At 44.5% G+C, this 57,671-nt stretch carries 58 protein-coding genes and 1 tRNA gene (2 of these 59 cut by a window edge); 29 read left to right on the top strand and 30 right to left on the bottom strand.

Annotation, left to right across the window (positions count from 1 at the left end; genetic code table 11):
- Positions 1-577: the 3' portion of a sulfite exporter TauE/SafE family protein gene (locus tag ABNE31_RS05445; RefSeq protein WP_349352654.1), read on the top strand. It extends 173 nt beyond the left edge of the window; only the last 577 of its 750 coding nucleotides appear in the window; its start codon lies off the left edge, out of view; the stop codon is at positions 575-577.
- Here the strand turns inward: ABNE31_RS05445 and ABNE31_RS05440 are convergent.
- On the bottom strand, positions 553-1,008 hold the full coding sequence (locus ABNE31_RS05440; RefSeq protein ID WP_306013722.1) for a MarR family transcriptional regulator: 456 nt from the start codon (positions 1,006-1,008) through the stop codon (positions 553-555). The two genes, ABNE31_RS05445 and ABNE31_RS05440, sit on opposite strands and share 25 nt — an antisense overlap.
- A 174-nt stretch (positions 1,009-1,182) precedes the next feature.
- Between ABNE31_RS05440 and hppD the strand changes: the two genes are divergently transcribed.
- The 17 genes from hppD to ABNE31_RS05355 all read left to right on the top strand — a co-directional run bounded on the left by hppD (position 1,183) and on the right by ABNE31_RS05355 (position 18,350).
- On the top strand, positions 1,183-2,316 hold the full coding sequence (gene hppD / locus ABNE31_RS05435) for a 4-hydroxyphenylpyruvate dioxygenase (protein ID WP_349352653.1): 1,134 nt from the start codon (positions 1,183-1,185) through the stop codon (positions 2,314-2,316).
- A 78-nt stretch (positions 2,317-2,394) separates the two neighbouring features.
- The gene (locus ABNE31_RS05430; protein ID WP_306013725.1) at positions 2,395-3,552 is read left to right on the top strand and encodes a homogentisate 1,2-dioxygenase; all 1,158 of its coding nucleotides are present in this window, start codon (positions 2,395-2,397) and stop codon (positions 3,550-3,552) included.
- A gap of 100 nt (positions 3,553-3,652) precedes the next feature.
- On the top strand, positions 3,653-4,873 hold the full coding sequence (fahA, locus tag ABNE31_RS05425; protein ID WP_349352652.1) for a fumarylacetoacetase: 1,221 nt from the start codon (positions 3,653-3,655) through the stop codon (positions 4,871-4,873).
- Positions 4,874-4,989: 116 nt separating this feature from the next.
- Positions 4,990-5,859 carry a flavin reductase family protein gene (locus ABNE31_RS05420; RefSeq protein WP_349352651.1) on the top strand — a complete coding sequence of 290 codons (870 nt, stop codon included), beginning with the start codon at positions 4,990-4,992 and terminating at the stop codon, positions 5,857-5,859.
- Positions 5,860-5,920: 61 nt separating this feature from the next.
- Positions 5,921-6,145, top strand: coding sequence for a type II toxin-antitoxin system ParD family antitoxin (locus ABNE31_RS05415; protein ID WP_179383648.1), 225 nt, complete (start codon positions 5,921-5,923; stop codon positions 6,143-6,145).
- Positions 6,142-6,444 (top strand): type II toxin-antitoxin system RelE/ParE family toxin, encoded by a 303-nt coding sequence (locus tag ABNE31_RS05410; protein ID WP_349352650.1) that lies wholly within the window; start codon positions 6,142-6,144, stop codon positions 6,442-6,444. Before ABNE31_RS05415 ends, ABNE31_RS05410 begins: the two co-directional genes overlap by 4 nt.
- Positions 6,445-7,548: a histidinol-phosphate transaminase gene (locus ABNE31_RS05405; RefSeq protein ID WP_349352649.1), complete on the top strand. Its 1,104-nt coding sequence runs from the start codon at positions 6,445-6,447 to the stop codon at positions 7,546-7,548.
- Between the two features lie 169 nt (positions 7,549-7,717).
- Positions 7,718-8,173 (top strand): 50S ribosomal protein L13, encoded by a 456-nt coding sequence (rplM, locus tag ABNE31_RS05400; RefSeq protein ID WP_293284166.1) that lies wholly within the window; start codon positions 7,718-7,720, stop codon positions 8,171-8,173.
- Positions 8,173-8,559, top strand: a complete 387-nt coding sequence (gene rpsI, locus ABNE31_RS05395; RefSeq protein ID WP_127142248.1) for a 30S ribosomal protein S9 — start codon at positions 8,173-8,175, stop codon at positions 8,557-8,559. Before rplM ends, rpsI begins: the two co-directional genes overlap by 1 nt.
- 223 nt (positions 8,560-8,782) lie before the next feature.
- On the top strand, positions 8,783-9,901 hold the full coding sequence (gene rpsB, locus ABNE31_RS05390) for a 30S ribosomal protein S2 (RefSeq protein ID WP_349352648.1): 1,119 nt from the start codon (positions 8,783-8,785) through the stop codon (positions 9,899-9,901).
- 81 nt (positions 9,902-9,982) lie between these two features.
- Positions 9,983-10,807 (top strand): translation elongation factor Ts, encoded by an 825-nt coding sequence (gene tsf / locus ABNE31_RS05385; protein WP_179383642.1) that lies wholly within the window; start codon positions 9,983-9,985, stop codon positions 10,805-10,807.
- Positions 10,808-10,939: 132 nt separating this feature from the next.
- A complete protein-coding gene (gene pyrH / locus ABNE31_RS05380; RefSeq protein ID WP_179383641.1) occupies positions 10,940-11,647 on the top strand; it encodes a UMP kinase in 708 nt (235 codons plus the stop codon).
- A 42-nt stretch (positions 11,648-11,689) separates the two neighbouring features.
- Positions 11,690-12,244 (top strand): ribosome recycling factor, encoded by a 555-nt coding sequence (gene frr / locus ABNE31_RS05375; RefSeq protein ID WP_179383640.1) that lies wholly within the window; start codon positions 11,690-11,692, stop codon positions 12,242-12,244.
- A 75-nt stretch (positions 12,245-12,319) separates the two neighbouring features.
- The gene (locus ABNE31_RS05370) at positions 12,320-14,719 is read left to right on the top strand and encodes an MMPL family transporter (RefSeq protein WP_349352647.1); all 2,400 of its coding nucleotides are present in this window, start codon (positions 12,320-12,322) and stop codon (positions 14,717-14,719) included.
- Positions 14,720-14,809: 90 nt separating this feature from the next.
- Complete coding sequence (gene asnS, locus ABNE31_RS05365) at positions 14,810-16,243, top strand: asparagine--tRNA ligase (protein WP_349352646.1); 1,434 nt, start codon at positions 14,810-14,812, stop codon at positions 16,241-16,243.
- 47 nt (positions 16,244-16,290) lie between these two features.
- Positions 16,291-17,748: an RNA polymerase factor sigma-54 gene (gene rpoN, locus ABNE31_RS05360; RefSeq protein ID WP_293284157.1), complete on the top strand. Its 1,458-nt coding sequence runs from the start codon at positions 16,291-16,293 to the stop codon at positions 17,746-17,748.
- On the top strand, positions 17,748-18,350 hold the full coding sequence (locus ABNE31_RS05355) for a hypothetical protein (RefSeq protein ID WP_179383636.1): 603 nt from the start codon (positions 17,748-17,750) through the stop codon (positions 18,348-18,350). Before rpoN ends, ABNE31_RS05355 begins: the two co-directional genes overlap by 1 nt.
- Here ABNE31_RS05355 and ABNE31_RS05350 read toward each other — a convergent pair.
- The 9 genes from ABNE31_RS05350 to ABNE31_RS05310 form a co-directional block, all read right to left on the bottom strand.
- Complete coding sequence (locus ABNE31_RS05350) at positions 18,345-19,043, bottom strand: porin family protein (RefSeq protein ID WP_349352645.1); 699 nt, start codon at positions 19,041-19,043, stop codon at positions 18,345-18,347. The two genes, ABNE31_RS05355 and ABNE31_RS05350, sit on opposite strands and share 6 nt — an antisense overlap.
- A 71-nt stretch (positions 19,044-19,114) precedes the next feature.
- Positions 19,115-19,597 carry a biopolymer transporter ExbD gene (locus ABNE31_RS05345; protein ID WP_179383634.1) on the bottom strand — a complete coding sequence of 161 codons (483 nt, stop codon included), beginning with the start codon at positions 19,595-19,597 and terminating at the stop codon, positions 19,115-19,117.
- Positions 19,598-19,609: 12 nt separating this feature from the next.
- Positions 19,610-20,215, bottom strand: coding sequence for a biopolymer transporter ExbD (locus ABNE31_RS05340; protein WP_179383633.1), 606 nt, complete (start codon positions 20,213-20,215; stop codon positions 19,610-19,612).
- Positions 20,216-20,226: 11 nt separating this feature from the next.
- Positions 20,227-20,664 (bottom strand): hypothetical protein, encoded by a 438-nt coding sequence (locus ABNE31_RS05335; protein WP_179383632.1) that lies wholly within the window; start codon positions 20,662-20,664, stop codon positions 20,227-20,229.
- Positions 20,665-20,690: 26 nt separating this feature from the next.
- The gene (locus ABNE31_RS05330; RefSeq protein WP_127142235.1) at positions 20,691-21,419 is read right to left on the bottom strand and encodes a MotA/TolQ/ExbB proton channel family protein; all 729 of its coding nucleotides are present in this window, start codon (positions 21,417-21,419) and stop codon (positions 20,691-20,693) included.
- Positions 21,420-21,497: 78 nt separating this feature from the next.
- Positions 21,498-21,585: transfer RNA gene (locus tag ABNE31_RS05325), tRNA-Ser, on the bottom strand.
- A gap of 66 nt (positions 21,586-21,651) precedes the next feature.
- Positions 21,652-22,683 (bottom strand): asparaginase, encoded by a 1,032-nt coding sequence (locus tag ABNE31_RS05320; protein WP_349352644.1) that lies wholly within the window; start codon positions 22,681-22,683, stop codon positions 21,652-21,654.
- 3 nt (positions 22,684-22,686) lie between these two features.
- Entirely contained in the window at positions 22,687-23,454 is a 768-nt protein-coding gene (locus ABNE31_RS05315) for a TatD family hydrolase (protein ID WP_349352643.1), read from the bottom strand.
- A 28-nt stretch (positions 23,455-23,482) separates the two neighbouring features.
- Positions 23,483-24,016: a hypothetical protein gene (locus tag ABNE31_RS05310; protein WP_349352642.1), complete on the bottom strand. Its 534-nt coding sequence runs from the start codon at positions 24,014-24,016 to the stop codon at positions 23,483-23,485.
- 94 nt (positions 24,017-24,110) lie between these two features.
- Between ABNE31_RS05310 and ABNE31_RS05305 the strand changes: the two genes are divergently transcribed.
- A complete protein-coding gene (locus tag ABNE31_RS05305; protein ID WP_349352641.1) occupies positions 24,111-24,551 on the top strand; it encodes a retropepsin-like aspartic protease in 441 nt (146 codons plus the stop codon).
- Between the two features lie 201 nt (positions 24,552-24,752).
- On the opposite strand, the gene odhB is transcribed toward ABNE31_RS05305, so the two are convergent.
- Entirely contained in the window at positions 24,753-25,973 is a 1,221-nt protein-coding gene (odhB, locus tag ABNE31_RS05300) for a 2-oxoglutarate dehydrogenase complex dihydrolipoyllysine-residue succinyltransferase (protein WP_293284143.1), read from the bottom strand.
- A 23-nt stretch (positions 25,974-25,996) separates the two neighbouring features.
- On the bottom strand, positions 25,997-28,798 hold the full coding sequence (locus tag ABNE31_RS05295) for a 2-oxoglutarate dehydrogenase E1 component (RefSeq protein WP_349352640.1): 2,802 nt from the start codon (positions 28,796-28,798) through the stop codon (positions 25,997-25,999).
- 208 nt (positions 28,799-29,006) lie between these two features.
- Here ABNE31_RS05295 and ABNE31_RS05290 point away from each other — a divergent pair, with 208 nt between their 5' ends.
- On the top strand, positions 29,007-30,107 hold the full coding sequence (locus ABNE31_RS05290; RefSeq protein ID WP_349352639.1) for a heparan-alpha-glucosaminide N-acetyltransferase domain-containing protein: 1,101 nt from the start codon (positions 29,007-29,009) through the stop codon (positions 30,105-30,107).
- Positions 30,108-30,114: 7 nt separating this feature from the next.
- On the opposite strand, the gene ABNE31_RS05285 is transcribed toward ABNE31_RS05290, so the two are convergent.
- From ABNE31_RS05285 to ABNE31_RS05275, 3 genes are read right to left on the bottom strand one after another with little or no spacing between them, the layout of a single operon-like run.
- The gene (locus ABNE31_RS05285; protein WP_349352638.1) at positions 30,115-30,471 is read right to left on the bottom strand and encodes a hypothetical protein; all 357 of its coding nucleotides are present in this window, start codon (positions 30,469-30,471) and stop codon (positions 30,115-30,117) included.
- 36 nt (positions 30,472-30,507) lie between these two features.
- A complete protein-coding gene (gene galE / locus ABNE31_RS05280) occupies positions 30,508-31,530 on the bottom strand; it encodes a UDP-glucose 4-epimerase GalE (RefSeq protein WP_349352637.1) in 1,023 nt (340 codons plus the stop codon).
- 2 nt (positions 31,531-31,532) lie between these two features.
- Complete coding sequence (locus ABNE31_RS05275; RefSeq protein ID WP_349352636.1) at positions 31,533-32,687, bottom strand: DegT/DnrJ/EryC1/StrS family aminotransferase; 1,155 nt, start codon at positions 32,685-32,687, stop codon at positions 31,533-31,535.
- 88 nt (positions 32,688-32,775) lie between these two features.
- On the opposite strand from ABNE31_RS05275, the gene ABNE31_RS05270 reads away from it, so the two are divergent.
- The 3 genes from ABNE31_RS05270 (at position 32,776) to ABNE31_RS05260 (ending at position 35,690) form a co-directional block, all read left to right on the top strand.
- Entirely contained in the window at positions 32,776-34,011 is a 1,236-nt protein-coding gene (locus ABNE31_RS05270; RefSeq protein WP_349352635.1) for a glycosyltransferase N-terminal domain-containing protein, read from the top strand.
- Positions 34,012-34,043: 32 nt separating this feature from the next.
- Positions 34,044-35,435 carry a sugar porter family MFS transporter gene (locus ABNE31_RS05265; RefSeq protein ID WP_349352634.1) on the top strand — a complete coding sequence of 464 codons (1,392 nt, stop codon included), beginning with the start codon at positions 34,044-34,046 and terminating at the stop codon, positions 35,433-35,435.
- Positions 35,436-35,540: 105 nt separating this feature from the next.
- Entirely contained in the window at positions 35,541-35,690 is a 150-nt protein-coding gene (locus ABNE31_RS05260) for a hypothetical protein (protein ID WP_293284128.1), read from the top strand.
- On the opposite strand, the gene ABNE31_RS05255 is transcribed toward ABNE31_RS05260, so the two are convergent.
- From ABNE31_RS05255 to ABNE31_RS05230, 6 genes are all read right to left on the bottom strand, one after another.
- Complete coding sequence (locus tag ABNE31_RS05255; protein WP_349352633.1) at positions 35,687-36,313, bottom strand: hypothetical protein; 627 nt, start codon at positions 36,311-36,313, stop codon at positions 35,687-35,689. The two genes, ABNE31_RS05260 and ABNE31_RS05255, sit on opposite strands and share 4 nt — an antisense overlap.
- Before the next feature lie 44 nt (positions 36,314-36,357).
- Positions 36,358-36,657, bottom strand: a complete 300-nt coding sequence (locus tag ABNE31_RS05250) for an HPF/RaiA family ribosome-associated protein (protein WP_179383618.1) — start codon at positions 36,655-36,657, stop codon at positions 36,358-36,360.
- 76 nt (positions 36,658-36,733) lie between these two features.
- Positions 36,734-38,056, bottom strand: a complete 1,323-nt coding sequence (locus ABNE31_RS05245) for an ATP-dependent 6-phosphofructokinase (protein WP_349352632.1) — start codon at positions 38,054-38,056, stop codon at positions 36,734-36,736.
- A gap of 12 nt (positions 38,057-38,068) precedes the next feature.
- Entirely contained in the window at positions 38,069-39,685 is a 1,617-nt protein-coding gene (gene pckA / locus ABNE31_RS05240) for a phosphoenolpyruvate carboxykinase (ATP) (RefSeq protein WP_349352631.1), read from the bottom strand.
- An 18-nt stretch (positions 39,686-39,703) separates the two neighbouring features.
- Positions 39,704-41,539: an SLC13 family permease gene (locus ABNE31_RS05235; RefSeq protein ID WP_293287313.1), complete on the bottom strand. Its 1,836-nt coding sequence runs from the start codon at positions 41,537-41,539 to the stop codon at positions 39,704-39,706.
- A gap of 18 nt (positions 41,540-41,557) precedes the next feature.
- Positions 41,558-42,349 (bottom strand): universal stress protein, encoded by a 792-nt coding sequence (locus ABNE31_RS05230; protein WP_293287315.1) that lies wholly within the window; start codon positions 42,347-42,349, stop codon positions 41,558-41,560.
- Between the two features lie 194 nt (positions 42,350-42,543).
- Here ABNE31_RS05230 and ABNE31_RS05225 point away from each other — a divergent pair, with 194 nt between their 5' ends.
- From ABNE31_RS05225 to ABNE31_RS05215, 3 genes are all read left to right on the top strand, one after another.
- Positions 42,544-43,512, top strand: coding sequence for an ROK family protein (locus ABNE31_RS05225; protein WP_179383613.1), 969 nt, complete (start codon positions 42,544-42,546; stop codon positions 43,510-43,512).
- A 102-nt stretch (positions 43,513-43,614) separates the two neighbouring features.
- The gene (locus ABNE31_RS05220) at positions 43,615-44,328 is read left to right on the top strand and encodes a DUF2490 domain-containing protein (RefSeq protein ID WP_349352630.1); all 714 of its coding nucleotides are present in this window, start codon (positions 43,615-43,617) and stop codon (positions 44,326-44,328) included.
- Positions 44,329-44,439: 111 nt separating this feature from the next.
- Complete coding sequence (locus ABNE31_RS05215; RefSeq protein ID WP_349352629.1) at positions 44,440-45,171, top strand: energy transducer TonB; 732 nt, start codon at positions 44,440-44,442, stop codon at positions 45,169-45,171.
- 50 nt (positions 45,172-45,221) lie between these two features.
- Here the strand turns inward: ABNE31_RS05215 and ABNE31_RS05210 are convergent, their stop codons facing one another.
- Both ABNE31_RS05210 and ABNE31_RS05205 read right to left on the bottom strand, forming a co-directional pair.
- A complete protein-coding gene (locus tag ABNE31_RS05210) occupies positions 45,222-46,424 on the bottom strand; it encodes a succinylglutamate desuccinylase/aspartoacylase family protein (RefSeq protein WP_349352628.1) in 1,203 nt (400 codons plus the stop codon).
- Between the two features lies 1 nt (position 46,425).
- Complete coding sequence (locus tag ABNE31_RS05205; protein WP_349352627.1) at positions 46,426-48,273, bottom strand: CBS domain-containing protein; 1,848 nt, start codon at positions 48,271-48,273, stop codon at positions 46,426-46,428.
- Between the two features lie 185 nt (positions 48,274-48,458).
- On the opposite strand from ABNE31_RS05205, the gene hemN reads away from it, so the two are divergent.
- From hemN to ABNE31_RS05190, 3 genes are read left to right on the top strand one after another with little or no spacing between them, the layout of a single operon-like run.
- Positions 48,459-49,817 carry an oxygen-independent coproporphyrinogen III oxidase gene (hemN, locus tag ABNE31_RS05200; RefSeq protein ID WP_349352626.1) on the top strand — a complete coding sequence of 453 codons (1,359 nt, stop codon included), beginning with the start codon at positions 48,459-48,461 and terminating at the stop codon, positions 49,815-49,817.
- Positions 49,818-49,835: 18 nt separating this feature from the next.
- On the top strand, positions 49,836-50,264 hold the full coding sequence (locus tag ABNE31_RS05195; RefSeq protein ID WP_349352625.1) for a universal stress protein: 429 nt from the start codon (positions 49,836-49,838) through the stop codon (positions 50,262-50,264).
- On the top strand, positions 50,221-50,661 hold the full coding sequence (locus tag ABNE31_RS05190; RefSeq protein WP_349352624.1) for a universal stress protein: 441 nt from the start codon (positions 50,221-50,223) through the stop codon (positions 50,659-50,661). The genes ABNE31_RS05195 and ABNE31_RS05190 overlap by 44 nt, the downstream gene beginning before the upstream one ends.
- A gap of 97 nt (positions 50,662-50,758) precedes the next feature.
- Here ABNE31_RS05190 and ABNE31_RS05185 read toward each other — a convergent pair whose 3' ends face one another.
- The 7 genes in view from ABNE31_RS05185 to ccoN are tightly spaced (at most 51 nt apart) and all read right to left on the bottom strand, a layout consistent with a single transcriptional unit that may run on beyond the window.
- Positions 50,759-52,027 carry an acetyl-CoA hydrolase/transferase C-terminal domain-containing protein gene (locus ABNE31_RS05185; protein WP_293287329.1) on the bottom strand — a complete coding sequence of 423 codons (1,269 nt, stop codon included), beginning with the start codon at positions 52,025-52,027 and terminating at the stop codon, positions 50,759-50,761.
- 15 nt (positions 52,028-52,042) lie between these two features.
- The gene (locus ABNE31_RS05180; protein WP_349352623.1) at positions 52,043-52,753 is read right to left on the bottom strand and encodes a sulfite exporter TauE/SafE family protein; all 711 of its coding nucleotides are present in this window, start codon (positions 52,751-52,753) and stop codon (positions 52,043-52,045) included.
- 2 nt (positions 52,754-52,755) lie between these two features.
- Positions 52,756-53,202: a FixH family protein gene (locus ABNE31_RS05175; RefSeq protein ID WP_349352622.1), complete on the bottom strand. Its 447-nt coding sequence runs from the start codon at positions 53,200-53,202 to the stop codon at positions 52,756-52,758.
- Between the two features lie 12 nt (positions 53,203-53,214).
- Entirely contained in the window at positions 53,215-54,624 is a 1,410-nt protein-coding gene (ccoG, locus tag ABNE31_RS05170; RefSeq protein WP_179383603.1) for a cytochrome c oxidase accessory protein CcoG, read from the bottom strand.
- Positions 54,625-54,675: 51 nt separating this feature from the next.
- Entirely contained in the window at positions 54,676-55,650 is a 975-nt protein-coding gene (locus ABNE31_RS05165) for a cbb3-type cytochrome c oxidase N-terminal domain-containing protein (protein WP_179383602.1), read from the bottom strand.
- A gap of 4 nt (positions 55,651-55,654) precedes the next feature.
- Positions 55,655-55,843: a CcoQ/FixQ family Cbb3-type cytochrome c oxidase assembly chaperone gene (locus ABNE31_RS05160; protein WP_179383601.1), complete on the bottom strand. Its 189-nt coding sequence runs from the start codon at positions 55,841-55,843 to the stop codon at positions 55,655-55,657.
- A gap of 2 nt (positions 55,844-55,845) precedes the next feature.
- On the bottom strand, positions 55,846-57,671 hold the 3' portion of the coding sequence (gene ccoN, locus ABNE31_RS05155) for a cytochrome-c oxidase, cbb3-type subunit I (RefSeq protein WP_179383600.1). It continues 376 nt past the right edge of the window; the window shows 1,826 of its 2,202 coding nt (coding positions 377-2,202); the start codon falls outside the window, past its right edge — the gene reads right to left on this strand; it ends in the stop codon at positions 55,846-55,848.

Below are 57,671 nucleotides of genomic sequence, written 5' to 3'. Positions count from 1 at the left end.
TTTCCTGTTCAAAAAAGGTCTGGACAAAAAACTGCTGCTCTATATTGGCATACCGTCCGTACTTTTTGTGATTGTTGGCGGATTCCTGTCCAAAATCGCTGATAGCGCCATCCTTGAAATTGTGCTGGGCGCATTCTTGGTGGTTTTTAGCCTACTGTTTCTGATCAAAAGTGAAATCGTGATACTTCCCAATAAAAAAAATTCCATCATCGGAGGGGCCCTATCGGGTTTTTCTGCGGGACTTTTGGGAACGGGAGGGGCCATTCGCGGACTTACCATGGCAGCCTTTAATTTGGAAAAAAGCGCCTTTATTGCCACTTCGGCATTTATCGATTTTATGATTGATTTTTCACGGACCTTTGTCTACTATGGCAATGGATATATTGGCAAACAAGAACTGATGTACCTGCCATTTTTATTCGCCATTGGCTTAATCGGCACTTATCTAGGCAAAAGAATACTGCATTACATTCCCCAAGAAAGGTTCCGTAAGCTCAGTTTGATTTTTATTTTGCTGATTGGACTGGCCACCATAACCAAGTTGGCTTTTGACTATTGGTCCATGTCCGCCTCGTAGTTATCCCCCATTTGATCCAATACCTTTAAAAAGATCTCAAATTCGGAAGGGTCTACATCTTTAAGTGCCAATTTTCGCAATTGTAGGGCACTGGGCAAGGTCAAATCCAAGATTTCTTGTCCTTTTGGGGTCAATTCCAATTTAAATCGCTTTTGGTCACCTTCAAAGCGAGTCTTGGAAATCCATCCTTTTTTCTCCAGACCACCGATAACTCGGGAAGTGGTGGCCCGATTGCGGAAGTTTTCGTTTACAATATCCCGCTGGCTGGCATCATCACCCAACTGATGGATTTGATAGAGAATCACCCATTGTTCAATGGTCGTATCCACCCCAAGTTCATCAAACTTGCGCAAATAGGCTTTTTGAATTTTTCGGAGCACCAAATCCAAATGGAACCCCATCCCCTGTATTTCATCTATACGACTGAGCATGTACTTAAGAATAGCCACAAAAATAGGGATTCCGAAGCAGTATGTCCACATGGTATGGGCAACTGGAATTTTAACGCAATTTTCTGTTGGTAAAATCGCTTTCCTATTCCAATTTTATTATTTTTGTTGTTGATGCAACAAAATAAGACTAAACCGTAAAAATATAAACGAATCATGGAAACATCAACACTTCCAAAAGGAGCAAATACATCAGAGGATTTTATGCCGATAAACGGCACGGACTACGTGGAACTCTACGTAGGGAATTCCAAACAAGCTGCACACTACTACAAAACGGCTTTTGGCTTTCAATCCTATGCACAGGCCGGACTTGAAACAGGACTAAAGGACCGCGAAAGCTATGTGGTAGTCCAAGATAAAATCCGTTTGGTACTGACTTCCCCTTTGAAGAGCGGAACCGAAATCGGAAAGCACATCGACAAGCACGGAGATGGCGTAAAAGTGGTGGCCCTTTGGGTAGATGATGCAACAGTAGCATACAACAATGCCATGGAACGCGGAGCTACATCCTACATGGAACCCACTGTGGAGGAAGACAAGGACGGAAGAGTGGTACGTTCCGGAATATACACCTACGGGGAGACCGTTCATATTTTTGTGGAACGTAAAGACTACAACGGAACCTTTTTGCCCGGTTTCAAAAAATGGGAAACACCCGACTACAATCCAGAGTCAACCGGTCTCAAGTTTGTGGACCACATGGTGGGCAATGTAGGGTGGAACAAAATGAACCATTGGGTAAAATTCTATGAAGACGTTTTGGGATTCAAGAACATTCTTTCTTTTGATGACAAGGATATTTCCACCGACTACACGGCTTTGATGAGCAAGGTAATGAGCAATGGAAACGGTCGTATCAAATTCCCGATCAATGAACCTGCCGAAGGGAAGAAAAAATCACAGGTAGAAGAGTACTTGGATTTCTATGAGGATGAAGGGGTACAGCACATTGCCGTTGCCACAGACGATATCATTAAAACTGTTCGCGATCTAAGAAGTCGGGGCGTGGAGTTCCTAAGGGTACCGGCTACCTACTACGACGCAGTTAGCGACCGTGTTGGGGAAATTGACGAGGATATCGCTCCCTTAAAAGAGCTTGGTATCTTGGTAGACCGCGATGATGAAGGCTATTTGCTGCAGATTTTCACCAAACCCGTGGAACCCAGACCGACCATGTTCTTCGAAATTATCCAAAGAAAGGGCGCACAATCCTTCGGAAAGGGTAACTTTAAAGCACTGTTCGAAGCCATCGAACGTGAGCAAGAGCTACGCGGCACCTTGCATTAATCAAAGTAAAAGGAATGGGTTATGAACTGTTGAATTTCAGGTTTATAACCCATAACTTTAAACTCAAATTCGAGAAAAATGCCTATTTATCATAAACTCGGGAAAATTCCGCAAAAGCGGCACACCCAATTCGAGAAACCCGAAGGCGGCCTATATTATGAGCAGCTTTTTGGGACTATCGGTTTTGATGGGATGTCCTCCCTTTCCTATCACATCCACAGGCCTACGCAGGTCAAGGAAATCGGAAAAGCTATGGACGCTAGCCCAAAGATTGCCGTGGAAAAGAACATCACCAGCCGAAAGTTCATCGGTTTTGATGTAGCGCCCAAAGATGACTTTTTGGAGGCGCGCGAACCTCTTTTGGTGAACAATGACGTTCATGTGGGCTTGGCAGCACCCAGAAAATCGGTGACCGACTACTTTTACAAAAATGCCGATGCTGACGAAATGCTCTTTATCCACAAAGGCTCGGGAACCTTGAAAACCTTTTTGGGAAACATCCCTTTCGAATATGGGGACTACCTCATCATTCCACGAGGGATGATTTACCAGATAGAGTTTGATACCGAGGATAACCGCATTTTATTTGCGGAATCATTCCATCCTATTTATACCCCAAAACGCTATCGAAATTGGTTTGGACAATTATTGGAGCACTCCCCTTTCTGTGAGCGCGACTACAAATTGCCACAGGACCTCGAGACCTTTGATGAAAAAGGAGAATTTTTGATGAAAATCAAAAAACAGGGCATGTTGCACCAACTGGTCTATGCTACGCATCCATTTGATGTGGTGGGATGGGACGGTTACAACTTCCCTTACGGATTCTCCATCCATAATTTTGAACCGATTACAGGACGCGTTCATCAACCGCCACCTGTACACCAAACGTTTGAAACAGGCGCATTTGTGGTCTGTTCGTTCTGTCCAAGGCTATACGATTATCATCCAAAATCCATTCCAGCGCCCTACAACCACTCCAATATAGATTCGGACGAAGTGCTGTATTATGTTGATGGTGACTTTATGAGCCGGACGGGTATTGGACCAGGATATATTTCCCTGCACCCTGCGGGTATTCCACACGGACCACACCCCGGCACCTACGAGGCAAGTATTGGCAAAAAAGGTACGGAGGAACTGGCAGTGATGATAGACACCTTCAAACCCTTGCAGGTTACGGAGAACGCCCTTAAAATCGATGATGGCAAGTACTATAAATCGTGGTTGGAGTAACATAAATTCATTAAGGCCTTCTGTCATTTCGAGCGCAGTCGAGAAAAGAAGGCCTAAGTATTGCTCTCAACTGCGCTCGAGCTGACATATTTACCCTCAGATGATTATAGATATACCCGAAAATTCAGACTTTTCGATTCACAATATCCCCTTTGGGATTTTTTCCACCCAAGACCGAAGCCCTCGCATTGGTGTGGCCATAGGAGAGCATATTTTGGATTTGGCCGCCGTGGCCGAACTGGATGTGTTCGACTTCAATACGGCATTGTTGGAAAAGGACACCCTGAACGATTTTATTTCCCTCGGGAAAGAAATCACCACCCGTGTCCGTAAAAAAATCCAGCATTGGATCAAGGATGACAATTCTGTTTTGGCCGGAAAGCCAGAACTCTTTGTGAAGCAGTCCGAAGCCCAGATGCATATACCCGTTGCAGTTGGAGATTATACCGATTTTTATTCCAGCTTGGAGCATGCCACCAATGTAGGGAAAATGTTCCGCGACCCGGAGAATGCCCTTTTGCCCAATTGGAAGCACATTCCCGTGGGTTACCATGGCAGGGCCAGCTCCATTATTGTGAGCGGACAACCCATTCACCGTCCCAAAGGACAGACCATGCCCAACGGAGCAGAATCACCTGTGTTTGGGCCTACCAAACGTTTGGATTTTGAACTGGAAATGGGATTTATCTGCGGAAAAGAGACAAAGCTTGGTGAATCCGTTTCCACCGCCAATGCCGAGGATTATATCTTCGGACTGGTGCTGTTCAACGACTGGTCGGCACGTGATATCCAAAAATGGGAATATGTACCGCTAGGGCCTTTTTTGGCCAAGAACTTCGCTTCATCCATTTCACCTTGGGTAGTGACATTGGAAGCTTTGGAACCTTTCAAGTTGGCAGGGCCCAAACAAGAACCTGAAGTATTGCCCTATCTTACATATGAGGGCAAAAAGAATTACGACATCAACCTAGAAGTGGGCATCACACCGGAAGAGGGCAAAGAAACCACGGTTTGCCAAAGCAATTTCAAACATATGTACTGGAACATGGCCCAACAATTGGCGCATCATACCGTAAATGGGTGCAACATCAATATCGGGGATATGATGGCCTCGGGAACCATCTCCGGTAAAGAGGAAAGCAGTTTCGGTTCCATGCTCGAATTGTCGTGGGGAGGTACCCAACCCATCCAACTAAAAGACGGAAGCGAACGTAAATTTATTGAAGATGGCGACACAGTGACCATGCGAGGTTACGCCCAAAATGGCGATATTCGAGTCGGATTTGGCGAAGTTTCTGCCAAAGTGTTGCCTGCGAAATGATTTTGGTGGCCGAGCGGAGTCAGAGCCACTGAATGGTGACTTCGACTACGCTCAGTCTCCTAGATATAAAATGAATTGAGATTTTCGCCTTCGCGGAAATGATAGAAAACCAAAATATGATCAAAACCTTAGACCCAACTACCATACCCCAGCCGGAACTGTACACTATTTTGTCCACCGCAGTGGCACCAAGGCCGATTTGCTTTGCCAGTACCGTGGATGCCGAAGGTAACGTCAATCTGAGCCCGTACAGTTTTTTTAACGTCTTTAGTTCCAATCCGCCAGTAATGGTGTTTTCGCCAACGCGAAGCGGCAGGGACAATTCCTTAAAACATACGCATCAAAATGTGGTGGAAGTGCCGCAAGTGGTCATCAATGTGGTGAACCACAAAATGGCGGAGCAAATGTCGCTCTCCAGCACGGCCTACGACAAAGGGGTGAACGAATTCGTGAAAGCCGGCTTTACCGAAGTGCCTAGTGTGAAGGTAAAACCCCCGCGTGTGGGCGAGGCTCCCGTATCCTTTGAATGTACGGTTTTGGAAGTAGTGGAAATTGCGCAAACCCCCGGAGCGGGAAATTTGATCATCGCTCAGGTGGATATGATCCATATCAACGATGAGTACTTAACGGATGATGTATTGGACACCGAAAAGTTGGATTTGGTAGGTCGTATGGGAGGTAATTGGTACATCAGGGCGATTAAAGAGTCCCTGTTCGAGATTCCAAAGCCTATCCGCAGTCAGGGTATAGGTGTTGATGCATTGCCCAAAGGGATTCGCGAAAGCGAAGTGCTTACGGGAAACAATTTAGGACGATTGGGGAATCTGGAAAGCATTCCATCCACAGCGGATATTAAAAAAATTATTGAAAAGGAGGGTGTACAAAGCACCTCCAAAACCGAACTACATACCTTGGCCAAACAATTGTTGGAAGAGGGCGATACGGAAAAGGCGATGGCTTATTTATTGTTTGCGGAAAACTTATGATGTCCATATTTGACAATTTTGGACATAATCTGTAATTTTGAGAGGACAGAATAGGTGTATTATGAATATCAGTTTCACAAAAAAACAGGAAGAATATATTGCCCAACAGGTAGCAACAGGCGAATACCAGAATAATAGCGAAGTGATACGCGATGCCTTGCGCTTGCACAAAATCTACAGGGAAAAAGTGATTGATGACCTTAGAAGGGAAATCGAGAAAGGTTGGAACGGACCGGATAGTCCAAGAACGATGGAAGAAATTATTGCTTCAAAGAAGAAAGGGTGATTGACCGGTATGTATTATCGCAAGAAGCGGATAACGACATTGAAGCTATTTTCGCCTACGGGGAAACTAAATTTGGTTTCACACAAGCCATTTCATATTTGATTGGATTGAACGAGCACTTCGAAGCCATCGCACAGAACCCCGATATTGGGAAGGAAAGAAATGAAATTAAAGATGGCCTTTTCAGTTTTCCTTTCAACTCCCATATCATCTTCTATAGAAAAATGAAGAATAGGGTTCGTATCGTTCGGGTATTGTATGGAGGAAGGGATTTGAAAAATTTTTTAACCGATAGTTAAATGCAAAAAGATATTACATCCATATTCAAGGCCCATTTGGTGCCCAAAGAGGTTTACAAAGGTGGAAAAAATATTCCGCCATCACATAAAAAAATTTACAAGTTGTCCTCCAACGAGAATCCTCTGGGGGCATCGCCCAAGGCCCTAGCTGCCATGAAAGCTGTATTGGACAAGGTCGATATTTACCCCGACCAAACCGATATCCGTTTGCGCGAAGCCTTGGTCCAAGATTTTGACGGCCAGTTGAGCGCCGACCAGTTTCTGTGCGGGAATAGCGGGTCGGAGGTTATTGATATTGTTCTCCGAGCGTTCATCAACGAGGGAGACGAAGTGATTTTTTCGAATCCCTGCTTCCTGCCCTACTCCGTCTTTTCAAGGTGGTACGGTGCCAAACAAGTAGACATACCGCTTCTATCCCCGAATTACGATTTGGATGTGGAAGGTATTTTGAATGCCATCACCGAGAAAACCAAGATCATTTTCTTGACCAGTCCCAACAACCCTACGGGCACCTATATTCCAAAATCCGTAATGGACGATTTTATCGCCCGTGTTCCCAAGAATATTGTGGTTGTATTTGATGAGGTCTATCGCCATTTTGCGGATGCGGATGATTATGTCACAGCATTACCGTATGTATTGGAAGGTTATAATGTGATTGGACTGAACAGTTTTTCCAAAACTTATGGTTTGGCAGGGCAACGCATTGGGTATGGCTACACCACCGCCACTATTGCCAATTATGTTCGTTTGATTCACAAACCCTTTTTGTTACCATTAACTTCCATTGAGGCTGCGATTGGAGCTTTGAACGACAAGGAGTTCATTGACAAGACCGTAAAGACCGTTTTGGAAGGCAGAACTTATATCGCCAAGGCATTTGACCAACTCGGAATAAAATACTGGCCCAGTCAAGCCAACTTTTTTATCATAGACCCGCCACTTCCCGAGATGGAGTTTACGGATAAAATGATGGAAGAAGGCATTATGGTGCGCCCGGTTTCTCAATTTGGCGCTCCAGGCAAGGTAAGGATTACGGTAGGCGATGCAGAGGCGAACGCTGCTTTAGTGAAAGCGCTAGAGAAAATAGCTGGACACGGGTAACAGCTCTTACTTTACCGAAGCTAAACTTCCATACCCAGCATAATGCATAAGATTGAATTCTAAAAAAGCAGAAAAATATTCCCAATCAACCGTTTGTAATTCAATCTAATAATTGTACATTTGCAGCCCGTTATTCGGGAAAGGTTATTAAATCAATAATATTCGAGAAGTGGATACATTAAGTTATAAAACTATTTCCGCCAATAAATCTACTGTTGACAAACAATGGTTATTGGTTGATGCTGAAGGACAGACCTTGGGAAGATTGGCGTCTAAAGTAGCCAAAATACTTAGAGGGAAATACAAGACCAACTTTACCCCCCATGTGGATTGTGGAGATAATGTTATTGTTATCAACGCTGAGAAAATCGACATGACCGGTAACAAATGGGACGAGAAAGAATACCAAAGGTATACTGGGTATCCAGGTGGACAACGTTCCGCTTCCGCTAAAGACGTATTGGCCAAACACCCAGAGCGTATTATCGAAAGTTCCGTAAAAGGAATGCTTCCCAAAAACAAGTTGGGTGCGGACCTCTTCAGAAACCTTAAGGTGTATGCAGGAGCCGAGCACGGACAAGAAGCACAAAAACCAAAAGCTATAAACTTAAACGACTACAAATAATGGAAGTGGTTCATAAGATAGGTAGAAGAAAAACTGCTGTAGCCAGAGTATATGTTTCCGAAGGTTCTGGAAACATCACCATAAACAAGAGAGATCTTAACGATTACTTTACTACCGGTACATTGCAGTACAAAGTAAAGCAACCTTTTGCCCTAACGGAAACCGAAGGTAACTACGATGTAAAAGTAAACGTTTACGGAGGTGGTATCACAGGTCAGGCAGAAGCCGTACGTTTGGCTTTATCAAGAGCTATGTGCGAAATCGATGCGGAAAACAGAGGCATTCTTAAGCCAGAAGGTCTATTGACAAGGGACCCAAGAATGGTGGAAAGAAAGAAATTCGGTCAGAAGAAAGCCCGTAAGAAATTCCAATTCTCCAAGCGTTAATATACATTGGGTCTCGTACCCAACGATATATAAGTTCATTGAAAACCCTGAAAGCGTACACATTTCAGGGTTAAATTTTTAACCAAGTTGTCGTTGTTCCAAAAGGGAATATACATTTCGACTTTTTGGAAACTAGTTTAGCATCTAAATGGGCTGGGCGAACAAATTATTGTGACCACCAGTGCATTGCTACTTACAACGGAACGTAAACTAAGTACAAAAAATGGCAAGTAAAATTGAAGTAAAAGACTTACTGGAAGCAGGTGTGCATTTTGGACACCTAACACGAAAGTGGAACCCCAACATGGCTCCCTACATCTACATGGAGCGTAACGGGATTCACGTTATCAATCTCTACAAAACAGCTGCAAAGCTTGAGGAAGCGAACGAAGCCCTTAAGAAAATTGCCGCTTCAGGAAGAAAAATCCTTTTTGTAGCTACCAAAAAACAAGCTAAGGACATTGTAGCGGACAAAGTATCCAAAGTGAACATGCCGTACATCACCGAAAGATGGCCCGGTGGTATGTTGACCAACTTTGTAACCATTCGTAAAGCTGTCAAAAAAATGGCTGCTATCGACCGCATGAAGAAAGATGGAACGTTCAACACCCTTTCCAAAAAAGAAAGATTACAAGTTGACCGTTTGCGTGCCAAGTTGGAGAAAAACTTAGGCTCCATTGCAGATATGACCCGTTTGCCAGGTGCCCTATTTATTGTGGACACCATGCGTGAGCACATCGCTGTTAAGGAAGCGCAAAAATTGAACATCCCGATTTTCGCCATGGTGGATACCAACTCCGACCCTCGTGACGTAGATTTCGCCATCCCATCCAACGACGATGCCGGTAAATCCATTGAAATTATATTGGAGCACGTAACCAAAGCCGTTGCTGAAGGTTTGGAAGAGCGCAAAAACGATAAAGGAAGCGGAAAAGACAAGGAAGATGACACTACCGATGCGGTAGAGGAAACTCCAAAGAAAAAGGAAAAAGCCGCAGAAGAAAAGCCTGCTAAAAAAGCCGAGGCGGCAGCATCTAAAGAAGAGAAGCCTGCTGAGGAAAAGCCTGCCAAAAAAGAGGCTGAAGCCAAGCCAGAAGACCTTACCAAAATCGAAGGTATAGGACCTAAAGCTGCCGAGGCATTGGTTGCCAATGGCCTAAGCACTTACGCTGCACTAGCGGACACTGACGCTGAAAAAATCAAGGAAATCTTGACCGAAGCCAGTTCAACTTTAGCTCACTTGGACCCAACATCTTGGCCAAAACAAGCCAAAATGGCTGCCGAAGGCAACTGGGACGAACTAAAAGAATGGCAAGACAGCGTTAAAGGCGGAGTTGAATAAACCTGTTGATTTAACATTGTCCTAAACAAGAACACTCTCGTAGTGTTTTACTTTACATAAAATTTAAAAAAGAAAGAAAAAATGGCAAAGATTACTGCCGCAGAGGTAAATAAACTAAGACAAGCTACCGGAGCTGGAATGATGGATTGTAAAAAAGCTTTGGTCGAAGCTGATGGAGATTTTGACCAAGCCATCGAAATCCTAAGAAAGAAAGGTCAAAAAGTTGCAGCCAAAAGAGCTGACAGAGATTCATCTGAAGGTGCTGCCATCGCAAAAGTTAACGATGACAACACTCAGGGCGTGGTTATCTCCCTAAACTGTGAGACCGACTTTGTTGCCAAAAACGATAGCTTTGTAAAGCTTGCAACCGAATTGGCTGATTTGGCAATAGGTTTTGACAAAAAGGAAGACTTTCTAGCCGCTTCTTTCAATGGAATGACCGTTGCGGAAAAATTGACCGAGCAAACCGGTGTGATCGGTGAGAAAATCGAAATCGGAAGCTTTGAAAGATTGAGCGCTCCTTTCGTAGGGTCATACATCCACGCAGGGAACAAAATCGCTACTTTGGTTGGATTGTCCGCCAACGTTGACGGTGCTGCCGAAGCTGCCAAAGATGTGGCCATGCAAGCTGCCGCGATGAATCCTGTTGCATTGAACGAAGAAGGTGTGGACCAGTCCATCATCGACAAAGAAATTGAAATTGCAAAAGATCAATTGCGTCAAGAAGGCAAACCTGAGGAAATGTTGGACAAAATCGCTCAAGGAAAATTGAAGCGTTTCTTTAAAGACAATACTTTGGTGAACCAAGATTTCATAAAAGACAGCAAGCAAAGTGTTGCCCAATATGTAAAATCAGTAGACTCTGCTTTGGAGGTAACTGGTTTCACAAGAGTGGCATTGGGTTAATTCACCACAAGCACAAATACACGAACCGCTTCCCAAAAAGAAGCGGTTTTTTTATGGCCAAACCAAACCTGCAATTCTTCCTATCCCATAAATAATTTTGATTATTTTTGTCCGGACTTCAAGAAACTCTAAATGCATTACAAAAGAATTTTATTAAAATTGAGCGGAGAAGCCCTCATGGGCGAACAACAATACGGTATAGACGCCAAACGATTGGACGAATATGCCGATGAAATAAAATCGGTAATCGAAAAAGGTGTTGAAGTCGCCATCGTAATCGGGGGAGGCAACATTTTTAGGGGTCTCGCCGGGGCGAGTCAAGGAATGGACAGGGTGCAAGGCGACCACATGGGGATGTTGGCCACCGTGATCAACGGCCTGGCTTTGCAGAGCGCACTCGAGCTCAAAGGTGTCCAGACCAGATTGCAATCCGCCATCAAAATCAACGAAGTGGCAGAGCCTTTTATCAGACGTAGGGCCATCCGCCATTTGGAGAAAGGACGTGTAGTGATTTTTGGAGGTGGAACAGGAAACCCTTACTTCACCACCGATTCTGCAGCCGTGCTACGTGCCATTGAAATCAAGGCAGATGTGATATTGAAGGGTACCCGTGTTGATGGAATTTACACCGCCGACCCAGAAAAAGACAAAGACGCCACGAAATTTGATTCCATTTCCTTTAATGAAGTACTTTCCAAAGGACTCAAGGTGATGGATACCACGGCATTTACCCTAAGCCAAGAAAACGAATTGCCCATTGTGGTCTTCGATATGAACACTAAAGGCAACCTGAACAAAATAGTATCTGGAGAAAATATAGGAACCGTGGTCAATGTGTAAACTGACACACAATTTGGTTTCATTTTTATAAATTTGATTGTTATGGACGAAGATGTAAAATTTATTCTGGACAGCACCAAAGAAAGCATGGAGGCCAGTATTGCCCACTTGCAAAAAGCATTGACCAAAATTAGGGCCGGTAAGGCAAGCCCCATGATGCTCTCTACCGTGATGGTGGATTATTATGGTTCGCAAACCCCACTTTCACAAGTATCCAACATCAATACCCCAGATGCGCGCACCCTATCTGTGCAGCCATGGGAAAAAAACCTCTTGGGCGATATTGAGACTGCCATTATGAATGCCAATTTGGGCTTCAACCCAATGAACAACGGAGAAATGGTCATCATCAACGTACCACCACTCACCGAGGAACGCAGAAAACAATTGGTAAAACAAGCCAAGGCCGAAGCAGAGGATGCCAAGGTAAGTATCCGTAGTGCCAGACAGGAAGCCAATAAGGAACTGAAGGCATTAGATATCTCCGAGGACCTGTTGAGCAACGCCGAAGTTGACGTTCAGGAATTGACCAACACCTATAGTGATAAGGTCGATAACATCCTATCGTCAAAAGAAGCGGAAATCATGAAGGTATAAAACTTGGGTTTTGGTAGGGCCCATTCCTAGGAACACAACATATCATTTTCTACCTTTGCGCCCAACAAAACCCACATGGTAGCAAAGCTCACTAAAGGATTTTGGCCTAAGGTCGCAAGCATTATTCTCCGCAATAGGATTCTTATCCTGTTGGGAGTAGCAGGAGTAACCGTTTTTTTGGCCTTGCAATGGAAAAACATGCAGTTTTCCAACACCGAGGCCAACATACTTCCTGATGACCACCCTGCTACCATTCAATACAAGTCCTTTACCCAAATATTTGGCGAGGAGGGCAATGCCATCGTTTTGGCCATTCGGGATTCGGCTTTGTTCACACCGAAAAATTTTAATCGGTGGAACACGCTCAGCAAACAACTGGACGCTTTCCCCGAAGTCGACTACGTGATTTCTTTGGAAAACCTAAAGGAGCTGGTGAAAGACTCCGAGACTCAAACCTTTGTGATGACCCCTCTGATCGAGTCGCCCCCAAAGACCAAGAAAGAAATCGACTCGCTTACCAATCACCTTTTCAACGAACTTCCTTTTTACGATAATCTGGTGTACAACCCCAAGAGTGGCACCATCCAAACGGTGGTGTATTTGGATAAGGATATCATGAACACCGCTGTAAGGAACGAGTTTATCCTAAACGATCTGGGCGACCTCGTGGAGAATTTTGAACAAGAGACCCAGTTGGATGTCCGCGTTTCCGGTATGCCCTATATTCGAACATGGAACACCAAATCCATCGTGGACGAAATCGGTATTTTTATCGTTGGTGCTCTATTGGTGACCTCTATCATCTTTTTCTTTTTCTTCCGAAGTTTCAGGGCCACTTTTATATCCATGTGTGTGGTCATCATCGGGGTAATGTGGGCCTTTGGTATTTTAGGACTACTCAAATATGAGATTACCATCCTTACCGCCCTTATTCCCCCACTAATCATTGTCATCGGTATACCCAATTGTATTTTCCTCATCAACAAATACCAACAAGAGGTCAAAAAACATGGAAACCAAGCGCTTTCCCTGCAACGGGTAATTTCCAAAATCGGGAATGCCACCTTGATGACCAATATTACCACGGCGTCGGGTTTCGCCACCTTCATCATATTGGACAGCGACCTGCTCAAGGAATTTGGTATCGTGGCCTCCATCAACATTATTGGGATATTTATCCTTTCGTTGTTGATTATCCCCATCATTTACAGCTTTATGCCACTTCCAAAGACGAAGCACCTAAAGCACCTGAACAAAAAGTGGATGGACTTTTTTGTGAACTGGATGGAAAATATGGTGCGCAACCATCGCATTGCTGTTTACATCACCACCGTAGCTGTTTTGGTATTGAGCATTGTAGGTATCTATCAAATGCGCATTACAGGGAGTCGAATCGAGGACTTGCCCAAAAACAGTCATTTTTATAAGGACATCCAATTCTTTGAAGCGGAGTTTGATGGCATTATGCCCATGGAAATTGTGGTGGACACCAAACGAAAAAATGGAGTGGTAAAACCGGCTACCCTCAAACGCATGGACCGATTGGGTACCGTAATCGATGAGATACCAGAGCTGTCAAGACCTATTTCCATTGTTGATTTGGTAAAGTATTCCAAGCAGGCATTTTATAACGGCATCCCAAAGTACTATCAACTGCCCACCAGCCAGGAAAACACCTTTATCATGAATGCCGTGCAAAAGTCATCCACAGGAGGCACGGACCTTTTGCAAAGTTTTGTGGACAGCACCGGACAAACCGCCCGTTTGACCACTTACATGCGCGATGTGAAAATTGACCGTATGGAAGAAATCGAAAAAGATGTACAGGAAGCAATCACCAAGCAATTTCCTGCGGATCGCTTTGATGTTTTTATGACAGGAAAGGCACTCCTGTTCCTAAAAGGAACAAAATACTTGGTAAAGAACCTGCTGCTTTCCTTGGCGCTGGCCATCGGTTTGATTTCCTTGTTCATGGCCTATCTGTTCCGGTCTTATAAAATGGTCATCATTTCATTAGTGCCCAACCTTCTGCCCTTGGTCATCACTGCGGGAGTCATGGGTTATTTGGGAGTTCCCATCAAACCATCCACCATCTTGGTATTTAGTATCGCCTTTGGTATTTCGGTGGACGACACCATCCACTTTTTGGCGAAATATCGCCAAGAATTGGCTGCCAACCGTTGGCACATCAAACGTTCGGTGTATGCGGCCCTTCGCGAAACAGGAGTGAGTATGTTCTATACCTCAATCGTGCTTTTCTTCGGGTTCTCGGTATTCATTGTTTCCAGCTTTGGTGGAACCAAGGCCTTGGGAGGATTGGTGTCTGCAACCCTACTCTTCGCCATGTTGTCAAATTTGATTTTGTTGCCATCCCTACTGCTTTCTTTGGAAAGGAGCATTGCCAACAAACAAGTGCTCAAAAAACCACAAATCGATATTTTGCCCAAAGACGAGGACGGCCCCAAGGACAAATAGTAGCGGAAACTCCCATAAATTAGGCTTTTCCATTGCCATCATTTTTCATCAAAAACCTATCTTTACCGATTCAATAAAGATAGTTTTAGAATGATTTCTTATTCCATAAAAGAATTGCTGGAGAAGCAACCCGTAGGAGATTCCGTTGAAGTAAATGGATGGGTCAAAACATTTAGAAGCAACAGGTTCATTGCCTTGAACGATGGTTCCACCATTCACAATATGCAATGTGTAGTGGATTTTGAAAATTTGGACGAGGCTCTTTTAAAGCAAATTTCTACCGGAGCAGCACTAAAGGTCACCGGAACCTTGGAAGAAAGCCAAGGACGTGGACAGAGCGTGGAAATCCAAGTTACCGATATATTTGTGCACGGCACTGCCGACCCGGAGACCTACCCTATTCAACCCAAGAAGCATTCTTTGGAATTTTTAAGGGAAAAAGCACATCTCAGGGTGCGCACCAATACTTTTGCCGCAGTCATGCGCATACGTTCGGTGCTGTCTTTTGCCGTTCACAACTACTTTCAGCAAAATGGGTTTTACTATATGCACACTCCTATCATCACAGGCTCTGATGCCGAGGGTGCCGGGGAAATGTTCAGGGTAACTACCTTGGATGAAAAGAATCCGCCTTTGAACGATGCCGGGGAGGTAGACTACACAGAGGACTTTTTTGGAAAGGAAACCAATTTGACCGTGTCCGGTCAGTTGGAAGCAGAGACATATGCCATGGGATTGGGCAAAGTATACACCTTTGGCCCCACGTTTAGGGCAGAGAACTCCAACACATCCCGTCACTTGGCAGAATTTTGGATGATAGAGCCCGAGATGGCCTTTTATGATCTGGATGCCAACATGGATTTGGCCGAAGATTTCATCAAATACATTCTTCAATACGTGCTGGACCATTGCCAAGATGACCTTGAGTTTCTTGAAAAACGATTGTTGGATGAGGAAAAGAGCAAACCCCAAAACGAACGCTCCGAAATGGCACTCATCGAAAAATTGAGGTTTGTGGTAGAAAACAATTTCAAAAGGGTATCCTACACAGAGGCTATTGAAATATTGAAGAACAGTAAACCCAACAAAAAGAAAAAATTCCAATTCCCCATCGAAGAGTGGGGTGCTGACCTACAAAGTGAGCACGAGCGCTTTTTGGTGGAAAAACATTTTAAATGCCCCGTAATCCTATTCGATTATCCGGCCAACATCAAAGCGTTTTACATGCGTCTAAACGACGATGGCAAAACGGTTCGAGCCATGGACGTACTTTTCCCGGGCATCGGCGAAATTGTGGGTGGTTCGCAAAGGGAAGAGCGATTGGATGTGCTGGAACAAAAAATCAAGGAACTGGACATTGACGCCAAGGAACTTTGGTGGTATTTGGACCTACGAAAATTCGGCACCGCAGTGCATAGTGGATTTGGCCTTGGGTTTGAGCGCATGGTGCAGTTCGCTACGGGAATGGGCAACATTCGAGATGTAATCCCCTACCCTAGGACACCGCAAAATGCGGAGTTTTAATTTGATTTTAGTATTTTAAAAGGTAAGATTCCAATTCATCAATTCATATGCTGAAGCAACATCTACAGTTTAAACTTTCCCAAAAACTGTCTCCGCAGCAGATTCAGCTCATGAAACTGATTCAATTGCCCACGCAGGCCTTTGAACAGCGATTGAAGCAAGAGCTGGAGGAAAATCCTGCATTGGAGAGCGGCAAAGAGGAAACGGATACCTTGGATGATATGTACGAGGATACGTATGATGAATCGGAGGACCATGAAAACATCGACACCGAGGAAATCAACATAGACGATTACCTCAGTGATGATGAAATCCCCGATTACCGCACCCAAGCCAACAATTACAGTGCGGACGACGAGGACAAACGGGTCCCCTACGCGGCGGGAACATCCTTTACCCAATATTTGCTCAACCAGCTCAATACCGTCTATCTGGATGATGAAGAATGGGCCATAGCTGAGTTTTTGGTGGGCAGCGTGGATGAAAGTGGCTATATCCGCAGACCCTTGACGGACATTATGGACGATTTGGCCTTCACCCAGAACATATATGTGGAAGAGGACAAGATCAAAAAGGTGCTTGGTATTGTACAAGATCTCGACCCCCCTGGTGTGGCTGCCCGTTCATTGGACGAATGTTTGATCATCCAGCTCAAACGCAAAGAGCCAAAACCTTCAATAGAATTGGCCATTAATATCCTAGAACGGTCTTTTGAACATTTTACCAAGAAACATTATACCAAGCTCATCCAGAAACATCACGTTTCCGAAGAAGAGCTTAAGGAGGCCATTTCGGAAATTGAAAAATTGAATCCCAAGCCAGGAGGCTCCTACTCGGGAAATACCCGGATGATAGAGCACATAGTGCCCGATTTTTCCATTAAAATCGTGGACGGGGAACTGGAACTGACCCTAAATGGCAGAAATGCACCGGAGCTTCATGTATCCAAAGAATACAGTAACATGCTCGAAGGGTATAAAAATGCCAAGGAAAAGTCCAAGTCCCAAAAGGATACGGTCATGTTCATCAAACAAAAGCTGGATGCGGCCAAATGGTTCATTGATGCCATTCGCCAGCGACAGCAAACCTTGTACATTACCATGAATACCATCATGGAATATCAAAAGGAATATTTTATGACCGGGGACGAGCGGAAACTGCGCCCCATGATCTTGAAGGATATTGCCGATAGGATTGACATGGATGTTTCCACGGTGTCGCGAGTGGCAAACAGCAAATATGTGGACACTCCCTACGGCACCAAATTGATCAAGGATTTCTTCTCCGAGGCAATGAAAAATGAGCAGGGCGAAGATGTATCGACCAAAGAAATCAAAAAAATCCTGGAAACCGTTATCCGTGATGAGGAAAAGAAAAAGCCCCTCACCGATGCAAAGCTCGCCAAAATCCTAAAGGAAAGGGGATATCCGATTGCCCGGCGAACGGTCGCCAAATATCGGGAACAGTTGGGCATTCCGGTGGCCCGACTACGAAAAGAGATTTAATGCGTCACCTATTCCACATTATATCGTACCTGTTCCATCCGTTGTTCATACCGATTGGAGGTACGATTGCTTATTTTTTGGTGGCCCCATACAGCACCTTGGAAACCCAAAGTGGCAACATTCTCCCCATCTTTATTTTGACCGTCATCATCCCCATCATCTTTTTCCTGATCCTAAAGAACTTGGGGATTATCCATTCCATATTCCTTCCCACTGTTCAAGAGCGCAAATACCCGCTTTATATTAGTTGTATCATTTTTTTAATGATATTGTACAAAGTAATACCCAATAATTACGTACACGAGCTCTTTTACTATTTTACGGGACTGTTGACGGCCACGTCTGCAACACTTATACTATTGTTCTTCAAATTTAAGACCAGCATGCACCTTTTGGGTATGGGAAGCATCTTGACCTTCTTAGTGGCCCTTAGCATCCATTTTGAGATTAACATTACCATCGCCATTAGTTTGTTTACGCTTTGCACGGGTCTGGTGGCCACTTCCCGCCTATATTTAAAGGCGCATACCGCCAACGAACTGTTGATAGGGTTTCTTCTGGGAAGCTGTTCCCAGTTGATTATTCTGAAATACTGGTTATAGGATATAAAAAATGAGCCCGATCCGCAGCACATTCAATTCAAGAGGTGTGCCATTCAAGGTTGGTCCATCCGCAAGCACGGAGTTTAAACTGTAATAGGCGTGCACGTTCCATGTGTTGTATCCAAAATTCAACATGAGGCCATATTGAAAAGTTTCAATATCAGGATTGGAAAACAATTCATTGCCGCTATCCATCACCAATTTAGATCGACCCGAAAACACGTAGCCCAATTTTACGCCGGCATATACACGCCAAAACTTATAATCGGCCGCGGTGGAGGTGCGCCAACGTAGTTCCAAGGGAAACTCAATGGCATGGGTTTCCAACTTGCTACGGTTGAAGTCAGCATCTACCGCTACGTTGTACGCAATACCATTCTCTTCTTCGGAGGCCACCACATTCGAATAATAGGAATTGGCCGCGTAACCGACACCGAGTCCCAAACCAAAGTTTCTTCGTTTATTCAAAGGAATATCCTTGATAAATCCCACTTGAAGATTATAGCTAAAATTGCGCTGATCCATCTCGTCGGGCGTATCCAATAACACGTTATAGGCTACCCCTGTATAAAACTGGTCCTCCAGATACTTCTGATCCAACACTTGGATGCTATCCGTTGCTTCCTGTCCCCATGCAGATACAGAGGAAAGGATAAAGCCGCAAAGAGTGAATTGAAATAGAAAACGAATCATAGGTGAATTTAAAACAAAAAACGCCCCAAATTAAAAATTTGGAGCGTTTCCCACTAAATCTAAGCTATTGCCTACTGTAGATTGTTAAAAGCATCTCCCTCGTAAGTGGTATAATTCACTTTCAAGGCATTCACTTTTCTCAATTCTTGCTTAATATCGGTAATAAGGCCCATATTGGCTTCCTTATCCACTTTCAAAGCGGTAGTCAATACATTTTGAAGTTCTTGCGGTTTTTTTGCACGTTCTGCCAAGATAAATGAACCTACTTCGTCCACATTGGCAAACTTATCGTTCAATTGGATTTTTGGCTCTGAACCAAAAACCTTTTGATATTCTTGCGTAGGTGTTCCTACGTAAATGTAAATAACGCGATCCTTCTTCTCCAACTTCTTGATTTCAGAAGCATTGGGAAGAGTGTTGGCAACCATTAGAGAACTATCTTTCATTGTGGTTACTGTCATAAAGAAGAACAGTAGCATGAAAACGATATCGGGCAACGAAGCTGTTGATACCGCTGGCAAATCGCCATCCTTCTTTTTATTAAACTTAGCCATATTAAATAGTTATTAATTGGTTGTGGTTTCTGCCTCTGAAAGCTTTTGTGGGAACATATCCTGGATACGTTTCACTTTGTCTTTCAAGTCATCTCTAACGCTCGATGGGGTTTCAGGATCCAAATAATCCGCTTCCATATCGGTAAAATCCTTACCGTACAAACGCTGAGCTTCACGGTTACGCAAGTCGTTGTAAGCACCAACCAACTCATTTTGAACGGTGATGTAGGTACTATACTTGGTCTCCCTGTCGTTCTTCAACGAGATAATGGCTTTTGTCGGGTTATCTGATGAGGAAGGGTCCTTTTTACCCTTGCAATAAGAGCAGGTTCCGTCTGCACCGTTCTCCAAGAAAGCGGTGGCGGCCTTTCTAAGGTCCTTCATTTCCATCAAATTATCCTCGACCAAAAGCTGTCCATTCTTGTTGATGTTCACAGTAAAAATGTTCTTCTGCTTAATTACAACATCTTGATCTGGCGGCTCTATCGGCGGCAACATCCTGTCCAATCCTGCGTCTGTTTCAATGGTGGTGGTCACCAAGAAAAAGATAAGCAAGAGGAACGCGATATCCGCCATGGAGCCGGCATTTACTTCCGGTGCTCCTTTTCTTCTAGGCATAATTCAACTTTTTACTTTACAAACATTCTTTTCAAACCTGGTACTACCATTAGAACTACCGCAATTGCGGTAAGGATGAAGAAAACGTTCAATCCCATTCCAATGTTTTTCACAGTTCCTTCCGTAGTCTCAACGCCTCTTTCGGACATTGCTTCGACCACGGCCATATTATCAGATGAGAGCCCGTATGATACGGCCACTACGATGGCCAATCCACCGATGGCGAAAAGGGCTTTCTTTAAACTTCCTTTAGTAGAGAACAATTTTGCAAACCCGAAGACTACCGTAGTGATTACGGCAATGGCCAACAGGATGTACATAATTACGAACATAAAGTTCATGGCTCCACTGTTTATGGCGCTTGGATCATCGGCAGAGGGAAGGGAGAACCAAAGTACGGCAGCTACCAATCCAATGACGATGAGCAATATTTTAACTATTTTATTCATGATTCTCGATAGTTTTTAATTCGTAATTACTTCTTGTGGGCAGCCAACATGTCGATCAAAGCGATGGAGCTGTCTTCCATGTCATTTACGATACTATCGATTTTAGCAATAATATAGTTGTAGAAAATCTGAAGGATAATCGCAGTGATCAAACCGAATACGGTTGTCAACAACGCCACCTGGATATCTCCTGCAATCAAGGAAGCACTCAAGTTACCTACAGCTGCAATTTTCTGGAAGGCCTGGATCATACCGATTACCGTACCCATGAACCCAAGCATGGGAGCAATGGCGATAAAGAGGGACAACCAAGATACGTTTTTCTCCAACTGGCCCATTTGTACACCTCCGTAGGAAACAACCGCTTTCTCAGCAGATTCCAATCCTTCGTCAGCTCTATCCAAACCTTGGTAGTAGATAGACGCAACAGGTCCTTTAGTGTTTCTACATACTTCTTTGGCTGCTTCTACACCTCCTGAAGCCAAAGCGTCCTCAACTTGTTGCTTCAGTTTAGTGGAATTTGTAGTTGCCAAATTCAAATAGATGATTCTTTCGATGGCAACTGCCAATCCCAAGATCAAACATAGCAATACGATTCCCATGAAGGCAGGCCCCCCTTGGATAAATTGCTCTTTCAATACCTGGGTGAAACCCTTGCTGGCTTCAGCTTCTTCTTGCAACATTGCTGCAGACGCAGTTGTAGTTCCCATCACAAACATTCCGGCAGCAGCCAGAGTAAAGGATATTTTTTTCATTTTACTTAAACTTAAATTTAGTTAGTTAATAATGTTAAAGATATAAAAATTTTATAATAGAAAAACTAAAATACCTTGCAGAGAGGAAGGGATTCGAACCCTCGATACACTTTTGGTGTATACACACTTTCCAGGCGTGCGCCTTCGACCACTCGGCCACCTCTCTATTGTTTCATTTAGGGCGACCAATAAACAAAAAAATAATCAGTTATAGAAATTTGGAGCGTTAATTTTACACCATTTCGCCACGTAGCGGCGTCTCAAAAATTGTCTTGAACAATTTGTCGGGAACCCCCGTCCCCAATAGGTACATCGCTTTTGCAACAGCTGCTTCGGTTGTAATATCCTTGCCATTAACCAGTTGCATCTCCTTGAGCTTTTCGCTCGTTTCGTAGTGCCCCATAAAAACACTTCCTCCCGAGCATTGTGTCACGTTTATGATATGCAATCCTTTTTCCACCGATTTTTTTATGGCATCCAAAAACCAATCGTCCATAGGAGCGTTTCCTGCACCGTAGGTTTCCAAGATCAATGCCTTTAGATCGGGAATGTTCAGTACCGCGTGGAGCACATTTTGGTTGATTCCCGGAAACAATTTGAGTATCGCCACCCGATTGTCCATTTTCTTGTGCACTTGGAGCGACTTGTTTTTTGTCACTTTTTTGATCAGATAATTATGGTGCACCTTTAAATGCACACCAGATTCCACCAAAGGTGGATAATTCAAGGAGTCAAAAGCCTCGAAGTGTTCCGCATTGATCTTGGTGGTGCGATTGCCCCTGTAGAGCTTGTACTCAAAATACAGTCCAACTTCCTGCAGCACGGGCTTCCCCTTTTTCTGAAGCGCGGCAATTTCGATAGAGGTAATCAGGTTTTCCTTGGCATCGGTACGCAAATCCCCGATGGGCAATTGCGACCCTGTAAAGATGACTGGCTTCTCCAAGTTTTCCAGCATAAAGCTTAATGCCGACGCAGAATAACTCATGGTATCGCTGCCATGGAGCACCACAAAACCATCGTTATCATCATAATGCTCCTCTATAATGGATGCAATTACGGCCCAATAATGTGGATTCATGTTGGAAGAATCAATAGGATCATCAAAAGAGACACCACGAAGATTGCAATCCAATTGCTTCAACTCTGGAATGTTCTTCACCAGCTCCTCAAAATTAAAGGCCTTGAGCGCACCGGTTTTATAATCCTTCACCATACCGATGGTACCTCCGGTATAGATGAGCAATATGTTGGTCTTTTTTTTCATAGATCAGATTCTGAATAGCTCTTTTGAGTTTGCCGTGGTGATTTCTGCGATGTCTTCTTCCGGCATACCATAAATGGATGATAGTTTTTCCAATACCTGTACCACATAGGCACTTTCATTGCGTTTGCCGCGATAAGGGACCGGTGCCAAATAGGGTGCATCCGTTTCCAAAACGATGTGTTTCAGGTCAATTTCATTCAAAAACTGGTCGATCTTACCATTTTTAAAGGTGACCACCCCCCCAATACCCAACTTCATATTGTAGGAAAGGGCACGATGTGCTTGCTCCAAGGTTCCCGTAAAACAATGGAAAATCCCGAAAAGTCCCTCCCCTTTTTCCTGTTCCAATACCTCGAATACCTCATCAAAGGCGTCACGACAATGAATTACAATGGGCAATTGATGTTTCTTCGCCAACCGAATCTGATAGGCGAAAGCATCTTGCTGTTCCTTCAATAAGGTTTTGTCCCAATACAGGTCGACTCCGATTTCGCCAACGGCATAGAATTTTTTCTTGTCCAGCCATTGTTCCACATGGGCCAGCTCATCCTTGTAATTTTCCTTTACATGGGTTGGGTGCAGCCCCATCATCAAAAATACATTCTCGGGATAATTGGCTTCCAGGTCGAGCATGGATTGGGTGTAGGTGGAATCGATGGCGGGAACAAAGAACCGTTTTACTCCGGCATCCAAGGCTCGTTGCATCATTTCATCCTGGTCTTCATCAAAGGCTTCGCTGTATAAATGGGTATGGGTGTCGGTTATAATCATTGATTTACGTATTGTCCATGTTGCGTACTTACCAACTTGCTCGAGTAATTATTACTGACCTGCCATCGTTTAAAAATCCAATGGAAAAATATTTATCAGCATCTAAGTTTCGTGCGTATTGTTTTAAATATTCTTTTGAATCAACTTTACTTTCAACATAATCCAATTCTTCTGAAGACATTGTATTATCAACCTCCTTAAATCCAATATTAAGAATTTGACTTTCCAACCTATCCATATCCTCCTTATCCAATTCAATCAAAAATGAAGAAGTATAATCTCCGAAATGGTCAGGATACGATGCAATTTTATACCTAATCTCACCACTCTTTGGAAATGGCATTTCAACCACTTGCTCAAAATCTTCCTCGTAAAAATCAAAATCAGGATAAATTGCCCGATAAATAAAAAATCCGAGAATGAGTATCGGAACAAAAGAAATCAATCTCCATTTTTTGTTGAACCTTTTTTTCTTTATCCAGCGATATAACAAAAAAGAAATTGTGATAGGCGCTCCTATTATCACAACCACGATAAGTAATAGAAAGATTAAAAACTCCATTTAGATTTCAAATGACTCCGTCACAAAAATAGGCTTATCTTAGATGTCCCAAAACTTTGTTATCGATTAAAGCCCTTCAAGAGCATATTTCCATATGGCATCACTCAAAAAATTCCTAAAATCCAAAGACTACCTTAAAATACCTTTGGTATTGACCGAAACCAACCACTTTGAACTAGTAGCCAGCATTAATGGTGTAAAGGGTAGGTTCATCTTGGATACGGGAGCCTCCAACACCTGCGTGGGCATGGACAAAATCGAGTTTTTTGAAATGCTATCGGAAGTAACCGACATTAAAGCTGCCGGAGCGGGAGCTACGGAAATGGAAACCTTGATTTCCAATAAAAACAAAATCCAAATCGGCGACTGGAAAAAGAAAAAACAGAAAGTCGTTCTTTTTGACCTCACCCATGTCAACCAAGCCTTGGTCAACCACAATGCCTTGCCGGTTGATGGCATTATTGGCGCCGACCTCCTGAATAAGGGAAAAGCGGTAATTGACTACCATAAAAAATGCCTCTACTTAAAAAAGTAAAGGCATCTTCCTATTTTGACTTTAAAAATTTATGAAGCAAACCGTCAGTTCGAGTTTTTTCCTTAAGGAAAAAGTATCGAGAACATGGTTTTCTGCATACACTTATCCATTCTCGATACATTTTTTTAATGTCATACATTAAAAAATCACTCGAATTGACACACGTCTAAATTGTTAGACTGCGCTCGAGATGACATTCGCTTATAACTCCAACGCTTTTTTAACATCGCCGTCCATCAACAATTCTTCTGGACTTTCCAAAGCTTCTTTCACAGCCACCAAGAACCCAACGGACTCTTTACCATCAATAATTCTATGGTCATAAGAAAGTGCTACGTACATTACTGGTGCAATGGCTATGGCACCATCTCTAACAATGGCACGTTCCACAATATTGTGCATGCCCAAAATTCCGCTTTGTGGCGGGTTAATAATCGGGGTGGACAACATGGAACCGAACACACCTCCGTTGGTAATGGTAAAGGTACCACCAGTCATTTCATCCACGGTGATTTCACCTTCCCTAGCACGGATGGCCAATCGTTTTACTTCGGATTCTATGCCTCTGAAGGTCAAGTTCTCCGCATTTCGGATAACGGGCACCATCAGGCCTTTCGGTCCTGACACCGCAATACTGATATCGCAGAACTCGTAGGTGATCATTTCTTTGCCATCGATCATGGAGTTAACGGCGGGATACATTTGAAGGGCGCGGATCACGGCTTTGGTGAAGAAGGACATAAATCCAAGACTCACCCCATGCTTTTCCTTGAACTCTTCCTTGTATTGGCTGCGCAACTCGAAAATCGCCGACATGTCCACTTCGTTGAAGGTGGTCAACATCGCTGTTTCGTTCTTGGCGGATACCAATCGCTCAGCCACCTTTCGGCGTAACATGGAAAGTTTGGATCGGCTCTCACCACGGTTTCCTCCAGTGGGCGTACCCATGGATGGCTTTGCCTTCACGGCATCGTCCTTGGTGATACGGCCATCTTTTCCGCTACCGGAAACGGATGAAGGTTCAATACCTTTTTCATCCAATATTTTTTTGGCTGCTGGGGATGGTGTCCCAGAAGCATAGGTTTCTTTTTTAGGCTCCTCTTTCTTGGGCGCCTCCTTTTTAGGCTCTTCTTTTTTGGACTCCTCTTTTTTATCGGAAGCATCCGATGAACCTTCAGGCTTTTTGGCACTGGTATCGATAAGGCATACTACTTCGCCAACGGCAACAGCGTCGCCTACTTCGGCCTTAAGGGTAATAATTCCGCTCTCCTCTGCAGGAAGCTCCAATGTTGCCTTGTCCGAGTCCACCTCGGCTATGGCCTGGTCCTTCTCCACATAGTCTCCATCCTCTACCAACCACTCGGCGATCTCTACCTCTGTAATGGATTCCCCTGGTGAGGGAACTTTCATTTCTAAAACCATTCTATTATCGTTTATACGTGATATTATCTTATTTGCATGTTGTCCTTGCTCTTGTCAAAAACGTAGTCCAGTACTTCGGCATGACGTCTTTTGGAGCGTACGGCACTACCTGCGGCAGGAGCACCATAAAATCTTCGGGAAGCCACCCTAAATTGTTTGGCCTCGTCCAAATGCATCAACATATGGCTCCAAGCGCCCATGTTTCGAGGCTCTTCTTGGGCCCAAACAATGTCGTCGGCATTCTTGTATTTTTTGATAATGCTTCGCATTTCTTTGGCCGGTAACGGGAACAATTGTTCCAAACGAACCAAGGCTACATCTTCCTCGCGGCCAAGCTCCTCTCTTTTCTCCAACAGATCGTAGTAGAACTTACCGGTACAGAACACCAATGTCTTCACTTTGCTGGCCTTAACACCTGCATCATCGATTACCATTTGGAAACTTCCGTTGGCCATCTCCTCTTTTGTCGAGACCACTTTGGGATGCCTCAACAAACTCTTTGGCGTAAATACGACCAATGGTTTACGGAAGTTGGCCTTCATTTGTCTACGGAAGAGGTGGAACAAGTTGGCCGGGGTGGTCACATCGGCCACGAACATATTGTCCTTGGCACATAATTGCAGGTATCTTTCCATACGTGCTGATGAATGCTCTGCCCCTTGACCCTCATAACCGTGAGGCAATAGGAGCACCAGTCCATTTTGTAGTTTCCACTTATCTTCTGCGGATGACAAATATTGATCAATAATGATTTGGGCACCGTTACTGAAATCCCCGAACTGTGCCTCCCAAATCGTCAATGTTTTTGGGCTCGCCATGGCATAACCATAATCAAATCCCATCACCGCATATTCCGAAAGCAATGAGTTATAGATGTGGAACTTCCCGTTTTGGTTCTCCCCCATCTCATTCAACAACACCACTTCTTCTTCGTGCATTTCGGTTTTAATGACCGCATGCCTGTGCGAAAAGGTTCCCCTTTCCACATCTTGTCCCGTCATACGAACATCATAACCTTCCTCGATCAGAGATCCATAGGCCAACAACTCACCCATGGCCCAATCCAGCTTGTTGTCCTCGAAGTACATTTGATGACGGCCTTCCACCAATCGCTCCAATTTCCTTAAGAATTTTTTATCCTCCGGAAGTTTGGTAATGCTCTTGGCAATTTCGTCCAATTTTTTAAGATCGTACGTGGTATCCATAGGTTTCAGCATCACCTCTTCGGTAACCTGCTCAAACCCTTCCCATTCATCCTGCATGAAAGGGGTTATTCTCGTCTTTTCGATTTTACGGGAATCCATAAGATTCTCCTCCAAATCGTTCTTGTATTTTTCCTCCAGTTCTTTTACGTAGTTCTCGTCGATAATGCCTTCGGCAATCAACTTCTCCGCATAAATATCCCTAGGGTTTTTGTGCTTGGAAATGGATTTGTACAACAGGGGCTGCGTAAACTTGGGTTCGTCACCCTCGTTGTGACCATATTTACGGTAACCCAGTAGATCCAAGAAAATATCGCGTTTGTAACGCATCCTATATTCCAAGGCAAAGGTAGTGGCGTGCACCACGGCCTCTGCATCGTCGGCATTTACGTGAAGTACTGGCGAGAGGGTCACTTTGCCCACATCCGTGCAGTACGTTGATGATCTTGCATCCAAATAGTTGGTGGTAAATCCAATTTGGTTGTTCACCACAATATGGATGGTACCTCCGGTAGTGTATCCCTCCAAACGGGCCATCTGTATCACTTCGTAGACCACACCCTGACCTGCAAAGGCGGCGTCTCCATGAATCAATATAGGGAGTACCTCGGAAATATTGTCGCCGTGATCTCTATCCTGTTTGGCCCTGGCGATACCTTCAACTATGGAGTTGACGGTTTCCAAGTGGGATGGGTTCGGAGCAATGTTCATGTTGACCATTTTGCCGGAGTCCGTCTCGCGCTTGGATGTCCATCCCAAGTGATATTTCACATCACCATCGAAGATGGTTTCCTCGTAATCCTTACCATCAAACTCGCTGAAAATATCTTTAGGCGATTTTCCGAAGATATTGGTGAGGACGTTCAAACGTCCACGGTGGGCCATTCCCACCACAAATTGCTTCACTCCTTGGTCTGCAGCCTTTTCAATGATTACGTCCAAAGCAGGAATCAAGGATTCTCCCCCTTCAAGCGAAAAACGCTTTTGTCCCACATATTTGGTATGCAAGAAACTTTCGAAGGATACAGCTTCGTTCAATTTCCGTAGAATATTCTTCTTTTCCTCTGGGGTATAATCGGGATGGTTATCGTTCTTGTTGAGCCAATCCTGAATCCACTGGATACGCTCCGGGGTCCGGATGTACATGTACTCCACCCCAATGGCGTCACAGTAAATACTTTCCAAGTGACGGATGATTTCTTTTAAGGATGCAGGTCCTATACCTAGGATTTTACCGGCATCAAAAACGGTATCCAAATCTTCTTGGGTAAGGCCAAAGTTGTCGATATCCAAGGTAGGCTCGTACTTGCGTCTTTCTCTAACGGGGTTCGTCTTTGTAAAGAGGTGCCCTCGAGAACGGTACCCATCAATCAGGCGGATGACCTGGAACTCCTTTTGAAGGGTTTCCGGCATTTCCACCTTTCTTCCATTGGTAAGCACGACCATGCCACTCTTGTCCGAGTCGATGCCCAAATCCTCCAAGGAACCTTCCAAACCGAAATCAAAACCCTGAAAAAAAGCCCTCCAACTGGGCTCTACGTTATCTGGATTCGTTAGGTATTTATCGTATTGCTCCGCAAAGAATGATGTGTGCGCAGCGTTTAAAAATGAATATTTGTCCATTCTTTCTGTTTCTCCAAAACTTTATGGAAAATTTTGTCAAAAATACGGGTTTTAGCGTTCATATGCTTGCAATGCCCATAAATTCTTCTTCAAATTTACAACTATATCACAGAATAAACAGGATAGCACTAAAAATGAAATTTTTAACTGAAATTAACAGGGGAAACTAAAAATAATTTAACTTCGGGGGCCAACTAATCAAACCAATATGTCCTTATTCAAAAACCGATACCTCTCCTTGGATGTCTTTAGGGGATTGGATGTCGCCTTGATGATCATTGTAAATTCTCCCGGAAACTATTCCACGACCTTTTCGCCATTGTTGCACGCCGAATGGAACGGTTTTACGTTGACCGACCTGGTTTTTCCTACCTTTTTGTTTGTAGTGGGCAATTCCATGAGCTTTAGCATGAAAAAGTACGAAAGCATGGGGCAATCGGCAGTGTTCAAAAAAATATTGAAGCGAACGGCCATTATCTTTTTATTGGGCTTTTTAATGTACTGGTACCCATTTTTTGACGACGGACAGCTAAAGCCTTTTTCCGAAACACGAATTTTTGGAGTTTTGCAACGAATTGCGCTCTGCTATATGTTCGCCTCGATCATTCTTCACTTCGTGAAGACCAAGACCGCCATTTGGCTCAGTCTGGCCTTTTTGGTGGGCTATCATTTGATCTTGATTAGTTTTGGGGATCTTACCTTGACCGGAAATGCCGTGCTTCAACTGGACCAATGGTTGATCGGTACCGACCATATGTATAAAGGTGAGGGCATCCCTTTTGACCCTGAAGGATTGCTGAGCACCCTGCCCGCCATCGTCAACGTGATTATTGGGTATTTGGCCGGACGATTTATCCAAAACAATGGCCAAAACTTCGAAACCGTTGCTAAATTGATGATGGTCGGTTTTGCGTTGGTGTTTGCAGGCCTGGCCTGGGACCTTCTATTACCCATCAATAAAAAGCTATGGACCAGTTCCTTTGTGTTGCTCACCTGCGGTATTGATCTTTTTGTCATCGCCATTCTCATCTATCTCCTCGATATGAAAAAAATGAAGGGGTGGAGTTACTTTTTTGAAGTCTTTGGCAAAAACACCTTGTTCATTTACCTTTTATCAGAACTGTTCATCATCACCTTGTTTGCCATTGATATGAACGGTCAATCGCTGTACAATTGGATAGCCGATACCGTTTTTATCTCTTGGTCGGGCGGCTATGTGGGCTCGTTCCTATTCGCGCTATGGGTGATGCTCACCTGTTGGCTGGTAGGGTATATTATGGACAAGAAAGGCGTTTATGTAAAAGTCTGACCTTTGGTCAGCGGCTATATTTGGCCTTGTACCAGACTTTTTGCCATTCCCGTTTCAACAATAAGAAAGATACTTCCGCCGAAATGTCGACCACATCGGCGGGAGCTATTTGTTTGACTTCCTTTTCGGAAATATCCACCACATACAACAAGTTCAGGTATTCCGGAAACTTCTCCACCATTAGAAAATAGACTTTCTCGTGAATGGTACTTTTGAGCTCTTCCGGAGCGATGTCCAAAGGAATATTGATGGGCACATTGGCCAATTCAAAATCCTTTTTGAGCTGATGCAGCAATTTGTGATAGAGTTGCTCTTGCTGGACCGCTTCCAGCAACTCCAGACTGTTTGCAAAGTTGGATAGCATACCCTATTTACGATAAAAAAGGCGATTCAGGACGACTTAAGTGGCATTTCTCACCTTTTTCTCCCATTCCCAGGCCGATTTCATGGCATCGTCCAAACTGGACTCCGCTTTCCACCCCAATACTTGATTAGCCTTAGTGGTGTCGGCGTACGCCTGAATGACATCCCCTGGACGTCTGCCCACGATTTTGTAGTTCAACTTTTCCCCGGAAACACGCTCAAAGCTCTGTATTACCTCCAAAACAGAACTGCCTTTTCCGGTACCTAGATTGAAGACCTCGTAGTTGCTTTCGTTCTTGTTTTCCAACAATCGTTGAAGAGCAGCAACGTGCGCTTTTGCCAAATCCACTACGTGAATGTAATCCCGAATACAAGTACCATCTTCGGTGGGGTAGTCATCCCCAAATACAGAAAGCTCTTTGCGTAAACCGATTCCCGTTTGGGTAATGAAAGGAACCAAATTTTGGGGCACTCCAATGGGCAATTCACCCAACTTAACGGAAGGGTGCGCACCAATGGGATTAAAATAGCGGAGGGCAATCGCTTTGAGTTCTGGTGTTACCTTGCACACATCGAGAATAATCTCCTCGCCTACCTGTTTTGTGTTTCCGTAAGGGGATTCCGCTGGTTTAACCGGGGCGGATTCGGTAATCGGCATTTGGTCTGCTTCGCCATAAACGGTACAGGAGCTGCTGAAAATAAAATTGGCTTCGCCTTTTTTCTTCAGCTCTTGAAGAATGTAGACCAACACCCCAAGATTGTTCTCGTAATACAACAATGGGTTTTCCACGCTTTCCCCTACCGCTTTGGATGCCGCAAAATGAATTACCCCTGCAATGTCGCTATGCTTTTTGAAAAAATCTTGGACCTTTGCTTTTTCCCGAAGGTCAAATTCTTCAAAAATGGGTGTTTTCCCGGTGATTGCAGTTATGCCGTCCAAAACATCCTTGGAAGAGTTGGAAAGATTGTCCACTATGACCACCTCATGGCCTTCATTCTGTAGTTCCACTGCGGTATGGGAACCAATAAAGCCCAAACCACCGGTTACGAGTATTTTCATGTTTATGTATTTACAAAGTCAATGACCAAATTGGTTATGTAATCAATTTGCTCGTCATCCAACTCCGTATGCATCGGCAGGGAAATCACCTCGTTTACCAACTGATTGGTCACAGGGAAATCATCTTCATTGTATCGCTCATCGGCATAAGCCTTTTGCTTGTGCAACGGTACTGGATAATATACACCACAAGGAACGTCGTTATCGTTTAAATGTTGCACAAGACCGTCCCGTTTTCCGTTCAAAATACGAAGGGTATACTGATGGAACACATGACAGTCGCAAAGACTTTTCCCAATTTCGCAGTCACAGGGTATGCGCGGTGGCACAATATGCTCTTGTCCACGGAACGCCTTGGTATATTTTGATGCTGCCTCCCAGCGCTTTTGGTTGTAATAATCCAATTTCGGGAGCTTGGCCCGCAATACCGCAGCCTGAATGGAATCCAGACGCGAATTGACACCGACCACATCGTGATAATATCTTTTGTACATCCCGTGGTTTACAATTCCACGAATGGTATGTGCCAAATCATCATCGTTGGTAAAAATGGCACCCCCGTCCCCATAACAGCCCAAGTTCTTTGATGGAAAGAAAGAAGTGGCTCCTATATGGCCCATGGTTCCTGCTTTCTGTTTGGAACCATCTTTGGAAAAATAAGACCCGCCAATGGCCTGTGCGTTATCTTCAATAACATATAGGTCATGCTTTTTAGCCAGTTCCATAATGGCATCCATATCAGCACATTGCCCAAACAGATGTACGGGAACAATGGCTTTTGTTTTTGGTGTGATGGCCCTTTCAATGGCTTCAACATCAATATTAAAGGTATCTTGACGCACGTCCACCAAAACAGGGGTCAATTGCAACAAACCGATAACCTCCACAGTTGCAGCGAAAGTAAAATCGGCCGTAATCACCTCATCGCCAGGTTTCAAACCGAGTCCCATCATGCAAATTTGGAGGGCGTCGGTTCCGTTAGCGCATGGAATCACATGCTTTACCCCTAAATAATCCTGCAATTCGTTTTGGAACGCTTGCACATGCGGTCCATTTATAAATGCGGAGGAATCCAAGATTTCCGCTATGGCTTCGTTGACCTCGGTTTTTATCCCTTCATACTGACCTTTGAGGTCAACCATTTGAATTTTTTTCATCCGAATAAATTAATGCTTCAAAATTAAGAAATTAAGATGCCATAATGGCCCTTGACCGAAAGAATGTATTTTAGCAAAAAAGAAGCCTTTGCATTTTATCTACCATATTCTTTTAAACATAGGCTGGTTTGGCCTGCATGTGGTCGCACTCTTTAATGCCAAGATCAAATTGTTCGTACGGGGACGGAAACAGACTTTTTCCATTTTGGAGGACAAATTGCACCCTACAGACAAAACCATTTGGATGCATGTAGCTTCCTTGGGTGAATTTGAACAGGGACTGCCTATTTTGGAGCGTTTGCGTGCCCAATACCCGAAACATAAATTGGTGCTCAGCTTCTTCTCGCCTTCCGGTTATGAGGTTAAAAAGAATACCTCAGCAGCCGATGTGGTGGTGTATCTGCCTATGGACAGTCTATCGAACGCTAAACGATTTTTAAAGCTCGTTCATCCCGAACTGGCCATTTTTGTGAAGTATGAGGTTTGGCCCAATTATCTCCATCAGTTAAAAAAGAGCAACACCCCTACGATTTTGATTTCGGCCATTTTTTCCAAGAGGCAGATCTATTTCAAGCCGTATGGAGGATTTATGCGGAAAAGCCTTCGAAAATTCGATACCTATTTTGTACAGGACGATGATTCCAAAAAACTATTGGACTCCATTGGCATTACGAAGGTGCAAGTGGGAGGCGATACCCGTCTGGACCGTGTTTCCGAAATTCTGGAACGCAACAACCGTTTGGATTTTATGGACCGTTTCAAGAACAATCAACTGTGTTTGGTCGCGGGAAGCACTTGGCCAGAGGACGAGTCCATTCTTATCGATTACATCAACCGTACCGAAGAGCGCTTGAAATTTGTCATCGCCCCCCACCAAATCAAACCGGCACATGTTGCTAAAATTACCGCTGCACTCCAAAAACCTTCCATCTGTTATTCGGCATTGGGTGACCAAAACCTAAAGGAAGTCGATGTACTGATCATCGACACTATTGGGTTATTGACCAAAATCTACAGTTATGCCAATATCGCCTATGTGGGTGGTGGCTTTGCCACAGGATTGCACAATACCATGGAGCCTGCAGTTTTTGGGGTGCCCATCATCATTGGGCCACAATTTGAAGGTTTTAAGGAAGCAGAAGACTTGGTCCGTGAGGGGGGAATCGTCCCGGTATCCAGCAAAGACAGTTTTTCAAATCTGATGAACGATTTCCTTACTCATCCGACCACGCTACAAAACAAGGGGAAAATCAATTCGGATTACATCAACTCCAACAAGGGGGCATCCGATTTGATCATGAAATACATTTCCAAGGTTTTGTAAAATTTGGTTAGCTTTAGCAAAATTCAACCTACATGGACAAACGCATTTTCAGAATTTCGTTGACAGCGGCCCTAGCGGGCTTTTTGTTTGGTTTCGACACCGTTGTCATTTCCGGTGCCAACCAGCCCATAAAGGAAATTTGGCAGACCAACTGGTTCTTGGGCGATTCCATTTTTACGTTCCACGGTATTTTTATCATGTCCATGGCCCTTTGGGGAACCGTATTGGGCTCGCTTTTTGGCGGAATCCCTACCGATAGGTTGGGACGCAAGAAAACCTTGTTCTGGATTGGGATATTGTACTTTGCCTCGGCAGTCGGCTCTGCCTTTGCGCCTGAACCTTACAGTTTTTCGCTGTTCCGCTTTATCGGTGGTATTGGTGTAGGGGCATCCTCCGTGGCAGCCCCAGTCTATATTTCAGAGATTTCCACAGCGCAGACCCGGGGCCGGTTGACGGCCATGTACCAGTTCAATATTGTTTTTGGTATCCTGATCGCATTTATTTCCAACTATCTCATCGGAATTATTTTTGATGAAAGCATTGCTTGGCGCTGGATGCTGGGGATTGAAGGACTCCCTGCATTAATCTACACCCTAATGGTCTTCAAAATACCGAACAGTCCCAGATGGTTGCTCATGAAGGATCGTGCCGATGCCATTGTGATGGAATCCATCACCCTGCTGGGCATTGCCAAGGATAGGGCTTCCATCCATTTGGAAGAAATCAAAATTGCTTTGGTGGAGACCACCGAAAAACAACGGGACAGCCTGTTTTCAGGAAAATATAACAAACCACTCATGCTTGCCTTCTTGATCGCCTTTTTCAATCAACTGTCCGGCATCAATTTTGTGCTGTACTACGCTCCAGAAATTTTGGAACGGGCAGGTCTTGCTTCGGGCGAATCACTCTTTAGTTCCATTTCCATTGGGGTCATCAACCTGATATTCACCTTCGTGGGCATTTCCCTGATCGATAAACTGGGGCGCAAGCAATTGATGTATATTGGTTCCATCGGCTATATCATCAGCTTGGCCATGGTAGGCTGGTGCTTTTATTCGGGCGCAAGTTCGGTATTGCTGCTTACCTTCATTTTGATTTTTATTGCTTCCCATGCCGTGGGGCAAGGCGCTGTGATATGGGTGTTCATTTCCGAGATATTCCCCAATAAGGTGCGTTCCTACGGGCAGTCTTGGGGAACGGGCACACATTGGGTATTTGCCGCGCTCATCACCTTGCTCACCCCTACCTTCCTCGATGCTGAAATTGGTATTTTCAAGGACAACCCCTGGCCCATTTTTATCTTCTTTGCCGGTATGATGGTGCTCCAATTGCTGTGGGTCATTTTTATGATGCCAGAAACCAAGGGCATCAGCCTTGAAGAACTTGGCAAATTGCTCAGCCGCAAAAACGAACGCTCCAAATAATTGGTTTACAGCACATGCCATAAATACACCCGTTAGTCGAATAGTACAGTGAGGCATAGAGGGAATGCGCAAATAATTCCTTAAATTGAAAGAAATTACACTATTATGCCAGATGAAATTAGCTTTGGAAACAAACTTATGGTCGGTTTTTTGCGGATCATGGTCTTCATATTGATTGTGATTCTGATCGCAATTCCGGTTTTGATTATTTTGGACTTTTTAGGGGTTCTAGAGGCCCTTGGCATGTCGTCCTAAAAAATCACATCCACCTCTCCCATTGATTTGGTCACCAATTTGATGTAAGAATCAATGGCCTTATTGATGTTGTGGGGTTCGGTGACATGTACCTCTCCTCTCCAGATCAGTTCAATCTCTTTTCCGATACAGATACAATAGAGTGAGGTTTCTGCGTGATAGATATTAAAGGTATCGTAGTACTCAGGGTCGTAATATATATTTTGATGCTCTAGATAATCCGTGCTGAACCGCATGAACAACTTGTCCACATCGTTAAGGTGTTCTTTAAATGTCCTTCTGTTTTCGGTACCCACAAGTTTGGTAAAAAGGATGGCATCGAACCCTTTATCCAGCAGCTGTTCCTCTACCTCGGCCAATTCCTGCTCAGATCGTTCGGCAGATGTAAATTCCACATCAAAAAGATCGATGCTGCGAACGGCATCCACACCTTGACTTTTGAGCGCTTCGGCAAATTTGGTCTCAAATTCCACCCGAGTGGCATCTTCCTGTGTCATTCCGACCACCAACACCTGATAGGCATCAAAGATCACTGTATCTGGATTCTTCCATGTACCCACCAATCTGGTGGAAGAGCATCCCATGAGGAGCAGAAGACTTATGCCGATTAATGTCGCTTTCATTGTTTAGGTTTAAAGGTTCGTTCGCAGCAAGGACCTAATTATTGTCAGTGCGTACTAAAAGTAGCCTGTCTTTTCTCCAATTGCCTTTTAAGGTCGTCTATGGTTTTGGACATGGACTTCTCAAAATCGTCGGTATTGGACTTTGCAAAAATTCGTGGACCAGGGGCACTCAACTCTATTTCACAGATTTTGCCCTCTCCTGTTTTATCATTCTCCGTTTTGAACAACACATTGGCCTTGATCAACCAACTATATTTTTGCTCCAGCCCCTCTAACTTTTTCATTAATATTTGGGTTAGCGAATCGCTGGTCATCATCTTTTGATATTGAACATGTACTTCCATGATTATTGTTTTGATTATGGTCAAATCTATGACCCTTTCATTTTAAATTTAATGACAATTGTCATTTTCAATTCGATTATTGCCCCAACGAAAATGGCTGTCCCGTACTTTGCAGCACAGAGAACCAAAACTCTCCTTCCAAGTCGATTTTTTTACGCTTTTTGGTTACTTCCGTAATGGGAATGTACACGTATCGGTTATTGATCTTGCTGGCCACGAACTTGGTTTTGCCTGCCATGGCTCCGTGCACGGCGTGATATGCCAATCGGCTGCAGTAAACACTATCACTGGAGTTCGCCGGAGCACATCTCACAATATAGCTAGGATCGATGTACTTAATCGTCACCGGACATTTCTCCTTAAAATAGGCCGCGATTTTTTCCTTTAGGAAAACCCCAATGTCCTGGTGCTGGATATTCCCCGAAGCATCCTTTACTTCTTCCTTTTTAGTGAACAATTGTTGCCCGGCCCCTTCGGCCACCACAATTACGGCATGCTTTTTATACTTCAACCGTTCTTCGAGGATGTTCAAAAAACCATGTTCCCCTTCCAAGACAAAATCCATCTCGGGAATCAGTACAAAATTGACCACGGGCATGGCCAGTGCTGCCGAAGCAGCTATAAATCCACTATCCCTTCCCATTAATTTAATGATGGAAATTCCATTGAAGGCACCTGTAGCCTCATTGTGGGCATCCCGCAAAATGGGACTGGCCACATCAAAAGCCGTCTCAAATCCGAAAGACTCATCAATGAGGTCGATATCGTTATCGATGGTCTTTGGAATACCGACCACACTTATTTTCCCGTTACGTTTCGCAATTTCCTCTCCAATGGCGTTCACCCCTTTTAAGGTTCCATCGCCACCAATTGCAAATAGCATGTCCACTTGATTGTTTTCTAAGGTATCCACCATTACCGAAACATCCTGCCCCCCTCTGGAAGATCCTAAAAAAGTACCTCCAAACTGATGGATATCCTTTACCTTATCCGGTGTCAGCTCCACTAGCTCATGGCCTTTATCTGGATTCAACCCTTCGTAACCATATGGAATACCGATAATTTTCTTGACCCCATAGAAATAATGTAGTGCCATCACCAAGCCACGGATCACATTGTTGATGCCCGGGCACAAGCCACCGCAGGTGACTATGGCAGCCGTCGTGTTTTGGGCATCAAAAAAGAGGTGCTGTCGTGGACCGGCTTTTTCCAGACAGACTGGTTCCTCCTTATTCGCAAGGCATTGATTGAAATAGGAAATCGACGGATCGAATATCAACCGATCCGCATCGCTCACGAAATTAAAGATGTTGTCTCCCTTAACGGTGCTCAATTGTAGGGGCGAACTGTACTTGGACGCCCCTAGGCTTTCTATGTGGAATCTATTTGTATCGGTCACTTGTAATTTATCTTAAAGATGTTCTGTCAAACTATGGTGCGAATCGATCAGTGGTCCCCCGTTCATAATTTCTTCGGAAGCTTGACTTGCAAACTTATCAAAGTTAATATGGAACGAATGCGCCAACTGGATTGCCTTGCTCACATAGGCTCCTTTTTGAAGCCAGGTATTCATGGGGTCTAATATTTCCGTTGGAACCCCAGGGCAATACTTTGGCATATGCAGCCCAAAAATGGGATGGGTATCATAATCCACATCTTCCAATTTACCTTCCAAGATCGCGGAAATCATTGCCCGCGTATATTTCAATTTGATCCTGGATCCCACTCCGTAGGGTCCGCCGCTCCACCCGGTATTGATCAACCAAACGTTTGCACCGGAAGCTTTCATTTTTTCGCTCAACATTTCGGCGTATACCGCTGGATGCAATGGCATAAAAGGCTCCCCAAAACAGGCCGAGAACGAAGGTACCGGCTCCGTAATCCCTGCCTCTGTACCAGCTACCTTGGCCGTATAGCCCGAAATAAAGTGGTAGGCTGCTTGCCCAGGGGTCAATTTAGCGACTGGGGGCAAAACACCAAAGGCATCACAAGTTAAGAAAAAGATATTTTTGGGATTCGATGCGTACGAAGGCTCTTGGATGTTGTCGATATGATAGATGGGATAGCTTACCCTCGTGTTTTGGGTAATGGTACTATCAAAATAATCCACCTCTTTGGTCCCTTCCTTAAAAACTACGTTTTCCAATAGGGCACCTGGACGTATGGCCCTGTAAATATCGGGTTCCTTTTCTTCCGTCAGGTCAATCACCTTCGCATAGCAGCCCCCTTCAAAATTGAATATGGTGTCCTCCTTGGTCCACCCATGCTCATCGTCCCCGATCAATTTTCTATCTGGATCGGCGGACAAAGTTGTTTTTCCGGTACCGGAAAGCCCAAAGAAAATTGCGGTATCTCCCGCTTCACCAACGTTGGCCGAGCAATGCATTGGCAAAACGTCCTTTTCGGTAGGAAGAATAAGGTTAAGGGCAGAGAAAATACCCTTTTTCATCTCTCCGGTATAGGCAGAACCCGCGACCAATGCAATCTTTTTGGTAAAGTTGAGGATGGAGAAGTTTCCGCTCAAGATTCCGTATTGGGATGGATTGGTAGCTTCATATCCGGGAGCACACAACACCAGCCACTCCTCTTCAAAATTTTCCAGTTCGCTGTCGTCCAATCGCAAAAACATGTTTTTGATGAAATAGTTGGACCATGGATACTCCGTAATGGTCCTCACGTTCATCTTATATTTGGGATCGGCACATACTGCAGCATCCCTAACAAAAACTTCCTTTCCACTGAGGTAGTTGACTACCTCATCATATAATTTGTCAAAGTTTTCTGGCGACACGGCCTTATTGATTCTGCCCCACCAAACCTTGTCCTTGGTGTAATCGTCCTTCACCAAAAAACGGTCTTTTGGAGAACGTCCGGTAAATTTACCGGTATTGATGCATAGGGTACCATTTTCGGTCTCGACACCCATGCCTTTTTCCAGAGTAAGTTTTTGTAATGTTTCAGCGTCCAAATTCCATTGCGCCTGGACATTTTTTAATCCGTACTTTCCAAGATCTTTGTTTGTGCTCATATCTTTCGATTTTAATGGTTAGAAGCTCCATATCCATGGAACCAATACTAATGTTGCTATAAAGAAAAGCAGGAGCAAGGGGCCGCCCACTTTTACATAATCCATAAATTTATATCCTCCCGCCACCATCACCATAGCGTTTGTGGTAGTGCCTACCGGGGTCAAGAATGCCGTAGATGCACTCACGGCGACTGCAATCATGAAAGGTTTTGGCGAAACTCCCAATGTGGTCGATGCAATGATGGCGATTGGTGCCATCAAAACCGCAGTTGCCGAGTTGTTGATGGTTTGACTGAAAGCTGCCGTCAACAGGAAGATGCCAGCCAACAAAGCGACTGGGTGGATGCTTCCCAAACTGCTCACCAAACTTTCTGCGGCCAATTGTGCCACTCCTGTTTTTTGCAATGCCAGTCCCATGGGAATCATTGCGGCTATCATCACCACGCTGGTCCAACTTATCCCTTGATATGCCTTGGAGATGGGCACACATCCTGTCAACATCATAATCCCTGCACAGATAAGGGCCGCCATGGCACCTGGCAATATATTGAGAACCAATAGAAGAATCATCAATATCAAGGTACCTAGCGCGATGTAACTCCTTGTGGTCAACTGATCCACGTTTTTGGACAGCGCCTCCGGACTTCCAGATATCACCAGGTTCTCGTATACGGATTTCAAGGCAATAATGTTTTCCCACTGTCCGCGGATCACGAAGGCATCCCCAGCCTTGATCTTGATTTTCCCCATCAAGGGAACGTTATCTCTCGAAACCGCCAAGAGTTGGACTCCCGCCTGTTTGAGGTAGTGTCCCAAGGGCACCGTTTTACCAACGAAAACCGATTTTGGGGTAATGATCATTTCTGCCATGCCCACCTCCTGATTGATCAGCTCCTTTTTGAGCATATCTTTTTCGGGTTTCAATGGAATCACCCCCAAATGAAACTTGAGCACCAACTTATCCACATCTTCAGGCTCTCCCTTTACGGTTATGATATCATGATAGCGCATTTCGGTATCCAAGCCCGGCATTTCCACAAATTGTGGAATTCTTTGGAGTTTGTTGGGATGTCTTCGTTTAAGCCGCATCACGGACACTTTGTGTTCCGATTCAAAATTCCAATCCCCGATCTTGGTATTGATCAATTGGGACATGGAGCGAATACGTAGGCGATATAGGTTATCCCCAATACTGTAGTTCTCAATCCACTTGTGCATTTCCTGATCAATGGCCATAGGTTTGTTATTGGTCCTATGTTCGGGAAGCAGCCTATGTCCTACATATCGAAAGTAAAGGATGGAGATGAGGAGCAATGGCACTCCTATCAAACCAAATTCAAAGAACGAAAACCCTGTAAGACCATTTTGGGCCAAGGCGTTGCTCACAATAATATTGGGGGGCGTCCCTGTTAGGGTCAACAATCCACCTGTATTGGAGCCAAAAGCCACCGGAATCAATAACTTGGAAGGTAGGGTACCTGCATTCCAAGCCGCGGTGACGGTTACTGGCAGCAAAGCTGCCACGGTTCCCGTATTGCTCACAAATCCTGACAAAAGACTGGACCCTAAGGTGACAATTACCAAAAGACGGGAAACGTTCCTACGGGCCCATTTCACAAAAAATTGTCCGGCCATGGCGGTCCATCCTGTTCTGGAAAGTCCTTCGCCAATAATAAAAAGGGCCGCGATCATGATTACCGTGGGGTTGCTGAAACCTGCCAAGGTCTCACCCAAATCCAAAATACCGGTCAAAAAGAGCGATAGCATGGCCATAAGGGCCACAACATCGGGCGGGAATTTCCCCCATATAAACAATATGATGGTAATTCCAAGAATGATTAGCAGTGGCAGCATGCTAGTTATTTCAGAAGGTTAGTCCAGTGCCAACACCGGGATCTCGGAGTGCAAGGTCAATAGTTTGGTGAGCCTGCCCTCCGAAGGTGTACTTTTTTCGGTATGGTTACGGGGCAATATGGTCAACATGTCAATATTTTTCTTTTTGATGTAGTCCAATATCCCTTGCTCTACATCTTCACTTTTAATAAAAGTATGGTCCGCATAAAAATGCTCCAAATAGTACTCCAAAAGGTTCTCGTTGGATTCCTTTATGGCCTCCTCATCGTATACGGATTCTTTGTAAATGGTGAGTACATGGACCCTGGCATCAAAAGAGCGGGCCAAGTCCAACAAGGTTCCCAACACGGCTTTATCCTCAATTTTTTCACCTCCCATGACCAACGCAATGTTCTTGGGCTCCTTAATACCAGTGCCGTAGGGAATGGCAAGAACCGGGCAGTCGGCCTTCAAGACCAATTTTGAAGTATTGGTGATGGCCTCATCGGTAATCTTATCGCCCATGGTGCCCATCATGATCAAATCGGCCTTGCTCTTTTCCTGTACCGAAAGAATGGTACTGATCACCTCTCCCGTATCCGTGGTGAACTCCGGGGCCACTTTTAATTTGGTGTTGAATGAATCCAGCAACTGTAAAAATTCTTTGCGAAGTTTTTCGTTATCAGCCTCGCTCAAGGGCATAGTGCCTACGTAAAGCCCCAAAATGCCGATTGATCTTTGGGTACCTATAAAACTGACGACATATTCCAGGGCGTTTACGGACGCCTCTGAAAAATCAAATGGAATCAATACTTTTTTTAAACTGCTCATACCTAAAATTGTTAATTGGTTGTATTTGTTTTCAAAAGTAGAATCGGACTACGATCTATAACATGACAGAAGTCAGTGTTTTCAACTTTTCCTTGATATTAGCAAAAAAACGGCCGCCATAAAAATCGGGAGGGTTATTTTATTGCCACCTTTTTGGTTATATTTAGAAACCGCAAAACAACACCACTTTAGTTATGGATTTAGTCATTGGGATAGACATTGGTGGCACTAAAACCAAGATCGGCCTTGTTGATGAACAGGGTGTTTGCCACGAACAAACCTTTTTTAGAACGAAGGATTTCCCCAATTTGGAAGAGTACCTGAACAAAATAAAGTCTACCTCCGATGAGCTATTGGACCAATTGGGACAAGATGCCAATGTGATCGGTTGCGGTATTGGGGCACCCAATGCATCCAGTAAAAATGGCACCATTGAAAATGCCAGTAATTTGTTGTGGAAGGGCACCGTTCCCTTGATTGAAAAATTAAAGAAGCGCATGCCCATGCCCATGCGCATTATGAACGATGCCAGTGCAGCCGCACTGGGGGAAATGCTCTTCGGCGGTGCCAAAAACATGACCGATTTTATCGTGATTACCCTCGGTACCGGTTTTGGTGCCGGAATCGTTGCCAACGGTCAGTTGATTGATGGCTATGACGGCTTTGCCGGCGAATTGGGCCACGTGGACATGACGATGGGAGACGGCAGATTGACGGGGCTTGGCGTAAAAGGCGGATTGGAAGCCTATGTTTCCGCCACGGGCCTTAAGCGAACAGTAATGTACATGCAGAGCAAATATTTGGTGGATAGCCGTTTTAGGGATATCGCCTACAATGATTTGCATGGGGAAGATATTACCCAAGCAGCGGAGGAAGGAGACGAAATTGCCCTAAAGGCCTTTGATTATACCGCTCGCATCATGGCACAAGCACTGGCCAATTTTACCGCTTTTACCCAACCGGAAGCCTTTATTTTAATGGGTGGACTCACCAACAGCGGCAAATGGATCATGACCCCTTTGGAGAAGTACTTCAACGGGTTTTTACTTGATGTTTACAAGGGCAAGGTGAAGCTCCTACATTCCAGCATGGAAGGAAAAACCGCTGCAATCTGCGGTGCTGCGGCCCTTATTTGGGAAAACGAAAAGAAAAAACAAGCCTAACCCATCTTTTTTTGCCGAAAAAGGCAGTCTATGACAAACGTCATACTTTGTCGTGGTATTTAATGAAAACCTTTGTACTCCAACAATCAAAAGCGATTGACCATGGGGTTTGCAAAGTACCATTGTGGATGGATTTATTCCTTTATATGTTCCATTCTGCTATCCCAATCCCTTCTTGCACAGCATCCGGAAGAAAACGAGTATGGCTCATGGCTCCTGCTATGCGGAACGGCCAAAGTACATGAAGAGTGGAGCATACCCGCCGTAGGCATCATTCGGCACCACCACATGCTGGATAGGTACGGGTTCTTTTTCTTTAGGACGGGTGCTTCGTATCAAACCGGCCAAAACTCAGAACTTACCGGTGGACTTGCCCTGCTCAACTCCAGTTCTTATTCCGAAACCACTACAGTATCGAATACCAATCAGCTCTGGCTGTATGGTGAGTACACCTTAAATTCAAAATTCAACGATAATTCCATTTCCCATCGAATACGATTTGAGAATAGACGTTCCATTGGTGGTGAGCCGACAAAAGTGAACAATAGGATCCGATATCGGCTACAATATGTTCGGCCCATACGAAACGGTTTCTATTTTAAGGCCTTTGATGAACTGTTCCTTGCCATTGATGGGGATACATTTGATCAAAATCGGGTATTTGTTGGTTTTGGTCGTCAAATGAGCAAGGAGATCAAGGCAGACATCGGTTACTTTAATCATAAGTTCAGCGATTCCAGCGATCATATGCTGCGGTTGAGTATTTCATTCTCTATTGATCTTACAAAAAAAGACATGGCATTATTGACGGATTAAATTGCGTAACCTTTTGACAACAAAAACCTTACCTCAGCCCAAAACCTGATTATTATCATATTCTGCATGATTGAAGAAAGCTACCTTTAACAGAGTTAAATAGTAGAAGTCATGAAACCAAAAAAGAACCCAAACGCAGAAATAGGACGCAATAGCAGTCTTTATTTTATGATAGGACTTACTTCGGTATTGTTCATGACATGGCAATCCTTTGAAGTAAAGTTCTATGACGAGGAATCCAAAGTTTCAGAAGTTGTACAGGTAACCGACGAACTTAAGGAAGATGTACCCATTACAGAAGTAATTCGAACTGCGCCCCCACCACCTCCGCCATCGGCCCCCGATGTTATTGAGATTGTGGAAGACGTAGAAGACGTAAAAGAGACTATAATCGAAAGTACCGAGAGTAGCCAAGAAACCTTTATCGAGGATGCCATAGTGCGTATTGAAGATGTAGATGTGGAAGAAGTGGAAGACGAAGTTGTGGTTCCCTTTGCAGTCATCGAGAACGTACCCGTTTTTCCAGGCTGTGAAAACCTTCAAAGTCAAGAAGAACGCAAAGCATGCTTTAACGAAAAGGTTCAGGAACACATCAAAGCAAATTTCACCTATCCGCCCGCTGCACTGGAGATGGGAATTACCGGAAGGGTATATCTTCAATTTGTGATCGATTCCAAAGGTAGGGTTACCGGTATCCAAAAAAGAGGTCCTGACAAACTTTTGGAAAAAGAAGCTGAACGTATCATCGCTTCCTTGCCCAGAGTGAAACCCGGTGAGCAGAGAGGCAAGGCCGTAAGTGTTAAATACAGCATTCCCATTAACTTTGTGATGAAAGGAAATTAAGCCAACTATCCTCTATACCTAAAGGTCCAAGACAGTTCTTGGGCCTTTTTTTATGATTTGAACCAAGTTGTTTCGCTGTACTCCTGCGATTTGGATGCGCTTTCCCTGTTCTTGGCGATGAGGTGACCGCTATCGTACCTGCGGGCCCGATACCCCAACAGGTGGAGAAAGGGCTTGGCAAAAAAACGGGCTATGCGAAGATTGATCAACAAAGTGTCTTTTTTCTCATCCGCCCACGATACCCCGGGAAGCTTAACCAAAATATGGTCTACCTTAAACTTTCGTAACTTTTTGGAAAGCCATAACAAAAATTGCGGAATTGGACGAATAAAGTAGAATCCTTCGTTGCCCTGTTTTTGATAAAGCGGCATGAAGATTTGCCGGGTCTTTGTGGTTTTGAGGGCCACACCATCCACCGAGGCCAAATTGACTCCCTTGGGTACCACTTGAAAATTGACAAAACCGGGATACATTTCAAAGGTGGACTCGGGACCAATATCATGCTGATGATAAATCTCGAAAAACCGGTGTCTGGGTCTACTGGATTCGGCGACTGCCCCCTTCAATTCCTGAAGTTTTTCAGAAGAAACGGGCATTGATTCGGTCAGTGCCAAGGAATACCGAACAAACTCAATACAACTTTGAACCGCCTTGCCATCATCATGCTGTCCGCTTTCGAAACCCAGCGATACATAGCCCAGTTCATTGATGTAGCTCAATAAGGCTCCTTTTAAGTATTCCTCAATTCCCAGTATAATGGGCAATGGGTAATGTGATGCATAGGTACGGTTCAGCAAACTATCGTTGAGCACCATAAAAGGTGATGTATCGCCCGAAGTGGTATGAAGGTCTAAAAAATAGAATGGAGGGTTTCCTGTTTCTAGGATGGAATCTATCAGGACATACAAATCATGTAGTTCCTTTTCTTCCTTATTGTGAATCTCCTTTTTCTCGACAATCCTTGTGATTCGTTCCGAAAACCAGATCCTGTTCAAGTCTTCGTCCTGGAACCGTTGTCTTGTTGTAAGGGAGCCCAAGTTTCCAGAAATCGCATAAATTTCTCCATTGATGGCGGTGTTGTTCAACTTAAGTTCATCAAATACTTCCTTCAAAGCGAACACACCTGCTGTTTCGTTGCCATGTACCCCGCCAAAAAAAACAAGTGTGGGGCCTCCCTTTTTTCCACGAATATGATCAATGACCCTATCAATTTTTACGGTCTCATCCAATGCCGTGCTATGAACCAATACCATACTACTTCAAATCAACTTTGCTGATGATTCCCACAATGTGGGTGTCCACACAAATGGGCAAACAGCCGATATTGTGCTCGTTCATCAATTCCTTTGCTTTGCTTATCTCGGTTTTGGGCGTTATGGTAATGACATCCTTCACCATGATATCACCTACCCTGGCCCCCTTCTTGTCCAATTGCTCAAACTTTTCGATATGGCTCCAAGTAAGTAGGCCAACGAGCTCACCTTTTCCATTTTCTACGGGCAGGTGATGTATGTTGTTCCATTGCATGATGGAGAGGGCCAAATTGGCATAATCATCCTCATAAAGTTTCATAAGTTTAGTGGACATGATCTGGTTGACCCACTTAAAGGATTCCTTGGTCTCTCCCATATTCTCGATGGGCTTCCATTGGTGTACGGGAATATTCGTCTGCTGATTTTTGTACATAGATCGGGTCAATTGTACGATGGCACTGTCCAGTTTCATTTGTTTGCGGAGTTCCCTAAAGTTATGGATCTGCCACTCTGCACCAGTATTGCCTTTCATTCGTGCTTCAATCACTCCCAAAAGTCGTTCGATATCCTTTTCATCAACATGAAACTTTCTCAGGCCGTCATAGGCCATGGGCAAAAATTCATCCTTAACCAATTTTTTAGCCGTCATATCCTTTCCCATCCAAGAAAACATGGCATTCCTACCACTTGTGGCCGCCCTTAAAAAGTTGAGCTTGGCGGTCCTAAAGTCCATTAGGCTGGGCATATCGTCATATTTTTTGGGTCTACCGGCCATAAGTCCGACCCAGAAAGCAAAGTTGGCCATTTCATCCAAAACTGTAGGTCCAGCTGGAATGTATCTGTTCTCGATTCTCAGATGGGGTTTACCGTTGCCGACTCCATAACAGGGTCGGTTCCAGCGATACACCGTTCCATTGAAAAGACTAAGTGCTTCCAATTTTGGTATTTCACCCTTGTCCAACATGTGCAATGAGTTTTGGGTAATCGGCTTGGTCAATAGAATGCGATGGGTAGAAATATCCTGTTTAAAGATTTCGGCAACGGAGTGCTTTTGCCAGCGTTCACCAAAACCTACCCTTGCCACTTCCTCCCGCAGGGCCTTGGTCCATACCCGGGTATCCAAGCTTTGCTGAAAAAGGGCAATCCGTGTTTCCCGCCAAAGTTCCTTACCCAATAACAGAGGTGAATTACAGCACATGCTCAATACCGGTCCGGAAATAGCCTGTGCCCAATTGTAACTCTTGGTAAAATCTTCGGGAGGTATTTGAAGATGCAGCTGAAAACTGGTATTGCAAGCTTCAAAAAGAACGGAATCATGGTGTAGCGACAATTCATCGACGCCTTTTATGCGCAGGGTGAAATCATCCCCGCGCCATGCTTTCAGGACTTCGTTTATCTTAAAATACCTAGGTATCGGGGTCATAAAATCCATGCCCAACTCATCTTTGCTGATGGTGGGTAAAATACCGGTCAACAAAACCCGGCTACCCTGCTTTTTAGCAGATTGTTTGGCCTTTTCGACCAGTTCGGTGAGTTGATGTTCCATGGAACTGAAACTATCGTTTTTCAGCGTAATGGGATCAAGATTGGCCTCAATATTATAGGTGGCAAATTCTGTGGTGTAGTGCGGGTCGTCCAAATCCTTCAGAATATCCAAGGAATTTGAAGCGGGCCTGTAATCATCTTTGATGAGGCACATTTCCTGTTCGGCCCCTATTCGCACAATATCATCTTCGATCAAGCCGTCTTTGATCATAATTTCCAAGGCGTGGATATCATCGATCAGTTGCTGTACAAATAGTTTCCGTTCCTCCTCGTTGAAAGCGCTTTTTGCAATATGTTCTCCCATGGGACCTAAGTTTGTGCCTACTTCTCCTCCCTATAAAAGTACAGCTTCAATAAAGGGCAAAATATGATACTCGTCAGTACAAGCATTTACCCTATCAGCTTTTTGGGCGGCTATCCTGACAATTATCATGTTTTATGAGAGCCATCAACGGTATTTTTGGCCTATAATCAAAAGGTATGCAGCTTATGTGCGGATTAGTACAAAAATACAATGTTCCGGGCCCTCGATACACGAGTTATCCTACTGTGCCCTATTGGGACATCAATAGTTTTTCAGGCAAAAAATGGAATTCGAGTGTACTCAGGGCATTCGAAGAAAATCCCGAAGAGGGTATCAGTGTATATATCCACTTACCCTTTTGCGAGCATATGTGCACGTTTTGTGGATGCCATAAAAGGATTACCAAGCGCCACGAAGTGGAGCGACCCTATATTACAGCGGTTTTGAAAGAGTGGGAGTTGTATGTTGACCTTTTGGGCTCAAAACCCGTTATAAAAGAGCTTCATTTGGGCGGCGGAACCCCCACTTTTTTCTCTCCCGAGAACCTTAAAATATTGATTGAAGGAATTGTTCGGCTGAGCACCAAAACCGATGATATCGAATTTAGTTTTGAAGGACATCCGAACAATACTACACGGGAACACTTACAGGCCCTTTATGATGTAGGGTTCAGAAGGGTCTGTTTTGGAGTACAGGACTACAATCTCACCGTTCAACGTGCCATTAACAGGATTCAACCCTTTGAGAATGTAAAGAACGTTACCGATTGGGCCAGGGAAATCGGATATACCTCGGTGGGACACGATATTATTTATGGTCTTCCGTTTCAAAATTGTGCCGATGTGGAGAACACCATCATTAAAACCAACGCCATCAAACCCGACAGGATTGCTTTTTATAGTTATGCGCACGTGCCATGGCTCAAGGGCAACGGACAACGTGGCTACAAGGAGGAAGATTTACCATCATCCGTAGAAAAAAAGGCCCAGTACGAAATGGGCAAACGAATGCTTTCCGAATTTGGGTACAAGGATGTGGGAATGGACCATTTTGCATTGCCCACGGACAGTCTGTACAAGGCCTTGGAAAATGGGACACTGCACCGAAACTTTATGGGCTACACCCCATCCAAGACCAAACTATTGGTCGGTTTGGGCGCTTCCAGCATCAGCGATAGCTGGTATGGCTTTGCCCAAAATGTGAAGAATGTGGAGGAATACCAGAATTTGGTTTCGCATGGAGTTATCCCTATTTTTAGAGGACATATCCTTAATGAAGAGGATGAAATCCTCAGAAGGCATATCCTCAATATCATGTGCCGATTTGAGACAAGCTGGAGCGAGGAGGACGAAAAATCGGTTGATTTTGATATGGTGTTGGACAACCTTTCCGAACTGGAGAAGGACGGATTGGTAGCACTGGACAACCAACAGATCAAGGTAACCGATAAGGGAAGACCATTTGTGCGAAACATCAGTATGGCCTTTGACCTTAAATTGCAAAGAAAAAAACCAGATACCCGAATATTTTCCATGACCGTTTAACCTAAAAAAAACAACAAGATGAAAAGTATTATTGTACCGGTTGATTTTTCAAATCAATCAGAAAAGGCCCTAAAAGTGGCCGCTTCATTGGCAAAACAGCAAAAAGCTGAGCTCTTTGTGCTCCATATGCTGGAACTCTCCCCTGCCATTATGGGAGATTCCGGATATATTTCACAGGAACAAGTGGTGCACCTTATCAAACTCGGTGAACAACGATTTGCCGACTTTTTGGACCAACCCTATCTCAAGGAAATAAAACTCACCCCCATTATCAAACATTACAAGGTGTTCAGTGAAGTGGCGGAAGTGGCCGAAAAACACGACGCCGACCTTATTGTGATGGGTTCTAATGGTGTTGATGGATTGGAAGAGATCTTTATAGGCTCCAATACTGAAAAGAGTGGTGCGCACCTCAGATGTACCCGTATTGGTCATCAAAGGGAATGAGGCAGAGGATTTTGACCCCAAAAACTTCGTTTTTGCCTGTGATTTTGAGAAAGAAAGTGTCCCTGCTTTAAAAAAAGCCCAAAAAATGGCAAAAATCCTTGGCTCAAAATTACATATGGTGTACATCAATACTCCAGGTGATGAGTTCCTGAGCACCGCTGATGCCCAAAGCAAGATCGATGCCTTTTTAAAGGAGGCCAATACAGATTTGACCGTAGAGATTTTCAACGATTATACGGTTGAAAAGGGTGTTCTCAATTATAGTGATGAAGTTGATGCAGATCTTATTGGCATCCCTACCCACGGAAGAAGAGGGTTGTCCCACTTTTTTATGGGAAGTATTGGCGAGGACATTGCCAACCATGCCAAAGCACCTGTAATCACCTTTAAGATTTAATATGGATTACATTTTTGATTGGTTTCGTGTAATTCTAACGAAAAGGGGGCAATTTTAAAATTGCCCCCTTTTTATTTTTTTTGCCCTTATTTTCCAATTAACCATGGAATCTTTCGTAAGCCGCTCTTTCCAACTCTTCCCTATGATCGGGGTGGGCAATCGAAATTAAGGCGCTGGCTCGCTGTTTTAGGTTTTTACCGAACAAGTTTACCACGCCATATTCGGTAGCCACATAGTGCATGTGTGCCCTAGTGGTGGTGACACCCGCTCCTTGTTTCAAAAATGGGGTTATTTTGGAAACACCTTTTTTGGTGGTAGCGGACATGGCGATAATAGGCTTTCCTCCCTTGGAAAGCGAGGCTCCCCTCATAAAATCCATTTGACCCCCTACCCCGGAGAACTGGTACCCTCCAATGGTATCGGCACAAACCTGACCGGTAAGATCGATCTCTATGGCACTGTTAATGGCCGTTGCCTTGGGGTTTCTTCGGATTCTGGCCGTGTCGTTGGTATATCCGGAATCCCTAAAATCACAAATGGGGTTATCGTCGATGAAATCATATAATTTTTGAGACCCTACAGCAAAGCAGCTCACAATTTTACCTCGTTTTACCGCCTTTTCCTTTCCATTGATCACACCACTTTCCAACAAGGGCAGCACGCCATCCGAGAACATTTCGGTATGGATACCCAGGTTTTTGTGGTTGCCCAGGTTGGACAAGACCGCATTGGGAATGTTACCGATTCCCATTTGTAGGGTTGCGCCATCCTCGATCAACGATGCCACATGTTTGCCAATGGCGTGTTCCACTTCGGAAGGTTCTGTAGGCAGATGTGCATGAATGGGCCTGTTTACCTCTGTGGCGAACACGATTTCATCGACATGGACAATACCTGTACCATGGGTTCTAGGCACCTGCGGATTAATTTGTGCCACTATTTTTTTTGCAGTTCGGATGGCCGGCAATGCCACATCCACCGATACTCCCAACGAACAGTAACCATGCTTGTCCGGAGGGGATACTTGAACAAAGGCCACATCCAAGGGCAAATACTCGTCGGCAAACAACCAAGGTATCTCACTTAAAAAAACAGGGATGTAATCCCCCATATACGAGTTTACGAAGTTCCTAACGTTTCCGCCCACAAAGCATGCGTTCAGGGTGAAGGCCTCACAATAGGGTTCCCTGGTATATTTGGCATCTCCTTCGGTATGAATGGAAATGATTTCCACGTCCTTCAATTCCTTGTGACGGTCGCAGAGTGCATCGATCAATTCGTTGGGCGTCATTGCCGCTCCTTGGAAAAAGACCCGGTCTCCTGATTTTACAATTCCTACCGCTTCTTCCGCTGATGTTATTTTCATTATGGATTTGATTTTTTAGGGTTGATGGCATTCTATGGTCGCCGTTACTGCATCCGCAGGGGCCGCCTTGGGGGAAACATAAGGGATTCCCAATCCAAGTCCACGTATAATAAACAAAATACCTATGATCACCACAAATACCGGTATCAATTTTTGAATTTTAGCTTTTATGGCACCTCTGATCATTCCTTTGGAATAAACTACGACAGACATTAAAGGGACGGTTCCCAGGCCGAAAATCATCATATAAAGACCTCCCTGCATAGCGTTGCCCATGGCTACAGCGCCCAAAAGGGCCATATACACCAACCCACAGGGCAAAAACCCGTTCAGGAATCCAATGGTCAAAAAAGTGTCCGGTGTTTTCTTTTTCAATTCGGCCCCAAGTTTGGATTTCACCTTACCAATTATCGAATAAATGGGTGTTAAAAGCTTATGCCTGTTCAAATATTTTGCAGGAACCAATACCAAGACAATCATGAGCAGACCTATCCCGATAGAGAGCTTTTGTTGTATCCCGAACAGGGCCAATCCCTTGCCCAACAATCCAAATAGCACCCCTATGATTCCGTAGGCCAACAATCTGCCCAAATGGTAAATGGAGAGCTGTGTGGTCTTTTTCATGGTGTTGCTATGGTCCAAAGGCAACATAAAAGCTATGGGTCCGCACATGCCCAAACAGTGCAGACTTCCCAAAAGTCCCAGAACCAAAGCAGAGGTCAACATGATCAGTACACCAGTTTTTCTTTATGTAAAAAGGAGTTACCTTCGTAATTCCAGTCTATGGAAATGTCCCAGCGACCGTCTACCAAGCGATTGTCAGGTATGAGCAAATGTGTATTGGACAAACTTATAGGAAAGTTAGTATCCAAGTGCTTGTTAGACGGTCTGTATAGGGACACTGTTCCACTTATTTTTTTGGGGTCGAAACGTTCTGGAAAAGAAATGACCAAACCCTCGTCCGTTTTTTCAACGGTAAGGTTGGCACCCATTTCGGTCGCCGTTTTTGAGGCGTCTATCTGTTTTTGATAGGTCAGCTCTTTTTTATAATATTCTTCCGTAACCAAATCGTGGTTGGCCCTGTCATCGGTACTCATCCGTATCACAAAGTATAGGATAAAGCCTATGAAGCCTATAAATGCCAATACGATTCCGGTTCCCCAATTGATTTTCATCGATTTATTTTTTTAATTATAACTTCTCGGTGCCAAAAACTGTGTCACCGTAGTTTCTATGAGTTTTTCTCCGCTGTAAACTCCAATTTCGAGTTGATCTTTATCGCCATTGAGTGCGGATGCGTTGATCTCTATAAAGAGCGTTCCCTCCGCAAGTTCTTCAGCTGGAACTGTGAATGTATCTTGTGACACCATTTTGATTTCCCCATTGTGCGACATCAGCTTAAAGGACACATTTTCGATATCCTTCGTGGTTTTGTTTACCAATTTATAGGTATACACATTGCTGATGATATTGTCCGCCTTCCGCTCGTACAACTGTCCAGGTAACCTTAATACGTTCGCCTCGACCTCGTTCCGCATGAACAACATTCCCACCAAAACTCCTATCAAAACCACGAGCACGGCAGTGTATCCCTTCATACGGGCGGTGAACTTAAATTTGTTCTTGTTGGTTATTTCGTCCTCGCTGGCGTATCTGATCAACCCTTTGGGTTTATCGATACTTTCCATGATATGGTCGCACTCATCAATACAGGCCGTACAGTTTACGCATTCCAACTGTGTTCCGTTGCGGATGTCAATCCCCGTGGGACATACATTTACACATTGCAGGCAATCAATACAGTCACCATGCCCAAGTGCTTCCCTATCTTCGTTTTTTCTGAACTTTTTCCGGCCATTTTCACCCTCTCCACGTTTGTGGTCGTAGGCCACAACAATGGATTTATCATCCAAGAGCACGCCCTGTAATCGTCCATAAGGACATGCAATGATGCATACCTGCTCTCTGAACCACGCAAAAATGAAATAGAACACTCCAGTGAAAATCAACAAGGGAATCATGGTTCCCAAGTGGGCCATGGGCCCATCGGTAATGTAGGCCAACAACTGGTCGCTTCCGATCAAATAGGCCAAAAATATATTGGCTATAAAGAAGGAGATGACAAAGAAGATGAACCACTTCAGCAGTCTTTTCCTCAGCTTTTTACCTGTCCAAGGCGCCTTGGCCAATCGCATTTGAGCACCCCTATCCCCATCGATCCAATACTCTATCCGGCGGAAGACCATTTCCAGAAAAATCGTCTGGGGACACATCCACCCACAAAAAATACGGCCATAGGCCACCGTAAAGAGTGCGATGAAAATCACTCCAATGATCATCGACACCACCACCAAATGAAAATCTTGCGGCCAAAATGGAAGTCCAAAAATATTGAACCGTCGGTCCAGCACATTGAACAGCAAAAATTGATGCCCATTGATTTTGACAAAGGGTGCTGCAATCAAGAAAATCAGCAGAAAGTAACTAACATACTTTCGGTAATCATAGTACCTTCCGCTGGGTTTCTTTGGAAAAATCCAGTTCCTTTTACCTTCTTGTGTGATTGTGCCTATGGAATCCCTAAAATTCTCTTCCATCGCATTTGTGGTTTATGGATAAATATTTGGTTGCCGGGTGTCCCAACGGGACTAGTTCATGGCAACTTCTGTTGAATCTGTGGCCTGCCCCATTTCTGCCGGTGCAGTTTCTTCGGTTTCAGATTCGGTACCATTGGCATCTTCAGGAGCATTGGGGTCTACCCATATTTCTCCTTCAGGTTCCTTTGGATTGGCAGGTGTTGTTCCTCCCAAGGTCATCACATAACTGGCAACCTGGGCCATTTCGGCCGGCTTTAAGGTCTGCTTCCAAGCGACCATACCCTTGCCATCGCGTCCACCTTCGGAAATGGTGGTAAAGATATTTTTGATACCACCGCCCAAAATCCAATATTTATCGGTTAGGTTAGGGCCGATTCCACCGCCGCCATCTGCCATGTGACAGGCTACGCAATTGGACTCGAATATTTTCTCACCCGCTGCCAAATCCGACTCATTCGAAAGGAACTCCACCGTGCTGGCGTCGACCAAATCCTTGGCCGTTCTCTTGTATTCCTCTATGGCCTGTTGCGCTGCGGCTACTTCTTGCTCATATTCCAATTTCTGGTCGTAATCACCAATTACATGGAAACGTACCAAATACACTACTCCAAAAACTATGGTCGCATAGAACAGGTACACCCACCAAGGAGGCAATACATTGTCCAACTCGCGGATACCATCGTAATTATGGTCGAGGACAATTTCGCCCTCGCGCTCTATGGAGCGGCTACGCGTTAGTCTTTCCATGAGGTTTTTGGCCCATGTCCATTCATATTTCTTGCTCTTGGTTTCCAGATAACGTTCCTTGCCTTCTTCTGAAAGGGTTTGGAACATAATGTTTTCAATGGAAGCCAAGATCAGTTCGATCGCAATAAGGATCATCAACACCAACAGCATAAAAAACTGTGTGATGGGATATTCTATGATTGCTGGTTTGTCCCCTGAGTCTATAAAGAATTCCATCAATCCGAAGATTAGGAAGAATAGGAACGGGACTCTTATCCACCAAGGTGTTTTTGTGCTCATAATATTATAGTTTGTTTGGTTGATCTTCGTTTTCCAGTGGCAATTCGGACATCTCCCTTATGTGCTCTTTGGTAGCCGTGAAGACCCACCAGAACAATAGAACGAAAAATACAAAGAAGATGAGCAGGGAAACCATGGGATAGTTGGCTATCCCATCGATGGTTTCCATATGTTCTTTTACAAATTTCAACATGGTTATTTGTTTTGAGATATAGTTTCTTCTGTTCCTTCAATTTTGATATCGGTACCCAATCGCTGTAAGTAAGCTATCAAGGCCACGATTTCACGGTCTCGCATTTCCACAAAATCCAATCCGTTTTCTTGGGCGTATTTTTTGTCCGCCTCATAGGTCCTTTCGAATTCTGGGTCTGTATAAAGACTCTTTTCGATTTCCTCTGCCTGCTCGGCCATGGATTGTTGGGCATTGGCGATGTCCTCTTCGGTATAGGGAACCCCCAGTTGTACCATGGCTTCCATTTTAGCCTCTACATCGCTACGATCGTGCTCGTCGGTGACCAACCATTGATAGGATGGCATGATGGAACCTGCCGAGGTACTTTGTGGGTCGTACATATGGTTCAGGTGCCAGCTATCGGAGTATTTGCCTCCAACCCGCAACAAGTCGGGACCTGTACGCTTACTACCCCATAGGAATGGGTGATCGTACACGAATTCCCCTGCTTTGGCATACTCGCCGTAGCGTTCCACTTCGCTTCGGAACGGACGTATCATTTGTGAGTGGCAACCCACACAACCTTCCCTGATATAAAGGTCTCGGCCTTCCAGTTCCAAAGGCGTATAGGGTTTCACACTGGTAATGGTCGGGATATTGGATTTCACCAAGATAGTTGGGATAATCTGAACGATACCTCCGATTAGAATCGCTACGGTAGCCAAAATCGTCAACTGTACCGGTTTTCTTTCCAACCAGTTGTGGAAGGTCTCCCCAGCCACTCTTCGTTTGGCGACACGCTCCAAAGCCGGGGCTTCTGCAGCTTCATCCTCAACTTTGCTGCCTGCCCTGATCGTCATAACTACGTTGTACAACAATACGAACATACCCAAGATGTACAAGGAACCTCCTATGGCCCTCATCCAGTACATTGGGATAATCTGGGTTACGGTCTCCAAGAAGTTACCGTAAACCAAGGTGCCATCGGGGTTGAACTCTTTCCACATAAGTGCCTGGGTAAATCCTGCCACATACATGGGCAGCGCATACAATACAATACCCAAGGTTCCGATCCAGAAATGGAAATTGGCCAATCCTTTGGAGTGCAGTTCGGTTTTGAACATTCGGGGCACCAACCAATAGATCATACCAAAGGTTAAGAACCCGTTCCAAGCCAAGGCGCCTACGTGCACGTGTGCAATGATCCAATCACTAAAGTGCGCAATGGCATTTACGTTTTTCAAAGAAAGCATGGGACCCTCAAAGGTTGCCATACCATAACCGGTAATGGCCACTACCATAAATTTCAACGTAGCATCGGTACGCACTTTGTCCCATACCCCGCGAAGGGTCAACAGACCGTTGATCATACCACCCCAAGATGGAGCGATCAACATTACGGAGAATACCACTCCAAGGTTCTGAGCCCAATCGGGCAATGCGGAATACAACAAGTGGTGAGGACCTGCCCAGATATAGATGAATATCAACGACCAGAAGTGGACGATGGATAATCTATAGGAATATATGGGACGGTTCGCCGCTTTGGGCACGAAGTAGTACATCAACCCCAAGAAAGGCGTGGTCAAGAAAAATGCTACCGCATTGTGACCGTACCACCATTGTACCAACGCATCCTGAACACCAGCGTACACCGAGTAACTTTTTAAAGCGGTTACCGGCAACTCCAAACTGTTGAAGATGTGCAACACCGCTACCGTAACAAAGGTGGCCAAGTAGAACCAAATTGCCACGTATAGGTGTCTTTGCCGTCTTTTTAAGATGGTACCTATCATGTTCCAACCAAAAACTACCCATACTACTGCAATGGCCAAATCTATGGGCCATT

It is taken from the genome of Flagellimonas sp. MMG031 (genome assembly GCF_040112705.1).
Classification (GTDB): domain Bacteria; phylum Bacteroidota; class Bacteroidia; order Flavobacteriales; family Flavobacteriaceae; genus Flagellimonas.
Note: the sequence above shows the minus strand (reverse complement) of the source record. Positions and strands in the feature narration are given on the sequence as shown.

Bases quoted from the DNA above. Each gene is read 5' to 3' on its own strand.
- ABNE31_RS05440 (WP_306013722.1), bottom strand. From the start codon at position 1,008: ATGCTCAGTCGTATAGATGAAATACAGGGGATGGGGTTCCATTTGGAT.
- hppD (WP_349352653.1), top strand. From the start codon at position 1,183: ATGGAAACATCAACACTTCCAAAAGGAGCAAATACATCAGAGGATTTT.
- ABNE31_RS05430 (WP_306013725.1), top strand. From the start codon at position 2,395: ATGCCTATTTATCATAAACTCGGGAAAATTCCGCAAAAGCGGCACACC.
- fahA (WP_349352652.1), top strand. From the start codon at position 3,653: ATGATTATAGATATACCCGAAAATTCAGACTTTTCGATTCACAATATC.
- ABNE31_RS05420 (WP_349352651.1), top strand. From the start codon at position 4,990: ATGATCAAAACCTTAGACCCAACTACCATACCCCAGCCGGAACTGTAC.
- ABNE31_RS05415 (WP_179383648.1), top strand. From the start codon at position 5,921: ATGAATATCAGTTTCACAAAAAAACAGGAAGAATATATTGCCCAACAG.
- ABNE31_RS05405 (WP_349352649.1), top strand. From the start codon at position 6,445: ATGCAAAAAGATATTACATCCATATTCAAGGCCCATTTGGTGCCCAAA.
- rpsI (WP_127142248.1), top strand. From the start codon at position 8,173: ATGGAAGTGGTTCATAAGATAGGTAGAAGAAAAACTGCTGTAGCCAGA.
- rpsB (WP_349352648.1), top strand. From the start codon at position 8,783: ATGGCAAGTAAAATTGAAGTAAAAGACTTACTGGAAGCAGGTGTGCAT.
- tsf (WP_179383642.1), top strand. From the start codon at position 9,983: ATGGCAAAGATTACTGCCGCAGAGGTAAATAAACTAAGACAAGCTACC.
- pyrH (WP_179383641.1), top strand. From the start codon at position 10,940: ATGCATTACAAAAGAATTTTATTAAAATTGAGCGGAGAAGCCCTCATG.
- frr (WP_179383640.1), top strand. From the start codon at position 11,690: ATGGACGAAGATGTAAAATTTATTCTGGACAGCACCAAAGAAAGCATG.
- ABNE31_RS05370 (WP_349352647.1), top strand. From the start codon at position 12,320: ATGGTAGCAAAGCTCACTAAAGGATTTTGGCCTAAGGTCGCAAGCATT.
- asnS (WP_349352646.1), top strand. From the start codon at position 14,810: ATGATTTCTTATTCCATAAAAGAATTGCTGGAGAAGCAACCCGTAGGA.
- rpoN (WP_293284157.1), top strand. From the start codon at position 16,291: ATGCTGAAGCAACATCTACAGTTTAAACTTTCCCAAAAACTGTCTCCG.
- ABNE31_RS05355 (WP_179383636.1), top strand. From the start codon at position 17,748: ATGCGTCACCTATTCCACATTATATCGTACCTGTTCCATCCGTTGTTC.
- ABNE31_RS05350 (WP_349352645.1), bottom strand. From the start codon at position 19,043: ATGATTCGTTTTCTATTTCAATTCACTCTTTGCGGCTTTATCCTTTCC.
- ABNE31_RS05345 (WP_179383634.1), bottom strand. From the start codon at position 19,597: ATGGCTAAGTTTAATAAAAAGAAGGATGGCGATTTGCCAGCGGTATCA.
- ABNE31_RS05340 (WP_179383633.1), bottom strand. From the start codon at position 20,215: ATGCCTAGAAGAAAAGGAGCACCGGAAGTAAATGCCGGCTCCATGGCG.
- ABNE31_RS05335 (WP_179383632.1), bottom strand. From the start codon at position 20,664: ATGAATAAAATAGTTAAAATATTGCTCATCGTCATTGGATTGGTAGCT.
- ABNE31_RS05330 (WP_127142235.1), bottom strand. From the start codon at position 21,419: ATGAAAAAAATATCCTTTACTCTGGCTGCTGCCGGAATGTTTGTGATG.
- ABNE31_RS05320 (WP_349352644.1), bottom strand. From the start codon at position 22,683: ATGAAAAAAAAGACCAACATATTGCTCATCTATACCGGAGGTACCATC.
- ABNE31_RS05315 (WP_349352643.1), bottom strand. From the start codon at position 23,454: ATGATTATAACCGACACCCATACCCATTTATACAGCGAAGCCTTTGAT.
- ABNE31_RS05310 (WP_349352642.1), bottom strand. From the start codon at position 24,016: ATGGAGTTTTTAATCTTTCTATTACTTATCGTGGTTGTGATAATAGGA.
- ABNE31_RS05305 (WP_349352641.1), top strand. From the start codon at position 24,111: ATGGCATCACTCAAAAAATTCCTAAAATCCAAAGACTACCTTAAAATA.
- odhB (WP_293284143.1), bottom strand. From the start codon at position 25,973: ATGGTTTTAGAAATGAAAGTTCCCTCACCAGGGGAATCCATTACAGAG.
- ABNE31_RS05295 (WP_349352640.1), bottom strand. From the start codon at position 28,798: ATGGACAAATATTCATTTTTAAACGCTGCGCACACATCATTCTTTGCG.
- ABNE31_RS05290 (WP_349352639.1), top strand. From the start codon at position 29,007: ATGTCCTTATTCAAAAACCGATACCTCTCCTTGGATGTCTTTAGGGGA.
- ABNE31_RS05285 (WP_349352638.1), bottom strand. From the start codon at position 30,471: ATGCTATCCAACTTTGCAAACAGTCTGGAGTTGCTGGAAGCGGTCCAG.
- galE (WP_349352637.1), bottom strand. From the start codon at position 31,530: ATGAAAATACTCGTAACCGGTGGTTTGGGCTTTATTGGTTCCCATACC.
- ABNE31_RS05275 (WP_349352636.1), bottom strand. From the start codon at position 32,687: ATGAAAAAAATTCAAATGGTTGACCTCAAAGGTCAGTATGAAGGGATA.
- ABNE31_RS05265 (WP_349352634.1), top strand. From the start codon at position 34,044: ATGGACAAACGCATTTTCAGAATTTCGTTGACAGCGGCCCTAGCGGGC.
- ABNE31_RS05260 (WP_293284128.1), top strand. From the start codon at position 35,541: ATGCCAGATGAAATTAGCTTTGGAAACAAACTTATGGTCGGTTTTTTG.
- ABNE31_RS05255 (WP_349352633.1), bottom strand. From the start codon at position 36,313: ATGAAAGCGACATTAATCGGCATAAGTCTTCTGCTCCTCATGGGATGC.
- ABNE31_RS05250 (WP_179383618.1), bottom strand. From the start codon at position 36,657: ATGGAAGTACATGTTCAATATCAAAAGATGATGACCAGCGATTCGCTA.
- pckA (WP_349352631.1), bottom strand. From the start codon at position 39,685: ATGAGCACAAACAAAGATCTTGGAAAGTACGGATTAAAAAATGTCCAG.
- ABNE31_RS05235 (WP_293287313.1), bottom strand. From the start codon at position 41,539: ATGCTGCCACTGCTAATCATTCTTGGAATTACCATCATATTGTTTATA.
- ABNE31_RS05230 (WP_293287315.1), bottom strand. From the start codon at position 42,349: ATGAGCAGTTTAAAAAAAGTATTGATTCCATTTGATTTTTCAGAGGCG.
- ABNE31_RS05225 (WP_179383613.1), top strand. From the start codon at position 42,544: ATGGATTTAGTCATTGGGATAGACATTGGTGGCACTAAAACCAAGATC.
- ABNE31_RS05220 (WP_349352630.1), top strand. From the start codon at position 43,615: ATGGGGTTTGCAAAGTACCATTGTGGATGGATTTATTCCTTTATATGT.
- ABNE31_RS05215 (WP_349352629.1), top strand. From the start codon at position 44,440: ATGAAACCAAAAAAGAACCCAAACGCAGAAATAGGACGCAATAGCAGT.
- ABNE31_RS05210 (WP_349352628.1), bottom strand. From the start codon at position 46,424: ATGGTATTGGTTCATAGCACGGCATTGGATGAGACCGTAAAAATTGAT.
- ABNE31_RS05205 (WP_349352627.1), bottom strand. From the start codon at position 48,273: ATGGGAGAACATATTGCAAAAAGCGCTTTCAACGAGGAGGAACGGAAA.
- hemN (WP_349352626.1), top strand. From the start codon at position 48,459: ATGTGCGGATTAGTACAAAAATACAATGTTCCGGGCCCTCGATACACG.
- ABNE31_RS05195 (WP_349352625.1), top strand. From the start codon at position 49,836: ATGAAAAGTATTATTGTACCGGTTGATTTTTCAAATCAATCAGAAAAG.
- ABNE31_RS05185 (WP_293287329.1), bottom strand. From the start codon at position 52,027: ATGAAAATAACATCAGCGGAAGAAGCGGTAGGAATTGTAAAATCAGGA.
- ABNE31_RS05180 (WP_349352623.1), bottom strand. From the start codon at position 52,753: ATGTTGACCTCTGCTTTGGTTCTGGGACTTTTGGGAAGTCTGCACTGT.
- ABNE31_RS05175 (WP_349352622.1), bottom strand. From the start codon at position 53,202: ATGAAAATCAATTGGGGAACCGGAATCGTATTGGCATTTATAGGCTTC.
- ccoG (WP_179383603.1), bottom strand. From the start codon at position 54,624: ATGGAAGAGAATTTTAGGGATTCCATAGGCACAATCACACAAGAAGGT.
- ABNE31_RS05165 (WP_179383602.1), bottom strand. From the start codon at position 55,650: ATGAGCACAAAAACACCTTGGTGGATAAGAGTCCCGTTCCTATTCTTC.
- ABNE31_RS05160 (WP_179383601.1), bottom strand. From the start codon at position 55,843: ATGTTGAAATTTGTAAAAGAACATATGGAAACCATCGATGGGATAGCC.